Genomic DNA, 55565 nt, shown 5'->3' on the forward strand with positions numbered 1-55565 from the left:
GCTGGTACATGGACCACGCGGGCACGCCGGCCGACCTCCGCCGCCGCATCCTGACCGCGCGGGACGAGGCCGAGATCCGCGCGATGCTGCCCGACGCGCTGGAGCGCGCCCCGGAAAGGGCCGCCGCATGACCAAGGTCACCACCAGCCTCTGGGCCTCGCTGCCCATCCCGGCGATGATCTGCGACGCCGAGGACCGGATCCGCGACGTGAACCCGGCGGGCGAGCTGTTCCTGAACGCCTCGAAAAAGGCGCTCGACGGCCACCCGGTCTGGGACAAGATCTTCGTCGACGCGCCGCTGGAGGAGGCCTTCGCCCGCGTCCGCGACGGGGCCGCGCCGCTCTTCGTCAACGCTGTCGACGTCGGCACCGGCAGCCGCAAGCCGGTGTCCTGCGACGTGCAGATCGCGCCCTTGGCCGACAAGCCCGACCATGTGCTGGTGCTCTTGGAAAGCCGGGAACTTGCCGGCCGGATGGACCGGGCGATGTCGTCCAAATCCGCGGCGAAATCCGCCATCGGCATGGCCGAGATGCTGGCCCACGAGATCAAGAACCCGCTGGCCGGCATCACCGGGGCGGCGCAGCTGATCTCGATGAACGCGAGCGGCGAGGACCGGGAGCTGACCGACCTGATCGTGGAGGAGACCCGCCGCATCCTCAAGCTCCTGTCCCAGGTCGAGGAATTCGGCAACGTCCGCCCGCCCGACCGGCGCGCGGTCAACATCCACGACATCCTCGACCGGGCGCGCAAGTCGGCCGCGGTGGGCTTTGCCGCCCACATGACCATCGAGGACGATTACGACCCCTCGCTGCCCTCCACCTGGGCCGACCCCGACCAGCTGCAGCAGGTGTTCCTGAACCTGCTCAAGAACGCCGCCGAGGCGGGGCGCCAGGGCGGCACGATCCGGCTGCGCACCTTCTACGAACTCAGCCTCAAGGTCCGCCGCAAGGACGGGTCGGGCGGCGCCGTGCCGCTGCAGGTCGAGGTCATCGACGACGGCCCGGGCATCCCGCCCGACATTGCGCAGGACCTGTTCGAGCCCTTCGTCTCGGGCCGCGAGAACGGCACCGGCCTCGGGCTCGCGCTGGTGAGCAAGATCATCTCGGACCACGACGGCTGGATCGCCGTGGATTCCGTGCCCGGACGCACCGTGTTCCGCGTGTCCCTGCCCGTCGCCCCCAAGGGTGCGGAATGACCAGGATCCTTCACCCGAGGGGGCGCATGACCCGACGACCGCGCCCTGACCGAAATCGCGCCGCAAGACGCCCAGACCCCCGGAGCTGACTGACCCATGGACGGCACCGTTCTCGTCGCCGACGACGACCGCACCATCCGCACCGTTCTGACCCAGGCGCTGACCCGCGCGGGGTGCAAGGTGCACGCCACCTCCAGCCTGATGACGCTGATGCGCTGGGTCGAGGAGGGCAAGGGCGACCTCGTGATCTCGGACGTGATCATGCCCGACGGCAACGGGCTCGAGACCCTGCCGCAGATCACGGAAAAGCGGCCCGGCCTGCCGGTGATCATCATCTCGGCGCAGAACACCATCATGACCGCGATCCAGGCGACCGAGAAGGACGCCTACGACTACCTGCCCAAGCCCTTCGACCTGCCCGACCTGATGAAGCGCGCCGCCCGCGCGCTGGACCTGAAGCGCCGCGCCAAGCCGGCCAAGCCCGCCGCCAGCGCCGCCGCCCCCGCCGCTCTGCCGTCCGCGCAGGAGGACCTGCCGCTGGTCGGCCGCACCGCGGCGATGCAGGCGCTCTACCGCCTCGTCGCCCGCGTGATGAACACCGACCTGCCCGTGCTCATCACCGGCGAGAGCGGCACCGGCAAGTCGCTGATCGCGCGTGCGATCCATGATTTCTCGGACCGCCGCACACTGCCCTTCGTGGTGGCCTCGGCGGGCGATCTGGAGGGGGTCGACGGCCCGTCGGCCATCGTGTCGCGCGCCCGCGGCGGGTCGATCCTGTTCGACGAGGTCGGCGACCTGTCCGAAGAGGCGCAGGCCAAGATCGTGCGGATGCTCGACGCCTTCGGGGATTCGGCGCCGCGGGTCATGGCGACCAGCCAGAAGGACCTGATGGAAAAGATGGAATCGGGCCGCTTCCGGCAGGACCTGTTCTATCGCCTCGGCGGCGTGACCCTGACCGTGCCATCCTTGCGCGAACGGGTCGACGACATCCCGCTGCTGGCCGCCCATTTCCTGGCACGGGTGGAACGCGACGGCATCGCGCTCCGCCGTTTCGCGCCCGAGGCGATGGACCTGATCCGCGCCTATTCCTGGCCCGGCAACGTGCGCCAGCTGGAGAACACCATCAAGCGGCTGACCGTCACCAGCCAGTCCGAGGAGATCACCAAGGCCGAGGTCGAGGCCGTGCTGGGCAACCAGCCCGCGATCGAGCCGCTGATGGGCGTGGGCGAGGGCGACAAGCTGTCGGCCTCCGTCGCCAAGCACCTGCGCCGCTACTTCGACCTGCACGGGGGCGTGTTGCCGCCTGCGGGGCTCTACAACCGGATCCTGCGCGAGGTGGAGACGCCGTTGATCGAGATCGCGTTGGAGGCGACCGGCGGCAACCAGGCAAAATGTGCCGACCTGCTGGGCATCAACCGCAATACCTTGCGCAAGAAGATCACCGATCTCGATATCCGCGTGACTCGCCGTCGCAAGTTGATGTAAAACCGCAACAGTCGCGTGGCCGTTGGGCGACAGGCCCGAAAGAGCCGTGCCACCGTTGGGGGAGCAGCCCGTGGACGATCCCGCGGACAGGAGCGCCGCCGGCCCGCTGGATCGGGTCTGGCGGTTCAAGGACGACCCGAGCGTGCGCAGTGTCGCGACGCTGGGCCTCGTGCTTCTGGGGCCGGTGCTGGCGCTTCTGACCTTCCTCGTGCTCGGGCCGCTGTCGGACCTGGCCGATGCGCCGGGGCTGCGCCTCGTGATCCTGGCCGACATGGTCTACATCCTCGTCGTCGCGGCGCTTGTGCTGCGCGAGGTGGCGCGCATCGTGGCGTCGCGGCGGGCGCGCTCGGCGGGCTCGCGGCTGCATCTGCGGCTGACCGGCGTGTTCACCATCGTGGCGCTGGTGCCGACCATCCTGGTCGCGGTCTTCGCCACCATCACGGTGAACATGGGCCTCGAAGGCTGGTTCTCGGACCGGGTGTCGTCCGCGCTCGGCAACTCGGTGGACGCCGCCGTCGCCTACAGCCAGGAACACAGCGACGACTTGACGACCGACACCCGGGCGCTGGCCAATTTCCTGAACCTCAACCGCCGCGCCACGGTGCTGTTGTCCGACGGCGACCTGCGGCAGCTGCTCAGCCAGGGCCAGAGCCGGATCCAGCGCGGGCTGGAGGAGGCCTTCGTCATCGACGGCGGCGGCGAGATCCGGGCGCGGGGCGAATCGAGCTACCTGTTCGACTACGAGCGCCCCTCGGCCCCCGACCTCGCCGCGGCGCGCGACGGCGAGCTGGTGCTGATCGAGGACCGCGCCCAGAACGAGTTCCGCGCGCTGGTGCGGCTCGACGCCTTTCCCGACCGCTACCTCTACGTCAGCCGCGAGGTCGACGGCGACATCCTCGCGCTGCTCGACGAGACGCAGCAGACGGTGCAGCTCTACCGCCAGCTCGAATCCGACCGCGGCCGGGTGCTGTTCGAATTCGGGCTGCTCTACCTCGGCTTTGCCATCATCATGGTGCTGGCCGCGATCTGGCTGGGCCTGTGGTTCGCCGAGCGCCTGTCGCGGCCCGTGGGCCAGCTGGCCGGCGCGGCCCAGCGGGTGGGCACCGGCGACCTGGAGGTGCGGGTCGCCGAGGAGGGCGGCGACGACGAGATCGCCATGCTGGGCCGGCTGTTCAACCAGATGACCCGGCAGCTCAAGGGCCAGCGCGACGCGCTGATCGAACAGAACGAGGCGACCGAGGCGCGGCGGCGGCTGTTCGACAGCGTGCTGTCCTCGGTGACGGCGGGGGTGATCGGCCTGAACGAGGCGGGCCGCGTCGATTTCATGAACCGCTCGGCGCTGCGCCTGCTGCAGCTGGTCGAGCAGCGCGACAGCGGCCTCAGCCTGTCGGCCGCGGTGCCCGAGTTCGCGGCCCTGTTCGAGCGGCTGCAGAAATCCACCGCCGAGGCCGTGCAGGAGGAGATCAAGCTGACCCGCTCGGGCAAGCAGGAAAGCCTGCTGGTGCGCATGGCGACGCGGCGCAACGCCGACGGGCGGCTGGAGGGTTACGTGGTCGCCTTCGACGACGTGACCCAGCTGGTCAGCGCGCAGCGGATGGCGGCCTGGGGCGACGTGGCCCGCCGCATCGCGCATGAGATCAAGAACCCGCTGACCCCGATCCAGCTGTCGGCCGAGCGGATCAAGCGCCGCTTTTCCAAGGAGTTGCCGGACGACGACAAGGCAAAGCTCGAGGAGATGACCGAGATCATCGTGCGCCAGACCAACGACCTGCGCCGGATCGTCGACGAGTTCTCCAAGTTCGCCCGGATGCCCGAGCCCGAGACCCGCGTCGAGGACCTGGCGCAGCTGTTCCGCGAGGCGATCACGCTGCAGCGGGCGGGCCAGCCCGGCGTGCGCTTTGCCTTCGACATCCCCGAGACGCCGGTCAAGGCCGAGCTGGACGCGACCATGATCGGGCAGGCCTTCACGAACCTGTTGAAGAACGGCGGGGAAGCCATTGAAACCCTGCAGGAAAAGGGCGCACCAGTTGGCCATGTCCCGCAGCTGCGCGGGGCGCTTCAGGTGACCGACGGCATGGCGGTCGTCACCATCGCCGACAACGGCATCGGCCTGCCCGCGGACCGGGCCAAGCTGTTCGAGCCCTACGTCACCACGCGGGAAAAGGGCACCGGCCTCGGCCTGCCCATCGTCAAGAAGATCATTGAGGAACACGGCGGGACGCTGGAGCTCGTCGATGCGGAGCCCTTCGAGGAGGGCGCGCATCGCGGGGCCATGGCGCGCATAACCCTGCCGATCTTGTCAAACGGGGAACGAGCATGACCGACATTCTGGTCGTCGACGACGAGCGCGATATCCGCGAGCTGATCTGCGACATCCTGCAGGACGAGGGCTACGTCACGCGGATGGCCGGCAACTCCGACGAGTGCATGGCCGAGCTGAACCGCGCCGCGCCCGGGCTGATGATCCTCGACATCTGGCTGAAGGACTCGAACATGGACGGGATCGACATCCTGTCCCACGTCAAGCGCGACAACCCCGAGGTGCCGGTGGTCATCATCTCGGGCCACGGCAACATCGAGATCGCGGTCGCCGCGATCAAGCAGGGCGCCTACGACTTCATCGAGAAGCCGTTCAACATCGACCAGCTGCTGGTCGTCATCCGGCGCGCAATGGAGGCGTCGCGGCTCCGGCGCGAGAACGCGGCGCTGCGCCGGCAGGACGTGCGCGAGGCGCGGATGATCGGCACGGGCGTCGCCTTCCGCGCGATGAAGGCGCAGCTCGACAAGGTGACGAAGTCGAACGGGCGGGTGATGCTGACCGGCGGGCCGGGGTCCGGCAAGGAGGTGGCGGCGCGCTACATCCACGGCCAGTCGAACCGCGCCGACGCGCCCTTCGTCGTGGTGTCCTCGGCCTCGATCCAGCCCGAGGAGATGGAGGTGAAGCTGTTCGGCCGCGAAAGCCCCGAGCGCGGGGTGGAACAGGGCCTGCTGGAACAGGCGCACGGCGGCGTGGTCTATTTCGACGAGGTGGCCGACATGCCGCTCGGCACCCAGTCCAAGATCCTGCGGGTGCTGGTCGACCAGAGCTTCAGCCGCGTCGGCGGCACCGCCAAGGTGCGGGTCGACCTGCGGGTCATTTCCTCGACCTCCCGCGACTTGTCCGTGGAGATCGCGGGCGGGCGGTTCCGCGAGGAGCTGTATCACCGTCTGAACGTGGTGCCGATCGAGGTGCCGAGCCTCGAGGACCGGCGCGACGACATCCCCGAGCTGGCCCGCCACTTCATCGCCGAGTTCAACCGCGAGCAGGGGCTGCCGCTGCGCGCGCTCGGCGAGGACGCGGTGGCGATGCTGCAGACGATGCGCTGGCCGGGCAACGTGCGCCAGCTGCGCAACGTGATCGAGCGGGTGCTGATCCTGGGCGAGGGCACGGGGCCGATCGAGGCCGCGGACCTGCCCGGGGCCGCCGAGCCCGGCGCCGGCGACGAGGACGGCGCGCCGCTGTCGGCGCGGCTGACCACGCTGCCGCTGCGCGAGGCGCGCGAGCTGTTCGAGCGGCAGTACCTGATGGCGCAGATCAACCGTTTCGGCGGCAACATCAGCCGCACGGCCAGCTTCGTGGGCATGGAGCGCTCGGCGCTGCACCGCAAGCTCAAGTCGCTGGGCGTGGTCACCACCAGCAAGTCCGGCGCGCGGGTGGCGCAGATCGACGAGGACGACGACGAGGGGGTCTGAGGCGCGGCGGCGGCTCAGACCGGGTTGACCACCAGCGCCGGGCCGCGGCCGTCCGGGCGGTAGAGGCAGGTGCCGTCGGCGAGCGGCGGCATCACCACCGAGGGGCGGATCGCGGTCTCGGCCGCGCAGTAGGGCAGGCCGACGCGGGCGTAGCCGCGCTCGCCCATGCAGCCGCGGGTCGCCGTCGCCCGGATGCCGGCGTTGCCGTCGACGGTGTAGGGCTCGCCGCCCTCGAAATAGCCCGGGATGGTGGTGCAGGCGCCGGCGGCCGTGCAGCTGGTCCGCGACGGCACGTAGATGCGGGGGGTGAAGCGGATCTCGTCGCGCACCGGGTGGTCCCTGAGCGCCTGCGCCGCGCACTGGGCGTAATCGGCGTCGCGGGTCGCGAGGTCGACGCCTTCGGCGTAGTAGGTGGTGGGCGCGACGGGGTCGCAGGCGGCGAGTGCCAGCACGGCGGCCAGGGCGGCAAGGGTCGGACGCATCACGGGCGTGGTCTTTCGGTCAGGCGGTCCCCGGGGGCACGCTAGCGGGGCGGCCTGCGGCTGTCCAGCGTCATCGCGTGACCATCAGGCGCTCAAGCCCATGGAAATGATAGATATTCGCGTAGGCGGGCCGGGCGGCGAGGCGCAGGTCGGGGCAGGTCTCGAACAGGATCGGCAGCGCGATCTGCAGCTCGAGTCGCGCGAGCGGCGCGCCGACGCAGAAATGCAGGCCCGCGCCGAAGGACAGGTTGGTGGGCCCGTCGGCGCGGGCGGGGTCGAAGCGCTCGGGGTCGGCCCAGGCGGTGGCGTCGCGGTTGGCGGAGGCGAGCAGCAGGCCGACCTGGTCGCCGCGGCGGAAGCTGTGGCCGAAGACCTCGGCGTCCTCTTAGGCGTGGCGGGTGAAGAGGTGCAGCGGCGGGTCGTGGCGGAGGATTTCCTCGACCAGCGGCGCGGGGTCGGGGCCAGGGCGGGCGCCGGTGTCGAGGCAGCGCGCCACGCCGTTGCCGAGGGTGTGGACGGTGGCCTCGTGGCCAGCGTTGAGGAGCAGGATGCAGGTGGTGATCAGCTCGTCGGCGGTGAGGCGGTTGCCGTCCTGCTCGGCGGCGATGAGGGCGGTGATGAGGTCGTCGCGCGGGTCGCTGCGGCGGCGGGCGACGTAGTCCGTCAGGAAGGCTACGAACTCCTCGGTCGCGGCCACGGCCGCGACCTCGTCGTCGCGGCTGCGGCGGGCCTGGTACATCTGGACCATGGCGTTGGACCAGCGCAGGAGGTCGGGGGCCATCGTCTCGGGCACGCCGAGGAGGCGGGCGATCACGATGACGGGGATCGGGCGGCAGAAGGCGTCGAGCAGGTCGAAGGGCGCCCCGTCGGGGAAGCGGCCGACGAGGTCGCGGGCGAGCGCAGCGATTTCCGGGGCGAGGGCCTGGATGCGGCGGCTGGTGAAGGCGCGGAGCACGAGGGAGCGCAGCCGCGTGTGGCGGGGCGGCTCCAGCTCCAGCATCGAGTGGGCCTCGACCGCGTAGAAGGGTTTCAGGTGCTCGGGGACGGGCGGCGGATCGACCGGCTCGCGGCCGAAGCGGCGGTCGCGCAGGAGCGCGTTGACCGCGGCGTGGGTGGTCGCCATCGGCAGGCCGTAGTCCTCCCACCAGACCAGCGGCCCGGCGGCGCGGGCGCGGGCGTAGAACGGGTAGGGGTCCTGCACGAACCCGGGGTCGGTGGGCGATTGGCGGAGCGTCTGCATCGGGGCGAGACATGCCATGGCGCCGCGCCCGGGGCCAGCGTCGGCGTGTGCGTATTTGGGGAAAGATGAAGGGGGGCGGGTGTGCGGCCCGCCCCCCGTCTGGTCGTGTCAGTCGGCGCCGCGCACCGGGATGGTGGCGTCGGGGCGGGGGTGGAACAGCTTCTGGACGAAGTAGATCGCCACCGCGAGGCCGAGGCCGACGAGGTCGGTCATCAGCCCGCCCTCGATCATGAACAGCGCCGCGGCGATGAGGGCCACCCGCAGGAACCACGCGACGCGCGCCCCCATGAACCAGCCCTGCACGCCCGAGGACAGCAGGAACACCCCGAAGGCCGCCGTCACGCCGGCCCGCAGCACCTCGACCCAGCTGCCGTCCATCAGGAGCGCGCCGTTGTAGAAGAACATGAAGGGCACGATGAAGGCGGCCAGCCCGAACTTGAACGAGGTGACCGAGGTTTCCATCGCGTTCGCCCCCGAGATGCCGGCGGCCGCGTAGCTCGCCAGCGCCACGGGGGGCGTGATGGCCGAGAGGACGGCGAAGTAGAACACGAAGAAATGCGCGGTGAGCGTCGGGATGCCGAGCTGCACGAGGCCCGGCGCGACGACCGAGGCCGCCACCGCGTAGGCGGCCGTGGTGGGCATGCCCATGCCGAGCAGGATCGCGATGCACATGGCGAAGAAGAGCGCGAGCAGCTGCGAGGTGTCGGCGATGTCGAGCAGCAGCGAGGAGAAGCGCGCGCCGACCCCGGTCAGCGAGATGACCCCCACGATGATGCCCGCGCAGGCGCAGACCGCGATGATCTGGATCGACATGACGCCCGCGATCTCGAAGGCGCGGACCAGCGCCCGGAGGCCCATGCGGTGCGGGGTCAGCCAGCTGACCACTGCGGCGGCGGCGGTGGCGAGCGTGCCCGCGCGGATCACAGAGTAGCCCATGAACAGCGCCGCGATCAGGATCACGATCGGCAGGAACAGGAACACGCGGCGCACCATGTCGCGGAACTTGGGCAGCTCGTCCTCGCGCATCCCGCGCATCCCGAGCTTGGCCGCCTCGAGGTCGACCATGAAGTAGACCGACACGAAGTAGAGCACCGCGGGGATGATCGCGGCGATGGCGATCTCGGTGTAGGGGATGCCGGTGATCTCGGCCATGATGAAGGCCCCGGCGCCCATGATCGGCGGCATGATCTGGCCGCCCGTCGAGGCCGCGGCCTCGACCGCGCCCGAGGTGCGCTTGGAGTAGCCGACCTTCTTCATCAGCGGGATGGTGAGCGAGCCAGTGGCCACCACGTTGCCGGCGGAGGTGCCGTTGATCATGCCCATGAGGCCCGAGGCGAAGATCGCCACCTTGGCCGGGCCGCCGCGGGCGCGGCCGGCGGCGGCGAAGGCAAAGTTGACGAAGTAGTCGCCCACCTTGGAGGCCTGCAGGAAGGCCGCGAAGATGATGAACAGGATGATGTAGGTCGAGCTGACCGCGGTGGTGGCGCCGAGGATGCCGGCATCGGTGTAGAGGAAGCCGAAGAAGCGCTGCCAGGTGTAGGGGGTCTGCACGGCGAGGATGCCGGGCAGCAGGTGCGCGGTGAAGGTGTAGGCGAGGAAGACGCCGGTGATGATGACGAGCGCCATGCCGGCGACGCGGCGGGTGAGTTCCAGGATCAGGGCCGAGCCCGCGGTGGCGGCGAAGGCCACGCCGACCGGCACGAAGGGCGTGCCAACCGAGTTGCGGGCGGCGGTGCCGTAGATCGGGATCAGGTAGGCCGCGACGACCACGGCGCAGAAGGCCAGCACCATGTCCGAGATCGGGAAGCGGTCGCGCGGGCGGTCCTCGATCCAGCCCAGCACGATGGCGCCGAAGGTGGCGATCAGGAGCGGCACGCCGTACCACCAGACCTCGGTTGTATAGAGCTCGGTGCCCGGGAAGGCGGCCCAGGTCGTGAGCCCGCCCATCTGCGGCAGGGTGCCCGAGTTGATGTCGGCCATGAAGCCGAGCGCGGTGGCCAGCGCCAGCGCGGCGGGGATCAGCAGGGCCAGCGCGGCGTAGCCCACGAGTTTCGTGTCGCGGGCGGGCCTGTCGTCGCTGAAGAAGCGGGAGGAAAACAGCAGGAACCCGAGCGCCAGCGCGCCCGCGATGTGGACGATGCGGAAGGCCCAGGTTTCCATCGGCATCTCGGGCAGCAGCGGCAGCTCGATCCCGGTCGTGCGCGAGATCGACAGGCCGTTCAGGGCCGCGAGGTGGAAGAAGGCGTAGACCGCCGCAAAGGCGGCGATGGCCGTGGCGCGCCAGCCGACCGGCAGGCGGCGGTTCTTCTCGATCGGGTCCTCGTCGACGCCCTCGGCGAGGACGGGGCCCTCGGGCAGGACGTCCTCGGGCTCGTCCTCGGGGCGGCGTCCGGTGCTGGTCTGGTCGGTCATGGTGCTGTCCCTCTCGGCCGCGCGCGGGCGGGGTGTCGCGCCGCGGGCCTGTGCCCCGGTCTGGTGGCCCGGCGCACGGGGCCGGGCGCGGGGCTTTTGTCTTGTCTGTGGGGGTGCCCGCGCCGGCCGGGGCCGGCGCGGGCGACCCGCGCGTCAGGCGCGGATCAGTTGCCGTAGATGGTGGCGGGGTCGATGGTCGCGCCGGCGTTCTCGATGAACCAGCGGGCCGCACCGGGGTGCCACATCAGCGAGGTGTTCTTGTCCCAGTTCTCGGGCAGGGTCTCGCGGGCCGAGGAGTGGATGCCGACCATGCGCTCGTTGTCCGACATCACCACGTCGGTGACGGCGTAGACGAAGCTCTCGGGCAGGTCGCAGTTGGCGATGGCGAAGTTCCACATCGCCACCGAACGCGCCGGCGCCTCGAGGGTGGTGTAGGTCGAGGGCGCGATCTCGAAGGCCGAGACCGGGAACGCCTCGAGGATGGCGGCCTGCTCTTCCTCGGTGAACTCGATGATGTTGATGTCGGTCTGCACCTCGAGCTGCGACACCGCCGGGATCGGCACGCCGGCCGCGAAGGCGATCACGTCCAGCAGGCCGTCCTGAAGCTGGCCGCCGAGGTCGTCCCAGCCGCCGTTGCGGCGGTCGTACTCGATGCCGAGCGCGGTGAGCATGGCCGGGAAGTAGGTGTCCGAGGTCGAGCCCGCCGGGCCGAAGCCGATGCGCGCGCCGGCCGGGATGTCGGAGATCGAGGTGATGCCCGAGGAGGCCAGCGTCGTGATCGAGAACGGCGTCTGGTACATCGGGAACATCGCGCAGGCGCCGGTCATCTGCAGGCCGGGGGCGATCGGGTTGGTGCCGGCATAGGATTCGGCCGCCGGACCCATGGTGGTCAGGCCGAACTGGGCCTCGCCGGTGTGCACCAGCGCCATGTTCTGCATCGGGCCGCCGGTGACTTCGGCGCCGCCCGAGATGCCGAGCTCGTCGGCGACGAGGTTCGCCCAGCCCGAGCCGTAGACGAAGAAGGTGCCGCCCTGCGACGCGGTGCCGACGGTGAAGCTCTCGGGCCAGCCGGTGCGGTCGACGTGGGCGTCGGCGAAGGCGGCGGTGGCGGTCAGCGCCGTGGTGGCCGCAAGCGCGGCGATGCGGGTGAAGGTCATGTCAGTCTCCCTTGTGGACATGAGAAGCGCCCGGCTCCCCCCGGGCCGCTTGGTCGCGCTGTCTGGGGCGCGCCACGACGTCATGCAAGCCCTGCATGGCCGGATTGCGCAAGAGGAAACGCGTTTCGCCGGGCAATGGGTCGATGCCTGCCCAAAGCGGGCCGGGGCATGTCCCGATTCCGACACATCGCGCGGGCGGTGCTCAGTCCTCGCGGAAGCTGTCGCGGCTGAGCCCGTGCTTCTGCATCTTCTCGTAGAGCGCCTTGCGGCTGAGCCCCAGCGCCTCGTAGGTCGCCTTGAGGCTGCCCCCGTTGGCCGCCAGCGCCGCGGCGATCAGGGCCTTCTCGTGGGCGGCCATCTGCGCGGCCAGCGCGCCGTCCGGGCCTGCCGCCGGCGCGGCGAGCCCGGTCTCCAGCCCCAGCGCCATGCGCTCGGCGGCGTTGCGCAGCTCGCGCACGTTGCCGGGCCAGTCCCGCGCGGTCAGGGCCGACAGCACCGCGCCGGGCACCGGCGGCACCGGGCGGCCCGCGCGGGCAGCGGCGGCATCGAGCAGCGACAGGAACAGCGCCGGAATGTCCTCGCGCCGGGCCGACAGGGGCGGCAGGCGCAGGGTGACGACGTTGAGCCGGTAGAGGAGGTCGGGGCGGAACGCGCCGTCGCGGGCGGCGGCGGCGAGGTCGCGCTTGGAGGCGGCGACGATGCGCAGGTCGAGCGCCACGGGGTCGTTGGACCCCAGCCGCGTGACCGCGCGGTCCTCGATCACGCGCAGCAGCTTGCCCTGCAGGGCCATCGGCAGGCTGTCGATCTCGTCGAGGAACAGAGTGCCGCCGCGGGCGTGCTCGAACTTGCCGTAGCGGGCGCGGGTGGCGCCGGGAAAGGCGCCGGCCTCGTGGCCGAACAGCTCGCTCTCGATCAGCTCGGCGGGCAGCGCGGCGCAGTTCACCGCGATGAAGGGCCGCTCGCCCCGGGCCGAGGCGGCGTGGAGCGCGCGGGCCGCGACCTCCTTGCCGGTGCCGGTCTCGCCCTCGATCAGCACGTCGGCCTCGGTGCCGGCCACGGCGCGCAGCTCGGCCCGGACCCGCGTCATCGCCTCGGACGCGCCCAGCAGGCGGGCCGCGATCGGGTCGCCGCCGCCGTCGGCCCGGGCGCGCAGGCGGCGGTTCTCCAGCGTCAGGCGGCGCTTGTCCTGCGCGCGGCGGACCGCCTCGACCAGCCGGGCGGGGGCGTAGGGTTTCTCGAGGAAATCATAGGCCCCGTCGCGCATCGACTGCACCGCAAGCTCGACGTCGCCATGGCCGGTGATCAGGATCACCGGCAGCTCGGGGTCCAGCGTCAGCGCCTCGGCCATCAGCATCAGCCCGTCCATGCCGGGCATGCGGATGTCGGTGACGAGGATGCCGGGAAAGTCGCGGTCGAGCCGGGCCAGCGCCTCGGCGGCGGTGGCGCAGGGGATCGCGTCGAGGTCGGCCAGCATCAGCGCCTGCGTCGCGGCGTGGCGCAGGGGGGCCTCGTCGTCGACGAAGAGCACGGGGCAGGGGGCGGCGTCGGTCATTCGGCGGCCATCTCGGCGGGCGGGTCGGCGAGGTCAAGCTCCACCGTGAACACCGCGCCGCCCTCGGGCCGGTTCGCGGCGGTCAGGCGGCCGTTGAAATCGCGCACGATGTTGTAGGAGATCGACAGCCCCAGCCCCAGCCCCTGCCCGGGCGCCTTGGTGGTGAAGAACGGGTCGAAGGCCTGCGCCAGCGCGTCCTCGCTCAGCCCCGGGCCGCGGTCGCGCACCTCGAGGAGGCAGCGGCGGCCCTCGACGGCCAGCGCCAGCGCGATCTCGGGCGGCTCGCGCCCCTCCATCGCGTCGAGCGCGTTGCCGATCAGGTTGACGATCACCTGCTGCAGCCGCACGCGGCCCCCCGTCACCCAGACCTCGGCCGCGGGCGCGGCGTAGTCAAGCCGGGCGCCCGCCTTGTCCAGCCGCGGGCGCATCAGCTCCAGCGCGTCCTCGATCACGGCGCGCATCGGCACCGGGCCGGTCTTGTCCTGCGGCCGGCGGGCGAAGTTGCGCAGGTGCTTGGAGATCGAGGCCATGCGGTCGGCCATGGTCGAGATCAGGCGGATGTTCTCGCGCGCCTCGCCCTCGCGGCCGCGGTCGAGGAAGGTGGCGGCGTTCTCGGCATAGGCCTTCACGGCGGCCAGCGGCTGGTTGAACTCGTGGCTCAGCGCCGCCGACATCTGCCCCAGCGCGGCCAGCTTGCCGGCCTGCACCAGCTCGGCCTGGGTCTTGCGCAGCTGCGCCTCGGCGCGGGCGCGCACCTCGACCTCCTGCCGCAGCTGCGCGTTGGCGGCGTCGAGGTCGCGGGTGCGTTCGCGCACGCGGGCCTCGAGCCGGGCCTGCTCGCCCGCCTGTGCCGCCAGCCGCTCCTCCAGCCGGATCCGGCGCTGCCAGATCACCGCGGCGATGAGCAGCACGAACAGCGCCGCCAGCCCCGCGACGGCCATCACGGTCAGCGCCTGCACCGTGGCCGGCGCGGTGGGCGACAGGATCGACACCCGCCAGCCCGCGGCGGCGACGAGGCCGGTCTGCATCAGGTAGCTTTCGCGCCCCGCCGCCCCGTCGATGGTGACGATCTCGTAGCCCGACGACCCCAGCGCCGCGCGCCGGGCGGGCAGGGGGGTGAGCCGGCCGATCGGGTATTGCCGGGTGGCGGCGATGGTTTCGAGCCCGGCCTCGGGCACCGGGCCGAGGGTGCGGAAATGCCAGTCGGCGCGGTCGGACAGGAAGATCACGTTCGACATGTCCTGCACGATGATGGTCGAGCCGCTGTCGGCCCAGGTCGCCTCGAAGGCGTCCAGCGTGATCTTGACCGCGACCACGCCGGTGATCTCGGTGCCGTCGATGACGGGGGCGGCGAAGAAATAGCCGCGCTCGCCCGAGGTGGTGCCGAGCGCGTGGAACCGCCCCAGCCCGCCCGCCAGCGCCTCGGTGAAATAGGGCCGGTACGCGAAACGCTGCCCGACGAAGCTGCGGTCGGTGCGGTAGGACGAGGCGGCGATGGTCAGCCCCTCGGCATCCATCAGGTAGACGTCCGACAGGTCGAGCGACAGGGCGGTCTGGCGCAGCTGCTCGTTCACGAAGGGCAGGAGGCCCGAGTTGCCGGGCTCGCGCAGGAGCCGCGCGAGGATCGGCCGTTCGGCCAGCAGCACGGGCAGCGCCTCGGTCCGGCTCAGCGCGCCGCGCATGACCTGCGTGGCCAGCTCCAGCGTCGCCCGGTCGCGGTCGCCCATGGCGATCAGGAAGGCGCGCTCGACCCGCGGAAAGGCGAGCGCCATCACAAGCGCCAACCCCGCCAGCGCCACCGCCAGCGCAGGCAGGGGCCGCCGCCGGCGCGGTCGGGCGCGGGGCGGGGCGGGCGGTCGGGCGGTGGCGGTCGCGGCGTCGGCCATGCGGGGCCGAGTATGCGCGGGCCGCGCGGCCCTGACCAGAGGCCGGATGGCGCCCCCCGCCCGCGCCCCGGGCCCGCCATTTCGCTGGCCAGCCGCCCCGCGCTGCGGCTAGTCTCGGGCGCGAGACGGGGCCGGTCCGCGGCCCCCGCCCGAGACCTGGAGGATTCCCATGGCCGCCCACCGCCGCACCCTTCCCGCCGCGCTCGTCGCGCTTGCCGCCCTCGCCGGCCCCGCCGCAGCGCAGGGCGTGTCCTGCGGGGGCGTGGGCGACGGCGCGCCCTGGCTGGGTGGGGCCCGCGAGGGCTCGGACCTGGCCACGGTCGCGGCGCCGCTGGGGCTGTCGAACCTGGCGGTGGCGCCCGGCACGCGGGCCGCGGCGGTCTTTACCCTCGGCCGGCCGATGGCCGTGCGGTTGGAGGCGGCGCCGGTCGATGCCTTCGGCGACACCATCGTCGAGCTGTTCGACGGCAACGGCCGCCTCGTGGTGCTGGATGACGATTCGGGCGGCGGGCTCGCCAGCCGCGCCGAGGTGGAGCTGCCCGCGGGCGACTACTGCGTCGCGGTGACGGGCTATGCCGGCCTCGGCGTGACCGCGAACCTGCAGGTCAGCCGCCTCGAGATGGCGGCCCTGACCCCGGGCCTTGCCGGCGGGTTCTCGGGCACCGAGGGGATGCCGCTGTTCGTGGGCGTGCAGCCCTGCCTGCCCGGCACCCCCGCGACCCCGCTGGGGCAGGGCCCCGTCGACGCGCAGCTGATGCAGGGCCTGCGCGCCACCAACACCATCCTCGGCGCGCCCTACTACCGCTTCACGCTGGCCAGCCCGCAGGCGCTGACGATCCGCGCCGACAACCCCGCGGCCGACCCCTACATCTACCTGTTCGACGGGCAGGGCGTGCTGCTGGCCGAGAACGACGACTACGAGAGCCTGAACAGCCGCATCGACATGACTCGGCCGCTGCCGGCGGGCGACTACTGCATCGCCATGCGGTCGCTGTCGGACCCGAACCTGCCGGTGACGGTGACGGTCACGGGCTTCGACGCGCGGGCCGCCGCGGCCGAGCAGTACGCGTCGGGCGAGGCCGCGCCGCCGCTCGACGGGTCCTGGCCGGTGACCGACCTTGGGCGCCTGCCGCCGATGCTCAGCCGCGACTGGCGGGTGCCGGGCGGGCAGGCGCAGTGGTTCGTGATGGAGGTGCCGACGCCGGGCCTGCTGCTGGTCACCGCCGACGAGATCAACGACAGCGACCCGGTCGTCACCTTCTTCGACGCCGCGGGGCGGATGCTGGGGATGAACGACGATTCGAACGGCACGCTGAACTCGCAGCTGGCCGTGCCGGTGCGGCCCGGGCGCTACCTGCTGGCGGTGCGGCAGTACGCGCCGTCCTACCAGGGCATGATCCGCATCGGGGTGACGCGCTACGTGCCCGCCACCCAGTAGCCGGCCTCAGGCCGCCTCGAGCGCGGCGATGATCGCCGAGAAATCGGCCGCCTTGAGCGAGGCGCCGCCCACCAGCGCCCCGTCGACATTGGGCACGGCGAAGATCTCGGCGGCGTTGCCCGGCTTGACCGACCCGCCGTAGAGGATCGCCATGTCGGCGCCCGCCAGGCCGAAGCGATCGGCCAGGTGGGCGCGGATCGCGGTGTGCACCTCGGCGATCTGGGCGGGCGTGGGCACGCGGCCGGTGCCGATGGCCCAGACGGGTTCGTAGGCGATGGTCACGGTCGCGCCGCGGGCGTCGTCGGGCACCGAGCCCGCCAGCTGGCCGCCCACCACCTCCAGCGTGACGTCGGCGTCGCGCTCGGCCTCGGTCTCGCCGACGCAGACGATCACCGACAGGCCCGCCGCCAGCGCCGCCTCGGCCTGGGCGCGGACCTGCGCGTCGGTCTCGCCGTGGTCGGCGCGGCGCTCGGAATGGCCGACGATGACGTGGCTGGCGCCCGCCTCGGCCAGCATCGCGGCCGAGATGTCGCCGGTGTGCGCGCCCTGCGCGGCGGGGTGGCAGGTCTGGCCGCCCACGGCGATCGGGCCGCCGCCGATCCGGGTCGCCATGCGGTGGATCAGCGTGGCGGGCGGGCAGACCAGGATGCCGACGCCCGGCGAGGGGTGCGCCGCCATGAGCGCGTCGATCTCGGCCAGCGCGGCGCCATCGCCGTGCATCTTCCAGTTTCCGGCGGCAAGCTTGCGGGGCATCGGCGGGCTCCTCGATGGGTCAGGGTCGGGGGCGAAGGTGGGCCGGGCGGCGGGCGGAGGTCAAGGGCGGGGCGCCTGTGCGCCGACGCACGCTGCGGGCAGGCCGCGCCGGCCCCGTGCGGCGCCCGTCACAGATGCGCCAGCGCCCGCCGCGCCCAGTCGCAGGCGAGGTCGGGGTCGTCGAGCGCGGCGTCGGGCAGGGTCCAGTAACCCATGCGCGTGGGCGCCGCCCGGCCCTTGTGCCGGTAGGACCACTGGGTGCAGCCCGCGGCCGCCATCTCGGCGGCAAAGTCGCCCTCGGCCTTCAGGAACAGGCCGCCGTCGGCCATCATGATCGCGAAGATCTGGCCCTGGTGGTAGAGGCACAGGCCCCCCATCATCCGGCGCGTGGTGATCGGCCCGAGCCCCGCGAACAGGTCGCGGGCGGTCTCGACGGCCTCGGTGGAAACGCTCACCGCCCCGAGGCGGCGCGGGTCGCTTCCAGCTCCTCGACATCCTTGAACTTGATCGACTCGCCGCAGCCGCAGGCATCCGCCACGTTGGGGTTGCGGAACTTGAAGCCCGATTCCAGCAGGCTGGTCTCGTAGTCGATCACGGTGCCGAACAGGAACATCTGCGCCATCGGGGCGATCATCACGCGGGCGCCGTCCTGTTCCACGATCTCGTCGTGGGGGTCGATGTCGGCCACGTAGTCCATGGTGTATTCCATGCCCGCGCAGCCGCCCTTCTTGACGCCGATGCGCAGGCCCTGGCTGCCGTCCCGCGCCATCAGGCGCGCGATCTGCGCCGCCGCGGCGGGGGTGATGGAAACGGCCTGCTTGCCGGGAATGCCGAACATCGGGGATGCGTCCTTCGGGCTGTGCTCCTGAGTGCCAATGTAGGCCCGTCCGGCCTCCGGCTCAAGGCAAGAGCGGCAGGATCGCCCACAGGCCCGCGGCGCAGGCCAGACCCCAGCCCAGCGACAGGCCCGCGCCCTCGACGAGACGCCGCCGGCCGGCCACGTCTCGGTCGGCCCAGCGCAGCGCGACCTGCGCGGCCTTGGCCAGCGCCACGCCCAGCGCCAGCACCGGCAGGCCCAGCGCCACCACCCCCACCATGGTCGCCCGCTCGGCCCAGCCCATCCGCACGCCGCGCGCCCCGGTCGCGGGGTCGTCGGGCAGCCGCGCGGCGACCGCGTACTGCCCGCCGCGCGCGGCGAACAGCACAGCGGCCGCGATCAGGATCGCCGCGGGCGCCCATGGCAGGGCGGCCAGCGGGCTGTCGGCCCAGAGGCCCGGGGCCAGCGCCGCCACCAGCACGATCGAGGCCAGGTGCAGGAGCTGGTCGAGGACGTAGGACGCAAGCCCCGGCCGCATCACGAAGGTCTTGAGCAGGTCGATCGCCAGGTGCAGCCCGGCCAGCACGAGGAACCACGGCGACAGGGTCAGCAGCACCAGCGGCATCGCCGCCAGCACGGTGCCGATGTGCAGGCCAAGGGCCGCGGCGCGGCGCTTGTTCGCCACCATCCAGCCGGTCTGCAGCAGGTAGTCGGCCAGCACATGCGCCAGAAACAGCGCGGCGAATGTCGATGCTGCCATGGTTCCCGTCATCCCCGGCGCCGGTTCGGTCCGCCGGGTCTCAACCCCGTCCTTGCGGGGATCATGTCAGGGGTCCGGCCCCGTGCCAAGGGGCCGCTGGGCCTACATGAAGCCCAGTTCCAGCCGCGCTTCGTCGGACATCATGTCCATGCCCCAGGGCGGGTCCCAGGTGATGTCGACGTCGACGTGCTTGACGCCCTCGAGCGGCTCGACCGCGTCGGCGACCCAGCCGGGCATCTCGCCCGCGACGGGGCAGCCGGGGGCGGTCAGGGTCATGGTGATCTTCACCGCGTTCTCGGGGTCGATGTCGATGGTGTAGACCAGCCCGAGGTCGAAGATGTTCACCGGGATTTCCGGGTCGTAGACGGTGCGGCAGGCCTCGACCACGCTCTCGTAGAGCGGGTGGTCGGTGCTCGACGGCTTGATGAGGGGCGTTCCCTCCAGCTGGGGCTGCGGCTCGGACATCGGTGGGCTTTCGTCGCTATTCCTGAGCGAAGATATAAGGAAAGCGCGGGGCGGGGTAAAGGGCGGGTCAGCCCGGGGCCCCGCGACCCGCGACCGCGTCCAGCGCGTGGCGGAGCTGCGCCGGGTCGGGAAGGGCCAGCCGGGCGTCGAGCGCGTCATGGGTCGCGCGCCAGGCGGGCAGGGCGGCCTTGAGCGCCGCGCGGCCCGTGTCGGTCAGCGTCAGGCGGCGGGACCGGCGGTCGTCCCTGTCCGGGGCCGCCACCACCAGCCCCCGCCGCTGCAGCGGCTTCAGCGCGGCGGTCAGCGTCGTCCGGTCCATGCCGAGCAGCGGCGCGAGGTCCGCGATCCGGGGTGCCTCGGGCCGGTTCAGCGCCATCAGCAGAGAGAACTGCCCGTTGGTCAGCCCCGCGGGCCGGAGCGCCGCGTCGAACAGGCGCGCCAGCTCCCGCGCCGCGCGCTGCGTGTGCAGGCACAGGCAGCGGTCGCGCACTTCCAGCGTCGTCGACAGGGGCAAGTCCGGGTCCAGCATCGGAAAAATGTTGATATCAACATAACGGGCTGTCAAGCTGCCGTCACCGAATCCGCAGTGGGGGTGTCGCGAATGTCTTATGTGCAGGGATTCCTTTTGGCCGTGCGCGCCGACCAGCGCGAGACCTACCGCCGCCACGCCGCGGCCGCCTGGCCGGTGTTCCAGCGCCTCGGCTGCCTGTCCGCCGAGGAAAACTGGGGCGTCGACGTGCAGCCGGGCGAGGTCACGTCCTTTCCCCAGGCGGTGAAGCTGGAGGAGGGCGAGGTGGTGGTGTTCTCGTGGATGGTCTGGCCCGACCGCGCCACCTGTGATGCGGCCTGGGCGCGGATGATGTCCGAGCCCGAGCTGATGGAGGGCATGGGCGAGATGCCCTTCGACGGCCGGCGCATGATGTGGGGCGGGTTCGAGCCGCTGTTCTCGGCCGGCGCCTGAGCCTCAGGCCGCCGCCGCGCGGCGCTTGCGCACCGGGGCGGGGCGGACGCGGCGCTCGATCGCCTCGTAGAGCAGCGCGGGGATGTTCTTGCCCGTGGCCTGCTCGATCCCTTCCAGCCCGGGCGAGGAATTGACCTCCAGCACCTTGGGCCCGTCATGGCCGCGCAGCATGTCGACGCCGGCAAAGCCGAGGCCGAAGACGCGGGCGGCGCGCACCGCCGTCTCGCGTTCCTCGCGGGTGATGCGCACCGGCTGCGCGCGCCCGCCCCGGTGCAGGTTCGACCGGAACTCGCCGCCGCGCGCGGTGCGCTTCATCGCGGCCACCACGCGGCCGTCGACGACGAGGCAGCGGATGTCCTCGCCCGCGGCCTCGGCGACGAAGCTCTGCACGAGGAAATTCGCCCGCAGGCCGCGGAAGGCGTCGATCACCGACTGCGCGGCGGTGCGGGTCTCGGCCAGCACCACGCCCTTGCCTTGCGTCGATTCCAGCAGCTTGATCACCACCGGCCCCTCGCCGACCAGCGCGATCAGGTTGTCGGTGTCCTTGGGGCTGGCGGCAAAGGCGGTCTGCGGCATCCCGATGCGGGCCGCGGCCAGCATCTGGTGGGCGTGCAGCTTGTCGCGGCTGGCGGTGATGCCGGCGGCGCCGTTCACGCAATGGGTGCCCAACGTCTCGAACTGGCGCAGCACGGCGGCGCCGTAAGCGGTGATCGACGCGCCGATGCGCGGGATCACCGCGTCGTAGCGCGGCAGGCGCTGGCCGTCGCAATGCACCTCGGGCGCCAGCGCGTTCAGCGCCATGTAGCAGCGGGTGGTGTCGATCACCTCGACCGTGTGGCCGCGTTCCTCGCCCTCGGTGACGAGGCGGCGGGTGGAATAGTTGTCCTCGCGGCTGAGGACCGCGATGCGGAGCGCGCGCTGCGGCGCGGCCAGCTTGACCTCGGCGGTGTGGTAGACGTCGTAGCCCAGCCGCGGCTGGCAGAAGCTGTCGGCGGGGCTGATGCGCCAGCCGGGCTGGATCGCCTGCCGCCCGATCAGCATGCGGTAGGCCATGTTCGTCCGGTCGGTCAGCGTGACCTCGACGGGCACTTCGGTGTCGCCCATGCGCAGCGTGGTCTCGATCACGTAGCGCAGCTCCGACTCGCCGTTCGACGAGGTCACCTCGCGCCGGTCGCGGATCGGGGCCGAGCAGGCGATGGTCAGGTCGGTCCGCCCCGGCACCGGGTGCACGGCAAAGCGCAGCTTGGGCCGCGAGACGGGGCCGAAGGGTTCGATGTCGAAGGCATGGAGCGCCGAGGTGCGGGCGCCGGTGTCCACCTTGGCCTTGAGCGCCGGCAGCCCCAGCGCCGGCAGCGCCACCCATTCCTCCCAGCCGAGGATCAGCCCGTCGGTCATCTGCCTGTCTCTCCCTGTCCCCGGATTCGCGCGGTGGCGGCCGCTCTAGCCCGCCGGGGCGGGGGAGGAACAGGCCCCCCGCGCGCGGGTGGCGCGACGTCGCCCTGATCGCACCGCTCTGCGACGGGCGCATGTCATGCTAGGCTTGGCCCGGACGATACAGGAGAGCCCCATGCCGGACGACGACGCACCGCACCCGCTGATCGGCACATGGCGGATGGAGGCCTGGACCGGCGTCTTCCCCGACACGGGCGAAGGCTTCGACGCGCTGGGGCCCGCGCCGCTCGGCTACATCGCCTACCACGCGGACGGGCGGATGATGGCCACCGTCTTCGCCCGCGACCGGCTGGCCGCCCGCCCCGGCGGCTGGACCGACGCCGAGAAGGTGGCGCTGTTCGACACCATGCTCGCCTATGTCGCCCGCTGGCGGATCGAGGGCGACCGGGTGATCCACAGCGTCGAGGGGGCGTGGAACCCCAGCTGGCAGGTGGACCTGACCCGGCCCTTCACCCTGTCGGGCGACCGGCTGGAGATCGCGGGGGCGCCCTCGACCGATCCCGCGACCGGGCGCGACGTGGTCTACCGGATGGTGTTCCGCAAGGTCGTGGGCTGACCGCGCGGGCTTTGCTTTGCCGCCGTTCCGCACTATCGGGGGCGGCATGAGCGACCGTTTCTCCTTCCGCCTCTCCGCCACCTCGGGAAAGGCCCGCACCGGCGTGATCTCGACCCCGCGCGGGCAGATCCGCACGCCCGCCTTCATGCCCGTGGGCACCGCGGCGACCGTCAAGGCGATGCTGCCCGACAGCGTGGCGGCGACGGGCGCCGACATCCTCTTGGGCAACACCTATCACCTGATGCTGCGGCCGACCGCCGAGCGCATCGCGCGGCTGGGCGGGCTGCACCGGTTCATGAACTGGGACAAGCCGATCCTGACCGACTCGGGCGGGTTCCAGGTGATGAGCCTCGCGGAGCTGCGCAAGCTGACCGAGGAGGGCGTGACCTTCCGCAGCCATGTGGACGGGTCGAAGCACATGCTGTCGCCGGAACGGTCCATGGAGATCCAGAAGCTCCTCGGCTCCGACATCGTGATGTGCTTCGACGAATGCCCCGCGCTGCCCGCCGACCGCGACCGCATCGCGGAATCGATGCGCCTGTCGATGCGCTGGGCCGAGCGGTCCAAGGCGGCCTTCGGCGACCGGCCGGGCCATGCGCTGTTCGGTATCCAGCAGGGCGGGCTGGAGCGGGATTTCCGGGAGGAGAGCGCCGAGGCGCTCAAGGCGATCGGCTTCGACGGCTACGCGGTCGGCGGCCTTGCGGTGGGCGAGGGGCAGGAGGCGATGTTCGGCTGCCTCGACTTCGCGCCCGACATGCTGCCCGTGGACAAGCCCCGCTACCTGATGGGCGTGGGCAAGCCGGACGACATCGTGGGCGCGGTCGCCCGCGGGATCGACATGATGGACTGCGTGCTGCCGTCGCGCTCGGGGCGCACCGGGCAGGCCTTCACCCGGCGGGGCGTCGTGAACATCAAGAACGCCCGCCACGCCGACGACCCCCGGCCGCTCGACGCGGATTGCACCTGCCCCGCCTGCCGGGGCTACAGCCGCGCCTACCTGCACCACGTGTTCCGGGCGGGCGAGATCATTTCGTCCATGCTGCTGACCTGGCACAACCTGCACTACTACCAGGAGCTGATGGCGGGGATGCGCGCGGCCATCGCCGAGGACCGCTTCGCCGGCTTCGAGGCCGCGTTCCACGCCCAACGCGCCGAGGGTGATATCGAGCCCCTTTGACCGCGACCGGGCCCCGCGATGGGGGCCCGGCCCGTTGCCATCCGGCTGCGTCAGCGGCTGGCCGACCAGCCGTACTCGTAGCCGCCGCCGCTCTGGTTGAACTGGCCGCTGATCTGGCTGCCCGACACCGTCCCGACATAGTGCTGGTCCACGCCCGGGTTCGGGCGCAGGAATTCCACCCGGCCGCTGGCGGGGTCGAACAGGACGTTCAGGAGCGTCTCCTGCCGGCTGCCGAGGTTCATGATCCCGGTCCAGCCGCCGCCCGCCTGCTGGAAGCTGAGCGTGCCCGGGAAGCCGTTGGCGTTCACGTTCCACGTGCCGGCCAGCCCCGCGCCCTGCGGCGGCACGGGCGGCTGCGGTTGCGGCCCGCTCGGGATCGCGCGGACGCTGAGCGTGCCCATGCAGGCCTCCTGCCCGTAGCGGCCGACCCACACGTTGACCGTGCCGTTGGCCGACCGGCCCTCGATCTGCAGGCGGGGGTTCCAGTTGCCCGCGCTGTCGTCGTCGAAGCGCCACTGCTGGTCCGCCGTCCGCACCAGCATCGTGCCGTCGCAGCTGCCGTTGTAGGACAGCTCCAGCAGATAGCCGTCCATCTGCGACAGCTGCAGGGTGATCGCCGGGTTGGGGTCGACATAGCCCGTGCCGGTGATGGAACAGGACCAGAGCTCCGTCCGGCCCTGCGCGGGCACGCCGCCCAGCTGCTGCGGCGTGGTCAGCTGCGGGCCCGAGAAGTAGTGCACCTGCCCGACGCCGGCGGGGTTCGGGCAGCCGCCCTGCGGCACGGTGTTGCCCACGGCGCGCACGGTCAGGTTGGCCGGGCAGACGTCGTTGGCGTGGTAGGTGCCGAGCCAGAGATCGACCCGCCCCTCGACCGCGCCGAGGGTCAGCTGCGGCATCAGCCCCGTGCCGCCATCGTCGTTGAAGTGCCAGGCCCCGTCGGGGGTGTGGGCGATCAGGGTCGAGTCGCAGTCGGACTGCACGTCGAAGATCACGCCTGTGCCGCCCATCTGGTTGAAATAGAAGGTATAGTCGGGCGCCGCCTCGGCATAGCCGACGCCGCCGTAGATCTGCGGGCAGCCCGACAGGGGCACGAAGCCCTGCGCCGTCGCCGACAGCACCTGCGGCGTTTGCAGCTGGGCGGCGGAATACTGGATCGTGGCGCCGGTCATGCCGGTGCTGGGGCAGGCCTGGGCCAGCACCGCGGCCGCCAGCCAGAGCGCGGCGCCGGCGGCGAGGGTGGTAAGGGTGCGGTGCATGTGAGGGGTCCTCCTCTTGCGGACATGGGGGGGTGCGGGCTTCGGGGGCGCCGCCCCGGGTCGGCCGGGGCGGGCAGGGGGTGCGCCTCAGCGTTCCAGCACGAAACCGCGCAGGGGCACGTAGGGGTCGGCGTCGTTCAGGAGCGGCGCGGGGCTGGTGCCCCGGACCCACATGTTCAGGTGCGTCTCGCGGCCCTGGTGGTTGTCGGGCTGGCCCGGCGCCCAGGCGGTGAAGCCCCAGGGCTCGCCGGTGACCCACATCCACTGGCTGCCCTGCCGGTAGCCGCCGAGCCATGGCCCGACGAGGTAGCGGCCCTGTTCCAGCGACCAGGCGGCGGGGTTGTTGGCCACGGCAAAGACGGCCTGCAGCTCCTCGGGGCTGGTGACGGTGGCGAGGTGCCCGCCCATCTGCTGCGCGCGCAGCTGCGCCTGGTCGAAGGTGATCCCCTCGGGCACCACCACCAGCTCGAACCGGCCGCCGGTCGGGGGCTGGGGCGGCTGCGGCGCCATCGCGCCGCCCGACACGCGGGTGCCGTTCCAGGTGCCGCTGCCGCTGCCCGAGGTGCGGGTGTAGCTGCCGGTGAAGCTGCGCCCGTCGGGCGACAGCTCGAAGCGGATGGTGCCGTAGTCGGTGCCGTTGTCCTCGATGTAGGTGCCGGTCAGGACCGAGCCCGACACGGTGCCGGCGATCTGCCCGCCCGAGCAGCAGGTGTAGCTGCCCGTCACGCTGGCGCCGGTCTGGTGGATCGTCAGGGTGCCGGCCGCGTCGGTGTTCCAGACCCCGCCGAAGCCCGCGCCCGCCACCGGCGGCTGCGGCTGCGGCGGCGGCGCGGCGCCCCCGATCGCCGCGGCCTGCAGGTTCAGCGTGGCGGGGCAGGGCGTGGGCCCGTAGGTGCCGACCCACACGTCGACCCGCCCCTCCAGCGCCGTCGGCGGCACCAGCGAGATCGCGGGGTCGAGGTTGCCGTGCCCGTCGTCGTTGAAGTGCCACAGCCCGTCGGGGGTGCGCACCAGCATGGTCGAGTCGCACTGCGCGTCCACGGTCAGGTCCAGCCGCTGCCCCTGCATCCCCGACAGGTAGAAGCTGTAGGCGGGTGCCGGGTTGGCGTAGCCGGTCGTGCCGACGATGCCGCAGTCCGCCAGCCGGGTGCTGCCCGAGGCCTGCACCGGCAGGCTCTGCCGGGTCCAGAGCTGCTGGGCGGAAAAGGCGATGGTCTGGCCGGACAGGGACGGGTTCGGGCAGCCCGCCGCGGCGCCGCCCTGCGGCACGTCGCCCGCCTCGTCCGCCACGCCGGGGCCGCGGGCGGTCCGGAAGGTGATCGTTGCGGGGCAGCTGCCGCCGCCATAGGTGCCGATCCAGACATCCACCCGCCCGTTCAGGCGGCCCGGCCCGGTGATCGTCAGCTCCGGCATCAGGCTGCCGCCCGAATCGTCGTCGAAGACCCAGCCGCCGTCCGGCGTGTGCAGGAGCAGCGTCGAATCGCAGTCCGACTGCACCCCCACCGTCAGGGCGTAGCCGTCCATCATCGACAGGTGCAGCGACATCGTGGCTGCGTCGGCCGCGTAGCCGCGCGCGCCGGGGATGCCGCAGGCCGACAGGTCGCTGCCCCCCGTGGCCGCGGCCGAGAACGCCTGCCCGGCATAGAGATCGGCGCCGGCGTAGCTGAAGGCCGGCCCCGGGTAGAGCGACGAGGGGCAGGCCTCGGCGGCGGCGGCCGTGACCAACAGGCCGGCCGCGACGGCGAGGGCGGTCCAGGGGCGGGACGGGAGACTCATGATCATCACCTCTGACAAGTGTTGCACATGAAACTCTCCGGTCCGCGGCGGGCCCCGGCATTGACCCAGGTCAATCGCGCCCGGCGAAACCGGCGCGGCGTCCCGTCCTGGCCCGTCCGGGGCCGAGGGGGGCGTCGGTCCACAGCATTTTGTGGGGCGGGGCAGGGCGCACCGCTATCCCTCCCTTGCACGCCGGCCGCGGGGGGCGCATGGTAATGCCGAACGGGTGAGGCCGCCGGCAGTTGAAACCCCCCGCCGCGCGCCCCAAGTTAAGGCATCCTTACCCGGAGGGGGCCACGGCGGCTGCGCAGCCAGGGCCCGGCCCCCTTGCCAAGACCAAGGAAGGCGAACGCCAAGTGACCCAAGACACCTTTCCCGTCCTGCCGCTCCGCGACATCGTGGTCTTTCCCCACATGATCGTGCCGCTGTTCGTGGGCCGCGAGAAATCCGTCCGCGCCCTCGAGGAGGTGATGCAGGACGACAAGCAGATCCTGCTCTCGAGCCAGATCGACCCGTCCGTCGACGAACCCACCGCCGAGGGCATCTACCGCACCGGCGTGCTGGCCAACGTGCTGCAGCTCCTGAAGCTGCCCGACGGCACCGTGAAGGTGCTGGTCGAGGGCCGGCGCCGCGTGAAGATCGAGGCCTTCACCGCGACCGAGCCCTTCTTCGAGGCCCGCGTCGCGCCCCTGTCCGAGCGCCCCGGCGACGAGGCCGCGACCCGCGCGATGATCGGCGCGGTGGCCGAGGAGTTCGAGAAATACGCCAAGGTCAAGAAGAACATCCCCGAGGACGCCCTGACCACGGTCAGCGAGGCGACCGATCCGGCCAAGCTGGCCGACCTCGTGTCGGGGCACCTGGGCATCCAGGTGGGCCAGAAGCAGGAGCTTCTGGAAACCCTCGACGTGGCCGAGCGGCTCGAGAAGGTCTACGGCCTGATGCAGGGCGAGATGTCGGTCCTGCAGGTCGAGAAGAAGATCAAGTCCCGCGTCAAGTCGCAGATGGAGCGGACCCAGCGCGAGTACTACCTGAACGAGCAGATGAAGGCGATCCAGCGCGAGCTGGGTGACGGCGACGAGGGCGGCGAGGTGGCCGAACTCGAGGACCGCATCAACGCCACCCGTCTCTCCAAGGAAGCGCGCGAGAAGGCCGAGGCGGAGCTGAAGAAGCTCAAGAACATGTCGCCCATGTCGGCCGAGGCCACCGTGGTGCGCAACTACCTCGACTGGATGCTGTCGATCCCGTGGGGCGTGAAATCGCGCGTCAAGAAGGACCTCGGCCGCGCCGAGGCGATCCTCGACGCCGACCACTACGGGCTGGAGAAGGTCAAGGAGCGCATCGTCGAATACCTCGCCGTGCAGCAGCGCTCGGCCAAGCTGAAGGGGCCGATCCTGTGCCTCGTCGGCCCGCCCGGCGTGGGCAAGACCAGCCTGGGTAAATCGGTCGCCAAGGCCACGGGGCGCGAGTTCATCCGCATCTCGCTCGGCGGCGTGCGCGATGAATCCGAGATCCGCGGCCACCGCCGGACCTACATCGGCTCCATGCCCGGCAAGATCATCCAGGCGCTCAAGAAGGCCAAGACGACGAACCCCCTCATCCTGCTCGACGAGATCGACAAGATGGGCCAGGACTTCCGCGGCGACCCGGCCTCGGCGATGCTCGAGGTGCTGGACCCCGAACAGAACTCGACCTTCATGGACCATTATCTGGAGGTCGAATACGACCTCTCGAACGTGATGTTCCTGACCACGGCGAACTCCTACAACATGCCGGGGCCGCTGCTGGACCGGATGGAGATCATCCCGCTGGCGGGCTACACCGAGGACGAGAAGCGCGAGATCGCGAAACAGCACCTCGTGGCCAAGCAGATGAAGAACCACGGCCTGCGGTCGAAGGAATTCGAGCTGACCGAGCCGGCCGTGACCGACATCATCCGCTACTACACCCGCGAGGCGGGCGTGCGGAACCTCGAGCGCGAGATCGCCAAGCTCTGCCGCAAGGCGGTGACGACCATCGTCAAGAAGGAGGCGACGCGCGTCGTGGTGACGCCCGACAGCCTCGAGGACATGCTGGGCGTCAAGCGCTTCAAGTTCGGTCTGGCCGAGCGTGAGGACCAGATCGGCGTCGTCACCGGGCTCGCCTGGACCAGCGTGGGCGGCGACCTGTTGTCGATCGAGGCGTTGCGCCTGCCGGGCAAGGGCCGGATGAAGACCACCGGCAAGCTCGGCGAGGTGATGAAGGAATCGATCGACGCGGCGGCCAGCTACGTCCGGTCCATCGCGCCGAAGATCGGGGTCAAGCCGCCGCGGCTCGACCGCTGGGACATCCACGTCCACGTCCCCGAGGGCGCCACGCCCAAGGACGGGCCGAGCGCCGGCATCGCGATGGTGACCTCCATCGTGTCCGTGCTGACGCAGATCCCGGTGCGCAAGGACATCGCCATGACCGGCGAGGTCACGCTGCGGGGCAATGTGCTGCCCATCGGCGGGCTGAAGGAGAAGCTGCTGGCGGCGCTGCGCGGCGGCATCACCACGGTGCTGATCCCCGAGGAGAACGCCAAGGACCTGCCCGAGATCCCGGACAACGTGAAGGAGGGGATGACGATCATTCCCGTCAGCCACGTCTCCGAGGTTCTGGCCCGCGCGCTGGTGCGCCAGCCCGAGCCGATCGACTGGGACGAGGCCGCCGAGGAGGCCGCGGCGGCGGCACGGGCGGCCGAGACCGGGGGCGAGGGCGCGACCGCGCACTGATCCCGCCCGGCCCGGCAAGGGCCACGGACAAAAGAAGAGGGGCGCGCCGACCGGATCGGCGCGCCCCTTTCCTGTCGTCAGGCGGGATACATGGATCCCCGCGTCAGGCGGGATACATGAACATGTCCGAGCCGCGGTTGATCGTCAGGATCAGGAAGATCATGAACAGGATCGGCACCAGCAGGTGCCCCTGGTCCTCTTCCATCCCGCTGCGGATGGTCTCGACCGACATTTGCGGCTGCAGGCTTTGCGCCTGAACCGAGGCCGCGGTCAGCGACAGGCCGACGAACGCGGCGATTACCGTCTTTTTCATTCCGTGATGTCCCCAAGGTAGTCGTAGCAGATCGGGCCAGTCTTGCCCTGTCCGTTCCTGCGTCAAGGAATTTCTCGCCCGTGACGGCCTTTGCCGTCGTCCGGTGATGCGCCCCAGTGACAGCGCCGCGCCGCCCCCTGCGCGGCCGGTCGTGCCTGCGCCCGCAGGACGGCACGCCCGTTTTTCACGGCCCTCACCGGCCCATGCCACAGCTCGTGCTGCCGTGGCTCAGGGGCGCGCGGCAGGGGTGCGGACAGCACGACGTTCCGCCCCGCACGCGCGGGACGAACGCGGCTCAAGGCGCGCGCCGAGCGGGTCGGCGCGCCCCCGGTCCCTTTGTCAGAAGGGGCCCTGGAAGTAATCGGAACCGCGGTTGATCGTCAGGATCAGGAAGATCATGAACAGGATCGGCACCAGCAGGTGCCCCTGGTCTTCCTCCATCCCGCTGCGGATGGTCTCGACCGACATTTGCGGCTGCAGGCTTTGCGCCTGAACCGAGGCCGCGGTCAGCGACAGGCCGACGAACGCGGCGATTACCGTCTTTTTCATTCCGTGATGTCCCCAAGGTAGTCGAAGCAGATTGGTGCAGTCTTGGCCTACCCGTTGCGGCGTCAAGGTTTTTTTGCCCCGGGGGGCCGGGCGCGACCGACTGCCGACCGGGCCGGGGTGCGCCGCGCGCCGTCGATGGTGATCCCGGCGCGAAGCAGGGTGCCCGAACATCTTGGTGAGCAGGCGGTCGCATCCACAACATCTTGTAGGGCGTTGTTGGCGGATCCGGCGGGTCGCGGCTTCGGCGCTCCGGCGGGCGGCCCTGCGCCGGTGATCCCGGCGGCCCCCGCGCGCGCCGCCCGCGACCGCCGCACCCACTGCGCAGGGCAGGGCCGCCCCCGGGCGACCGCCGCCCGCCATGCCGCCGCACGGGTGATTCTCGCGGCGCGGCCCGGCCTGTGGCCCCTGTGCCGCTCCGGGCGGCAATATGCCCGGATCGGGGCCGAATCCCCTTGGTCTCTGCCGGGTCCGCGGGCAACCTGCGGAAAACACAGGCTGAAAGCCGAGGCATGTTCGGGCCGTTCCGCATAGACCGCCGCAGCCTCCTCCTTGGGGGGAGCGCGATGCTCGCCGCCCCGGCGCTGGCCCGGCCGGCGCAGGCCCAGCAGGCGCGCGCGGCGGCCGGACCTCTGGCGGCGCCCACCCCGATCACCGTCACCCGTGTCCGCACCGCCCGGCCGGTGCTGGCCCTGACCTTCGACGACGGCCCGCACCCGACGCTGACGCCCGAGCTGCTGGACATGCTCGCCGCGCGCGACATCCGGGCGACCTTCTTCGTCATCGGCAACCGCGTCGCGCGCCAGCCCGAGCTGACGCGCCGCATCGCCGACGAGGGGCACGAGATCGGCAACCACACCTGGTCGCACCCCAGCCTGTTCGGCCTGTCCGACGCCGCGCTGCTGAGCCAGCTCGACCGCACCTCGGTGGCGATCGACGACGCGGTCGGCCGGCCGCCCGTCACCATGCGCCCGCCCTACGGCAACCTCTACCCGCGCCAGCGCGCCCTGATCCACGCCGAGCGCAACCTGCCCACGGTGCTGTGGTCGGTCGACCCCGAGGACTGGCGCCGCCCCGGCTCGGCGGCGGTGGCCAGCCGCATCCTCGGGGCCAGCCACCCCGGCGCGCTGATCCTGGCCCATGACATCATCGCCGCCACCGTGCGCGCCATGCCCGCCACGCTGGACGGGCTGATCGCGCGGGGCTACCAGTTCGTGACCGTGTCCGAGCTGATCGGCTGGCCGCGATGGGACAGCCGCAACCTGCGCCTCGCCGCGCGCAGCTGAACCGCGGCGGCCTCTGGCGTTTTTCCCAGAATGCCCTAGCCTTGGCCGCGACCCCGGCGATCCGCGCCGCGGCACGGATTCGGAGAGGGACAGGACCATGGCGACACGCAAGGGCCCGGGCAAGGAGACTGTCGAGGGCGGGGTCGGCAAGGCCACCCCGGCGGGGCGGACGCGGCGGGTGCCGCGGGCCAAGGTGCCCGCGCCCAAGCCCGACCCCGCCCCCGAGACCGCCGCCGCGCGCCGGGCGCACCTGCGCGCCGTCGAGACGGCCGAGGCCGCCGACCCCGAGACCGCCGCGCCCGCGGCGCCCGATGACGGCACCGTCCGCCGCTCGGACCTGATCGAGGCGGTGGCGGCGCGGACCGCGCTCAAGCGCTCGGACGCCAAGGTGGTGATCGACCTGGTGCTGGACGAGATCGGCCGCGCGCTCGACCGCAGCGACGAGCTGGCGCTGACGCCCCTCGGCAAGCTGTCGGTGAAGAAGCGCAAGCCCGACGCCAGCGGCCCCGACATCCTGACCGTGCGGGTCCGCCGGCCGCGGGACGCGGGCGCCGAGGCGGGTGCCGATGGGGGCGAAACCCCCCTTGCGGACCCCGGCGAGGATGGCTAAAGACCACCGCACCCGGCGGGTGATTAGCTCAGTGGTAGAGCGCTTCGTTCACATCGAAGATGTCGGGAGTTCGAATCTCTCATCACCCACCACCTCCCCCTGTTCCGCCCGTCGTCAGAGCCGCATCAGGTAGCTCTGCTCGCCGTCGCAGACGAGCACGCCGTCCTGGTTGTGGATCGTCACCGCCACCGTCAGCACGCCGGTTGTGCGCTGCGGCTCCAGCCGGGTGATCTCGAAGGCGGGGTAGAGCGTGTCGCCGCAATGGACCGGCGCCAGGAAGCGCGAGGATTGCGCGACGAACCCGATCAGCGCCTCGCCCATCTGGTGGGCCAGCGGGCTCGCCCCGATCGCGGCCTGGATCAGCGTCTGGTAGCCATGCGCCAGCAGGTCGCGGTGCCCGGCGCGGGCGCAGTAGGCGCGGTCGTAGTGGATCGGGTGGTTGTCGCCCGAGGCGGCCTGGAAGGCGGCAAAGACGCCCTCGGTCATGGTGCGCGACGGCGCGCGGAACACCTCGCCCAGGCGGAAGTCGGCGAAGGGGCGTGGTGCGTGGGTGCGGTGCAGGGCAGGGTCGAAGGACATCGGCGGGGCGCTCCGGGCACCGGCCCCGGGCTTGCGCGGCGCGACGCCAGCGGCTAAGCCCGCGCCCGGCGGGTGGTTAGCTCAGTTGGTAGAGCGCTTCGTTTACACCGAAGATGTCGGGGGTTCGAGTCCCTCACCACCCACCAGCTCCCGCCCGCTGTCGCAGCCGTGATCCCGCGCCGCCGCCCGCCGCATTGCGGCGCGCCCCGCGGCGCGCTAGCTCCTCGCCCATGTCGCCGCTTCCCGCCCCCGTCATCGGCCCGATCCTGATCCTCGACGACGTGGCCGGGGGCCGGATGCGCCTGTCCGCGCTGGTCCTGTCCGAGGGCGCCGCGCCGCCCCCGCCGGTGGAGCTGGAGACGGGCGCCGTGGCCCTGCAGGCGCTGGCCGCCTGGGACGGGGTCACGGTCTGGCGCGCGCGCTTCGACCGGCCCGCCGACCGGCCCTCAAGCTACCGCTGGAACGGCACCGACCACGCGCTGCAGGGCGACCTGACCGGCGACCTGCGGCTGGCCTACGTGTCGTGCAACGGCGAGGAGGTGGGCGACCTCGACCGCGAAGGCTCCGAGCGCAACGCGATGTGGGCGCGGCTGTGCGAGGCGCACCGCCGGCGGCCGCTGTCGCTGCTGCTGCATGGCGGCGACCAGGTCTATGCCGACGAGGCGACCGAGGGGCACGAGCTCAGCCATGACTGGCCCGCGCGGCTGCCGGCCGACCCCTCGGCGGCGGCGCTGGCCGGCCTGCGCCGGCACCTGCGCGCGCGGTTCCTCGCCCGCTATGCCGCCCTCTATGCCGCGCCCGAGTTCGCCTGGCTGGCCGCCCGCGTGCCCTCGCTGATGCAGTGGGACGACCACGACATCTGCGACGGCTGGGGGTCGCTCCGGCGGTCGCGGACCTATTCGCCGGTGGGCCAGACCCTGTTCGCGGTCGCGCGGGAAAGTTTCCTCCTGTTCCAGCAGGCGGCAGTCGACGGCGACCTGCCGGCGCGCTTCGCCGATCCCGCCGGCCTGCACCTGGGCTGGGCCGTGCACGCGCCGGGTCTGCGCCTGCTGGCGCCCGATCTGCGGTCGGAACGGACGCGGCGGCAGATCCTCGGCCCGGGCGGCTGGGCGATGATGGAGGCCGAGGCCGCGCGCCCCGCCGAGGGCCACAGCTTCCTGATGTCGAGCGTGCCGCTGCTGGGGCCGCGCCTGTCGCTGCTCGAGGCGCTGATGGTCGCCATCCCGCGGATGCAGCGCTACGAGGACGACCTGCGCGACCAGTGGCAGAGCCGCGCCCACCGCGACGAATGGCGGCGGATGCTGCGCCTCGTGCGCGACCTCGCCCGGACCGACGGGCACGACATCACCGCCGTCTCGGGCGAGATCCACCTGGCCACGCGGGCGGTGATGGACCTGGGGCAGGGGCTGGTGCTGAACCAGCTGGTTGCCTCGGGCATCTCGCACCGCGCCCCGCCGAGGGCCTGGGCGCGGGTGCTCGGGGCGCTCGCCGCGCTTGGGGAAGACCCGTTGCCGGAAAACCCGATCCGGGTGGCGCGGCTGCCGGGCCAGCGGTCGCGCTACATCGCCGAGCGGAACTACCTGCTCCTGGAGCGGGAGGGCGACGCCTGGCAGGCGCGGTGGGAGCTGGAGGCCAGCGGGCTGACGCCGCCGCTGGCGCTGTGATCCCATTCGTGCGCGGGCGCACTTTTGCGGGCACGGCAGTGTGAACCGTGACACAGCGCACAGAAGCTGTGGAATATTCGGCCTCCGCAGACGGGCAGACCTCGCCTAGCTTGGGTGTATCCCGATCCAGGAGGCCGCCATGAGCTGGAACCCCGCCCTCGACCCCGACTGCCCGACCGGCGACGCCGTCGACGCCATCGAGACCCTGATCGTGCCGCGCGCCCGCGACCTCGGCGATTTCGAGGTGCGCCGCGCGCTGCCCGCGCCGAAGCGGCAGATGGTCGGCCCTTTCATCTTCTTCGACCAGATGGGCCCGGCCGAGTTCCTGACGGGGCAGGGGATCGACGTCCGCCCGCACCCGCACATCGGGCTGGCGACCGTGACCTACCTGTACCAGGGCCGGTTCCACCACCGCGACAGCCTCGGCACCGACCAGTGGATCGACCCCGGCGCGGTCAACCTGATGACGGCGGGCCACGGCATCACCCATTCCGAGCGGGTCGATGGCGACATGCTGAAGGCGCCCTATTCCATGTTCGGAATCCAGACCTGGATGGCCCTGCCGAAGGACGCCGAGGACAGCGCACCCGCCTTCGTCCACGCCGGCCGCGACGCGTTGCCGATTCTGGAGGGCGAGGGCAAGCGGCTGCGGCTGATCCTCGGCACGGCCTACGGCGAGCGCGCGCCGGTGCCGGTGGCCTCCGAGACCTTCTATATCGACGCGGTGCTTGAGCCCGGCGCGCGGTTGCCGATGCCCGACGACCACGAGGACCGGGGCGCCTATGTCGTGCAGGGCTCCGTCGAGATCGCGGGCGACAGCTACACGCCCGGGCAGATGATGGTGTTCCGCCCCGGCGACCGGGTGTCGCTCACCGCGGGGCCCGGGGGCGCGCGGCTGATGCTGCTGGGTGGCGCCACGCTGGAGGGGCCGCGGTTCATCTGGTGGAACTTCGTCGCCTCCTCGAAGGAGCGGATCGAGGCCGCCAAGGAAGCCTGGCGCGCGGGCGACTGGGAACATGGCCGGTTCCAGCTGCCGCCGACCGACCGCGACGAGTTCATCCCGCTGCCCGAGCGCTGACGGCGAACCGGCCTGCGACCCCGCCCCCCGGCATCGGCGATGCGCCGGAGGCTACGGCCCTGCGCGGGAGTTGCCCGAGGGCGATACGCAGAGCACCCGCCACCGGCCGAGCGTGACCCCGCCACGCCCCAAGACGGGGTGCGGGCCGCGCGCCCATCGGCAGCGCCGTGAACCGGCGGCGCACGGGGCGCAGGGTTGCCCCGCGCGCGGGCCCTTGCGGCGGCGACGGGCGCGGCGCAGGGTGCGCCCATGCGCCCCCCGCCATGCCCCGTCCGTCCTGCCGCGCGCCTGCCGTCCGATCCGGGGGCCGGGCGATGAGCGACCGGAGCCGGGCGATCCTGTTCGTCCTTGTCGCCGTGCTCTGCGGCTCGGTGAACGACATGGGCATCAAGATGCTGTCGGGCGACTACCCGCTGCACCAGACGGTGTTCTTCCGGTCCTCGGTCGCGCTGGCCGTCAGCCTCCTGTTCCTGTTCCGCGAGGGCGGATGGGTCCTGCTCAGGACCGACCGGCCGGGGCTGCACGCGCTGCGCGCCGGGCTGGTGATGGTGTCGAACCTGACCTTCTTCGCCGGCCTCGCGGTGATGCCCCTGGCCGCGGCCACCGCGCTGTTCTTCGTGGCGCCGCTGTTCATCACGCTCCTGGCCATCCCGATGCTGGGCGAGCCCGTGGGCCGGCACCGGATGGCGGCGGTGGTGGTGGGTCTGGCGGGGGTGGGGGTGATGATGGCCCCCGGCGTCGACTGGGGCGGGATCGGGCGGGCGAGCCTCATGCTGCCGCTGGCGGCGGCGGCCTGCTACAGCTGGATGCAGGTGCTGACGCGCAAGCTCGGCGCGCGCTCGGCCGCCTCGGCGATGGCGGTCTACATCCAGGCCTGCTTCCTGCTGGTCTCGGTGCTGTTCTTCGCCGTGGCCGGCGACGGGCGCTTTGCCGAGGGGGCGACGCACCCCTCGGTGGTGTTCCTGCTGCGCGCCTGGGTCTGGCCGGCGGTGGGCGACCTGTGGGTGTTCGGCCTGATCGGGGTGATGTCGGCGATGATAGGCTATTGCATGAGCATGGCCTACAAGCTCGGCACCGCCTCGGTCGTGGCCTCCTACGAATACGCCGCCCTGCCCATGGCGATCCTCTGGGGGTGGCTGGTGTTCGGCGAGGTGCCGCGCACGGCGGTCTGGATCGGGATCGCGTTGATCGCGGGGGCGGGGCTCTATGTCTTCGCGCGGGAACGGGCGCTCGACCGGGCGCTGGCCTCGGCGCGGCCGATCCGGCGGGGTTGAGGAAAAACCGCCCGCGGGGCGGATGGGCGCTTGACGGGGCGGGCCGGGGGCAATAGACGACCGCCCACGCGGTTGTAGCTCAGTTGGTTAGAGTACCGGCCTGTCACGCCGGGGGTCGCGGGTTCGAGCCCCGTCAACCGCGCCATTTTCTCCTTCTTGCGCTACCGCCCTTCGGGCTGCTTGAGCGCGGGTTTCCTCCCCCCCCCTTCGGTCGTGCTGCCTGGCGGGGGCCGGGCGCGGGCGTTTTCCTCGAGGAAAACGCACGGGAAACCTCGAGGTTTCCCGCACGGAAAACTCCAGTTTTCCGCCACGCGAACCTGCAGGTTCGCGCAGCCGCCGGGCCGGGCGCACCACCATGGAAGGCCCCGACCCGCGACCCTCGCCCGCCGCAACCGGCGATGCGAAAACCGGCCCGGGTGCCATTGACGCCGCCGCGGGGATTGCGTAAACGCACCCTCACGCGCGGTTGTAGCTCAGTCGGTTAGAGTACCGGCCTGTCACGCCGGGGGTCGCGGGTTCGAGCCCCGTCAACCGCGCCACTTCTCCCTTCTTCCTCTACCACCCCTCGGGCGGCGTCAGCGCGGGGACCTTGCGGCACCTCCCTGTCGCCCGCCGTCCGTTGGACGCCCCGCACCGCCGCGCTAGGCTCCTGCCCATGCGCGCGCTCCTCCTCGCCCTGTTCCTCGCCGCGCCGGCCCGGGCCGAGCCCGTGGTGCTGGACCCCGCTACCGTGCTGGCACTGGCCGCCGAGCCCTGGCGCGACCGGGCGTCGTTCCGCGACGGGCTCGAGGCGGCGCTTGGCCCCCTCACCGTCGAGATGCCGCGCCTGCCCGACGGCGCCCGCGACGTCGATCCCTTTCTCTGGTCGCTGACGGGCCGGTTCGGCGCGCCGCTGCCGGGCAGCCGCGTCGCCGGCGGCATCTTCGCCTGCTCGCGCTACGGCGTCGCCACCCGCGACACGCTGGCCGCCACCGCGCTGACCGACCCCGCCGCCTTCCTGCTGTTCGGTGCGACCCAGCCCGCCCATGACGACGCCACGGCCTGGCCCGAGGCGGGCGTCGCGCGGCTGGCCTGCATGATCACCTGGGACGACACGCGCCGGGTCGCCATCATCCCCGAGGTCGCGGCGCGGGCGGCGGTGGCGGCGCGGTTTGCCACCGTCACCCGCAGCGGCGACGCCGAGCTTTACGGGCCGGGCTGGCGGGACTACCCGCCGCAGTTCGGGGCCGACGGCTACCGGATCGAGGGGCGGGACGGCGCGGCCGACAGCGTGCTGGTGCTTGACCGCGCGACGATCGAGCTCCGCGTCAGCCACCAGGTGATCCGCTTCCGCGCCTTCCTGCTGAACGGCGGCGTGTGACGCGCCCTCAGCGCCCCTTCCAGATCCAGCCGCCGCCGAAGACGCGGCTGCCGTCGGGGCCGTAGAACACGCAGGCCTGGCCGGGGCTGACGCCTTCCTCGGCGGTCAGCAGCTCGACCTCGGCCTCGGTCTCCGAGACCGGCCGCACCACCGCCGGCCGCGGCGGGCGGGTGGAGCGGATCTTGACCTCGATGTCCCAGCTGTCGCGCGAGGTGAAGGGCGCGTCGCCCAGCCAGTTGATCTCGCGCACCGGCACCGTCCGGGTCGAGAGCGCATCCTTGGGGCCGACGACCACGCGGCGGGCGTCGGGGTCGAGCTTCACCACGTAGAGCGGGTCGGCCAGCCCGCCGATCCCCAGGCCCCGGCGCTGGCCGATGGTGTAATGGATCACGCCCCGGTGTTCCCCAAGGACGCGGCCTTCCATGTCCACGATCTCGCCCGGCTCGGCCGCGCCCGGGCGCAGCTTCTCGATCACGGCGGCATAGTCGCCATTCGGCACGAAGCAGATGTCCTGGCTGTCGGGCTTGTCGGCCACGGGCAGCCCGTATTTCGCCGCAAGCTCCCGGGTTTCGGCCTTGGAGGCCAGGTGCCCGAGCGGAAAGCGCAGGTAGTCGAGCTGTTCCGCCGTGGTCGAGAACAGGAAATACGACTGGTCGCGGCCCGCATCGGCCGCGCAGTGCAGCTCCGCGCCCGCGGCACCCATCTTGCGCTGGATGTAGTGGCCCGTCGCCATGCAGTCGGCGTCGAGGTCGCGGGCGGTCTCCAGCAGGTCCTTGAACTTCACGCGCTCGTTGCAGCGGATGCAGGGCACCGGCGTCGCGCCCGCAAGGTAGCTGTCGGCGAACTCGTCGATGACGGCTTCGCGGAAGGTGTTCTCGTAATCCAGCACGTAATGCGGAAAGCCCATGGCCTCGGCCACCCGGCGGGCGTCGTGGATGTCGCGCCCGGCGCAGCAGGCGCCCTTCTTGGCCAGCGCCGCGCCGTGGTCGTAAAGCTGCAGCGTGACGCCGACGACGTCGTAGCCCTCCTCGGCCAGCATCGCCGCCACCACCGACGAATCGACGCCGCCCGACATGGCCACGACCACCCGGGTTTCCGAGGGCGGCTTGGGAAAGCCGAGCGAATTCAGCGTGTCGGGCCGGTCGAGCGCCATGGCCATGTCCTTGCAGGGGGCAGGAAAGACGGGGGTTTCCGGCGCAATATAGGAAAAACGCGCCTATCCACAACCGCCGCGGTTACCGCAAATTAAGCGAGGCAGGGCACCTGTGGTCGGACCAGACCGATCAGAGGAGACCGCTGAGGCCATGTATATCCGACGGATCCCGGGCCCCCCCTCAGTCACCCTGCCCGACGGGCGCAGCATGACCCGGGCCGACCTGCCGCCGCCCGGCACCTGCCGCTGGGTCGCCAGCCGCAAGGCCGCCGTGGTGCGGGCGGTCGAGGCGGGGCTGATCACCGCCGAAGAGGCCGTCGCCACCTGGGGCCTGTCGGACGAGGAACTGGCCGCCTGGCGCGAGGCGGTGGCCCAGCACGGGGTCGCGGCGCTGCGGGCGACCGCGCTGCAACGCTACCGGGCGTGACGGGCGCCATGGGGTTGAACCTGTCCGAAAGGGTAACTTGAAATTAACCATTGTGGCCGAATCTGGGCGGGCCATAGCGAGATTCGGAGATTTCAGATGCGTGTTCTGCTTGTCGAAGACGACCCCACGACGTCCCGCAGCATCGAGATGATGCTCAGACACGCGAACCTGAACGTCTACTCCACCGACCTCGGGGAGGAGGGGATCGACCTCGCCAAGCTCTACGACTACGACATCATCCTGCTCGACCTGAACCTGCCCGACATCCACGGCCACGACGTGCTGCGCCAGCTGCGCACGGCCCGGGTGAACACGCCGATCCTGATCCTGTCGGGCCTCGACGACCCCGAGACCAAGCTCAAGGGCTTCGGCTTCGGCGCCGACGACTACCTGACCAAGCCCTTCCACCGCGAGGAGCTGGTGGCGCGCATCCACGCCATCATCCGCCGCTCCAAGGGCCACGCCCAGTCGGTGATCCGCACCGGGCGCATCTCGGTCAACCTCGACGCCAAGACGGTCGACGTGGACGGGGTGACGGTCCACCTGACCGGCAAGGAATACCAGATGCTGGAGCTTCTCAGTCTGCGCAAGGGCACGACGCTGACAAAGGAAATGTTCCTCAACCACCTCTACGGCGGCATGGACGAGCCCGAGCTCAAGATCATCGACGTCTTCATCTGCAAGCTGCGCAAGAAGCTGTCGGTCGCCACCGGCGGCGACAACTACATCGAGACGGTCTGGGGCCGCGGCTACGTGCTGCGCGACCCGATGCCGGGGCAGGCGGCGATCGGCTATGCCGTGAACGGCTGAGCCGCGGCGCGCGCGGGCCGCGCGGCCGGGCTGGAAATTGCGCCCCGAGCCTCCTAAACCCAACGGGACGGGACCGGGCAGGGGGACAGGCACCATGGCGGAGGAGACCGAGCGCGCCGAGGCCGCCGTGGCGGCGCTCTCCGAGGCCGAGGCGGCGGCCCGGCTGGCCGAGCTCACCCGCCGGCTCGATGCCGCCAACCGCGCCTATTACCAGGACGACGCGCCTGATCTCTCCGACGCCGACTACGACGCGCTGAAGCGCGAGGCCGCCGCCATCGAGGCCCGCTTCCCCCATCTGGCGCACCCCGACAGCCCGACCGCCCAGGTCGGTGCCGCCCCCGCCGAGGGCTTCGGCAAGGTCACCCATGCCGAGCGGATGCTGTCGCTCGCCAACGCCTTCGACGCCGCCGACGTGGCCGATTTCGTCGCCGGCATCCGCCGCTACCTGAACCTGCCCGACGCGGCCCCGCTGGCCTTCACCGCCGAGCCCAAGATCGACGGCCTGTCGCTGTCGCTGCGCTACGAGGACGGGCGGCTGGTCAGCGCCGCCACCCGCGGCGACGGGGTGACGGGCGAGAACGTCACCGCCAACGCCCTGACGATCAAGGACATTCCCGCACGGCTGGAGGGCGCCCCCGCGGTTCTGGAGGTGCGCGGCGAGGTCTACATGCGCCACGCCGACTTCGCCGCGCTGAACGCGCAGCAGGCCGCGGCGGGCGACAAGACCTTCGCCAACCCGCGCAACGCGGCGGCGGGCTCGCTGCGCCAGCTCGACCCCGCGGTCACGCGCGCCCGCCCGCTCAGCTTCTTCGCCTATTCCTGGGGCGAGCTGTCCGCGCCGCTCGGCCGCAGCCAGGCCGAGGCCGTGGCGCGGCTTGCCGCGCTGGGCTTCCCGACCAACCCGCTGACGCGCCGCTGCGACAGCCTCGACGAGATGCTCGCGCATTACGCGGGCATCGAGGAGAGGCGCGCGACCCTCGGCTACGACATCGACGGCGTCGTCTACAAGGTCGACGACCTCGCGCTCCAGGCCCGCCTCGGCCTGCGCTCCACCACCCCCCGCTGGGCCATCGCGCACAAGTTCCCCGCCGAGCTCGCCTGGACCCGGCTCGAGGCGATCGACATCCAGGTCGGCCGCACCGGGGCGCTGAGCCCCGTCGCCCGCCTGACCCCCGTCACCGTCGGCGGCGTCGTCGTCTCCAACGCCACGCTCCACAACGAGGACTACATCGCCGGCCGCGACTCCCGCGGCCAGCCGATCCGGGGCGGCCGCGACATCCGCGTCGGCGACTGGGTGCAGGTCTACCGCGCCGGCGACGTGATCCCCAAGATCGCCGATGTCGACCTGTCGCGTCGGCCCGAGGGCGCCGCGCCCTTCGTCTTTCCCGTGACCTGCCCCGAATGCGGCTCGGACGCCGTGCGCGAGGAGGGCGACGCCGTGCGCCGCTGCACCGGCGGCCTGATCTGCCCCGCGCAGGCCGTTGAAAAGTTGAAGCATTTCGTCTCGCGCCAGGCCTTCGACATCGAGGGGCTGGGGTCGAAACAGGTCGAGGCCTTCTACGCCGACGGCTGGATCAGGGAACCCGCGGATATCTTTGACCTGGAACGGAATTACGGCACCGGGCTGCGCCAGCTGAAGAACCGCGAGGGCTGGGGCGAGAAATCCGCCCGCAACCTCTTCGACGCCATCGCCGAGCGCCGCCGCATCGGGCTCGGCCGGCTGATCTTCGCGCTCGGCATCCGCCACGTGGGCGAGGTCGCCGCGGCCGATCTCGCGCGGCATTTCGGCAGCTGGGCGGCCTTCATCGACACCGTCGACCGCGCCGCGCAGGAGCCCGCCGCCGCCGCCCCCGACGTGAGGGCGCGCAAGCCGCACTTGGCCGACAGCCCGGCCTGGTCCGAGATCACCGGCATCGACGGCATCGGCGAGGCGGTGGCCGTCGCGCTGACCACGACGCTGACGCAAGACGCCGAGCGCGCCTCGGTCGACCGGCTGGTGGCCCAGTTGCAGGTCGAGGCGCCGCCGGCCCGCGCGACGGCGGGCAGCCCGGTGGCCGGAAAGACCGTGGTCTTCACCGGCACGCTGGAAAAGATGACCCGCGCCGAGGCCAAGGCGCGGGCCGAGGCGCTGGGGGCCAAGGTGGCGGGCAGCGTGTCGGCCAAGACCGACCTGCTGGTCGCGGGGCCGGGCGCGGGGTCGAAGGCCAAGAAGGCGGCGGAGCTCGGGATCGAGACGATCGACGAGGACGGCTGGCTCGCCCTGATCGGCGATGGCTGAGGCGGGCCCGCAGACGGGGCGGCCGGACTACCTCTGGCCGCTCTTCGCCGGGCTCGAGGCGCTGGACGGGGTCGGGCCCAAGACCGCGAGGCATTACAAGGGCCTGGGCGTCGAGACGCCGAAGGACCTGGTGCTGACGCTGCCTGTGGGCGGCACCGACCGCAGCCGCCGCGCCTCGATCCGCGAGGTTGCGCTGCCGGGGATGGCGACGGTCGAGGTGACGGTGGGCCGCCACCGCCCGCCGACGGGCCGCGGCCGGCCCTACCGGATCGAGGTGGAGGACGCGCAGACCAGTTTCCAGCTCGTCTTCTTCCACGCCAAGGGCGATTACCTGTCGCGCATCCTGCCCACGGGCAGCCGCCGGGTGGTGTCGGGCAAGGTCGAGCTGTTCGACGGCATCGCGCAGATGCCGCACCCCGACCACATCCTGACGCCGGAGGAGGCGGGCGAGATCCCCGCCTTCGAACCGGTCTACCCGCTGTCGGCCGGCCTGACCCAGAAGGGGGTGCGCCGCGCGGTCCTGTCGGCGCTGGAGCGGGTGCCACACCTGGGCGAATGGATCGACCTGCCGCTGATGGACCAGAAGGGCTGGCCCGCCTGGCGTGCCGCGGTCGAGGCGGTACACGCGCCCGCCGGCCCCGCTGACCTCGCGCGCGGGGCACCGGCGCGCGAGCGGCTGGCCTTCGACGAGCTCTTCGCGCACCAGCTGACGCTGGCGCTGGCGCGCGCCTCGGCCCGGCGCGGCAAGGGGCGGGAGACGCGGGGCGACGGGCGGTTGCGGCAGCGCGTCCTCGACAGCCTGCCCTACCGCCCGACCGGCGCGCAGGCCCGAGCGGTGGCCGAGATCGCCGCGGACATGGCGGCGCCGACGCGGATGAACCGGCTCCTGCAGGGGGACGTGGGCGCGGGCAAGACGCTGGTCGCGCTCCTCGCGCTGCTCGTCGCGGTCGAGGCGGGCGGGCAGGGCGTGATGATGGCGCCGACCACGATCCTCGCCGGGCAGCACTACGCGAACCTGAAGCCGCTGGCCGAGGCGGCGGGCGTGGTGATCGAGATGCTGTCGGGCCAGGACAAGGGGGCGGAGCGCAAGGCCAAGCTCGCGGCGCTGAAGCGCGGCGACATCCACATCCTCGTCGGCACCCACGCGGTCTTTGTCGAGGACGTGGACTTCGCCGACCTGCGGCTGGCCATCGTGGACGAGCAGCACCGCTTCGGCGTGCGCCAGCGCATCGCACTGGGGGCCAAGGGGCAGGGGGCTGACGTGCTGGTGATGACCGCGACGCCGATCCCGCGCACCCTGAGCCTCGCCACCTACGGCGACATGGACGTGAGCGTGCTGGACGAGAAGCCGCCGGGCCGCACGCCGGTGCAGACGGCGCTGGTGTCCGCGGGGCGGATGGACGAGGTGGTGGATCACCTGCGCAAGGCCGTGGCCGAGGGGCGGCAGGCCTACTGGGTCTGCCCGCTGGTGGAGGAGAGCGAGAGCTTCGACGCGACGGCGGCCGAGGAGCGGTTCCGCCTGCTGCGCGCGGCGCTGGGCGAGGGGGTGGTGGGGCTGGTGCACGGGCAGCTGCCGCCCGAGGCCAAGACCGCCGCGATGGAGGCCTTCGCCCGCGGCGACACGCGGGTTCTGGTGGCCACCACCGTGATCGAGGTGGGCGTGGACGTGCCCAACGCCTCGATCATGGTGATCGAGCAGGCCGAGATCTTCGGCCTGGCGCAGCTGCACCAGCTGCGCGGGCGGGTCGGGCGCGGGGCGGCGGCCTCCACCTGCCTGCTGATGTACCGCCCGCCGCTGGGCGAGACGGCGCGGCGGCGGCTCATGGTGTTGCGCGACACCGAGGACGGGTTCCGCATCGCCGAGGAGGATCTGGCGATCCGCGGCGCCGGCGACCTGATCGGCACCGCGCAGTCGGGCCTGCCGCGGTTCCGCATCGCGGATCTCGAGGCGCAGACCGGGCTGATGGCGCTGGCGCAGTCGGCGGCGCGCACGCTCCTGACCCGGGACCCCACGCTGATGAGCCCGCAGGGGCAATCGGCGCGCGTGCTGCTGTGGCTGCTGGAACAGGACAAGGCGATACGGCTGATTTCGGCGGGATGACCCCTTTCGTTCGCAGATGTTCTCAAAAAGTTCTGGACAGATTGCCCGAAACATGAGAACAAAGCGTTAACACCGACGCAAGGGAGAGCCCGCCATGACCCGCATCGCCGATATCCTGACCCGCAGCCGTGACACGATCCTGGCCGACGCGGCGGGTGTCGTGGCGATCGCGGCCTTCACCTACGGGATGCTCTACCTGCCCGGCCTGATCTGACCCCTTTCTGCCTGCGGTCCGGCAGGGCCAGGGCGTGGTTTCTGTCCCCAACAGCCACGCCCCCGTTCTGTCCCGCCCGGTTTGCCTCCCGGGCCGGCCCTGCCGACGGACACGCTGACTGCCGCCGCCCTCCCCCCGGAGGTGCGGCGGTTTTTTTTCCTGGAACGACCGGGATCAGGCGCAGGCGGCGCGCTCGGCCTCCTGCATCGCCTCGGCGGTGGCCTCGAGGGCCAGCAGGATCGAGGCGTGGCGGTTGCGGTAGTCGCGGGCGGGCTCCAGCACCTCGAAGCCGTGGAAGGGGGCGCCGGGGGGCGGCGCGCCGTCCTTGAGCATGGCGCGGAGCTGGTCGCGGGCGGCCTCGATCTCGGCCCGCGTCCGGCCGATGATGTCGGCCCCCATCAGCGCCGCCGAGGCCTGCCCGAGCGCGCAGGCCTTCACGTCCTGGGCGAAGCGGGCGATGCGGCCGTCCTCCATGTCGAGGTCGACGGTCACCGTCGAGCCGCAGAGCGGCGCACGCTTGCGGATGCTCGCCTGCGGCGCCTCGAGCCGGCCGCGGTGCGGGATGTCCGCCGCGAGCGCGAGGATGCGCTGGGAGTAGAGCTTGATCAGGTCGCTGTCGCCGGACATCGCGTTTGCCTCTGGTTCCGTGCCCCTATAGGTAGCGGCCACGCCCGGTTTTGCAAAGAGGCCGCCATGCCCGGTTTCGACCCCGCCACGCTCCGCTACGACGCCAACGGCCTGATCCCCTGCATCGCGCAGGAGGCGGCGACGGGCGAGGTGCTGATGCTGGCCTGGATGAATGCGGATGCCGTGGCCCGCACGCTGGAGACGGGCCGCGTGACCTACTGGTCGCGGTCGCGCGCGGCCTTCTGGGTCAAGGGCGAGAGCTCGGGGCATGTGCAGGAGCTGGTCGAGCTCCGGCTCGACTGCGACCGCGATTGCCTGCTGGCGCTGGTGCGCCAGACCGGGCCGGCCTGCCACACCAACCGGCGGGTGTGTTTCTACACCGCGGTGCGGGACGGGCAGGAAGTCGAACTGATGTCGCCCGAGTGACCGGCCGGTCGCCGGCGTATTTTCGGAAAGATGAAGCCCGTCAGAGGCCGACCATGCGGCGGATGTCCTGCGGCGTGGCCCCTTCGGCGCGGTAGAGGCGGATGGCGCGCGCGTCGTCGCGCTTGGCCAGCCGTTTGCCGTGGTCGTCGCGGATCAGCCGGTGGTGGTGGTAGGTGGGCAGGGGGTGGCCGAGGAGGGAGGCGAGGACCGCCTGCAGCTGCGCGGCCTCGAACAGGTCCTCGCCGCGGATGACATGGGTGATGGCCTGCGCCGCGTCGTCGACCACGACCGACAGGTGGTAGGAGGCGCCCATGGCGGGGCGGGCGAGCACCGCGTCGCCGATGCCGTGTATCAGGTGATCGCGGGTGAGCGGGATGGCGCCGGCATGGGCGGGGCCGGTTTCGGTGAGGGTCGGCAGGTCTGCAAGCGTGTCGAGCGCGCGGGCCATGTCGAGGCGGATGGCGTCGCCCGGGCCGGCCTCGGCCATCGGGCGGCCGCGGCAGGTGCCGGGGTAGACGATGCCGTCGGGGCCGTGGGTCGCGCCCTCCTGCGGGGCGCTGGCGGCCTCGCGGATGTCGCGGCGGGAGCAGCGGCAGGGGTAGGTCAGGCCCATGGCGGAGAGGCGGTCGAGGGCGGCGCGGTAGGCGGGCAGGTGGTCGGACTGGCGGCGGGGGGCCGCGTCCCAGCTCAGGCCGAGCCAGGCGATATCCTCGAGGATCAGCGCCTCCCACTCGGGCCGCGCGCGGGTCTGGTCGATGTCGTCGATGCGGAGCAGGAAGGCGCCGCCGGCGGCGCGGGCCATGTCATGGGCGAGGATGGCGGAATAGGCATGGCCGAGATGCAGCGGACCCGTGGGGGACGGTGCGAACCGGGTGCGAAACGTCATGTCAGGCAAGAGGTTGCGGGGCGATCTTCACGCATCGCGCGAAGATCACGCCGCATCGGCGCGCTGCGGGGCCAGCCAGGCGGTCCAGGCGGCCTTGGCGCGGTCGGTGTAGGCCTTGTAGCGGTCGACGCGGCCCCGGCGGCCGGCGCGGAAACCTTCGACCGGGGGGAACAGGCCGAAGTTCACGTTCATCGGCTGGAAGGTCTTGGCCTCGGCGCCGCCGGTGATGTGGTGGACGAGCGCGCCCATCGCGGTCTCCTGCGGCACCGGCGGCAGGGAATGGCCCAGCACCTCGGCGGCGGCCAGCCGGCCGGCGAGCAGGCCCATGGCGGCGGATTCGACGTAGCCCTCGACCCCGGTGATCTGGCCGGCGAAGCGGATATGGGGCTTGGACCGCAGCCGCATCTGGCCGTCCAGCAGCGTGGGCGAGTTGATGAAGGTGTTGCGGTGGATGCCGCCCAGCCGCGCGAAGCTGGCGTCCTGCAACCCCGGAATCATCTTGAAAACAGCGGTTTGCGCGCCGTACTTCATCTTGGTCTGGAAGCCCACGATGTTGTAGAGCGTGCCGAGCGCGTTGTCGCGGCGGAGCTGGACGACGGCCCAGGGCTTGACGGTGGGGTTGTGCGGGTTGGTCAGGCCCACGGGCTTCATCGGCCCGTGGCGCAGCGTCTCGCGGCCGCGTTCGGCCATCACCTCGATCGGCAGGCAGCCGTCGAAATACTGCGCGGTCTCGCCCTCGTGGAACTCGGCCTTGTCGGCGGCGATGAGCGCGTCGATGAAGGTCTCGTACTCGTCGCGGGTCATCGGGCAGTTGATGTAGGCGCGCTGTTCCTCAAGCGTCTCGCCCTTGTCGTAGCGCGACTGTTCCCAGGCCACCGACATGTCGATGCTTTCGGCATAGACGATGGGGGCGATGGCGTCGAAGAAGGCCAGCGCGTCCTGCCCGGTCTCGGCGGCGATGGCCTGCGCGAGCGCGCCCGAGGTGAGGGGGCCGGTGGCGATGATGGCGGGGCCGGTGTCGGGCAGGCCGGTGATCTCGCCGGCGCGGATCTCGATGTTGGGGTGGGCGCGGAGCCGCGCGGTCACGGACTCGGCGAAGGGGTCGCGGTCGACGGCCAGCGCGCCGCCCGCGGGCAGGCGGTGGGCGTCGGCCATCGCCATGATCAACGATCCCGCCGCGCGCATTTCCCAGTGCAGGAGGCCCACGGCGTTCTGCTCGTCGTCGTCGGAGCGGAAGGAGTTGGAGCACACCATCTCGGCCAGGTGGCCGGTGCGGTGGGCGAAGGTGCCGACGGCGGGGCGCATCTCGTGCAGGACGACGCGGGCGCCGGCCTCGGCCGCCTGCCACGCCGCCTCGGAGCCGGCCATGCCGCCGCCGATGATCTGGATCACGCGGTCTGTCATGGCCCCGCAATAGCGGAAACGCGCCCCGCACCTCAAGGGCGGAACGCGTTTCTCTCGATCACCCTGGAGAGGGTGGCGGCTGCCGTCACGCCGGGGTTCCGGCGTCGTCGGCGAACAGGTTGTCGACCTCGTCGAGCGGGTCGATCACGGGCACCACGGCCGACGCGCCGTGGCGGCGCCGGCGGAGGGCGAAGATCGTGGCTTCCTCGCTCATGCGGCGCACGGGCTGGGCCTGGGCCTGCAGCGCGGCGAGGCCGACGGCGGGCATGGGGCGCAGCGGGCGGCGGGCCAGCGTGCCGATGGAAAAGCCGGGGATGCGCCGGGGCGCGACGTGGCGCTGGAGGCGGCGGCGCGGCTCGGCCCGCCCGGCGCGGTCGCTTGCGGGATAGGTCAGCAGGAGCGCGGCGATCAGGGCGAGGTCGCGCCAGAAGGCGCCAAGCTCGTCGCCGACGCCCAGCGACAGCATCGCCAGATAGCTGGCGTAGAAGGTCATCAGCGCCATCATCAGCGCGGCCAGCCGCACCGCGGTGCCCGCCATGATCAGGAAGGCGAGGATGAAGACGATGCCGGTGGCCAGCGCGCTGTCGAAGGGGGCGGGCAGGACCGGCGTGAACAGGAGCCCCAGGTCGGTGCCCGGGATCAGCTGCAGGGCGACGGCTAGGAAGTAGGACGCGATGAGAAGGCGCAGGATGGCCTGCGCCGCCGCGTTGACGCCGGTCGGTTGCGTGATGCCCTGTGCCATGCGGACGCCTCCTTGCCTGCGTTGCCCGGCGGCCCCGGCCCCGATGTCGGGGCCCCGGGGGGGATGCCGGCCTGAGGTCAGACTGCCGCCCATTTGCGGCCCGATTCCGGCAATTCCGGACAGGTTTCGGGGCGCCGTCGGGCGAAGGCGTGGCAATCGTGGCGGGATCGGGACAGGCGGGGGCCGCGTCAGCCCTCCGCCGCCTCGTCCTCGGCCTGGTCGGCGATCCAGGCGACCGACACCACCTCTTCGCCGGCGGCGGCGTTCAGCACCCGCACGCCCCCCGCCGAGCGCGAGCGGAACGAGATGCCGTCGACCGGCACCCGGATCGACTGGCCGGTGGAGGTGGCGAGCATCACCTGGTCGTCGAGATCGACCGGGAAGGCCGCGACCAGCGCGCCGCCGCGCATCGCCTTGTCCATCGCCATGACGCCCTGGCCGCCGCGGCCGCGCACCGGGTAGTCGTGCGAGGACGACAGCTTGCCCGACCCGCCGGCGGTGATGGTCAGGATCAGGTCCTCGGCGGCCGACATCTCGGCGTAGCGGTCGGGGGACAGCTGCCCCTCGGCGACCTGCACCTCGTCCTCGTCGGCCTCGATCTCCTCGTCCGGGGCGCCGGCCATCAGGCGGCGCTGCTTGAGGTAGGCGGCGCGTTCCTCGGGCGTGGCCTCGAAATGGCGGATCACGGCCATCGACACCACGCGGTCGCCGTCGGCCAGGCGGATGCCCCGCACGCCGGTCGAATCGCGGCCCTTGAACACGCGCACATCGGTGGTGGGGAAGCGGATCGCGCGGCCGGCCGCGGTGACCAGCATCACGTCGTCGGCCTCGGAGCAGATGCGGGCGTTGACCAGGCTGACCGAGCCGTCCTCGGGCAGGCGCATGGCGATCTTGCCGTTGCGCATGACGTTGGTGAAATCGGACAGCGCGTTGCGGCGCACCTCGCCCTCGGAGGTGGCAAAGACGATCTGCAGCTCGTCCCAGTGATCCTCGTCGCGGTCCACGGGCATGACGGCGGCGATGCCGGTGCCGGTCTCGATCGGCAGGATGTTGACCAGCGCCTTGCCACGGCTGGCGCGGCTGCCCTGCGGCAGGCGCCAGGTCTTGAGCTTGTAGACCATGCCGTCGGTGGTGAAGAACAGGAGCGGCGTGTGGGTGTTCGCCACGAAGAGCGAGGTCACCACGTCGTCTTCCTTCAGCGCGCCGCCCGACAGGCCCTTGCCGCCGCGCTTCTGGGCGCGGAACTCGCCGAGCGGCGTGCGCTTGATGTAGCCGCCCTGGGTGATGGTGACGACCATGTCCTCGCGCTCGATGAGGTCCTCGTCCTCCATGTCGCCGGACCAGTCGGTGATCTCGGTGCGGCGGGGGACGGCGAATTTCTCGCGCACCTCGGCCAGTTCGGCCGAGATGATCGACAGGATGCGCTCGCGGCTCCCGAGGATGGCGAGGTAGTCCTTGATCTTGGTGGCGAGGTCTTCCAGCTCGTCGGTGACCTCCTTCACGCCCAGCTGCGTCAGGCGCTGGAGGCGCAAATCGAGGATGGCGCGGGCCTGGGTTTCCGACAGGTTGTAGGTGCCGTCCTCGTTCGCGGTGTGCGTCGGGTCGTCGATCAGCTTGATGAAGGGCAGGATTTCCGCGGCGGGCCAGCGGCGCGTCATCAGCTTTTCGCGGGCTTCCGCCGCGTCGGCCGAGGCGCGGATGGTACGCACCACCTCGTCGACGTTCGACACGGCCACGGCGAGGCCGCAAAGGACGTGCGCCCGGTCGCGCGCCTTGCGCAGCTCGAACGCGGTGCGGCGGGCAACCACCTCCTCGCGGAAGTCGAGGAAGGCGGTGAGGAAGCCGCGCAGCGTCAGCTGCTCGGGCCGGCCGCCGTTCAAGGCCAGCATGTTGCAGCCGAAGGAGGTCTGCATCTGGGTGAAGCGGAACAGCTGGTTCAGCACCACCTCGGGCGTGGCGTCGCGCTTCAGCTCGATCACCACGCGCACGCCGATGCGGTCACTTTCGTCCGCGACGCCCGAAATGCCCTCGAGCTTCTTCTCGCGCACCAGGTCCGCGATGCGCTCGATCATGGACGCCTTGTTCACCTGGTAGGGGATCTCGTCGACCACGATGGCGAAGCGGTCCTTGCGGATCTCCTCGACGTGGGTCTTGGCGCGGATGATGACCGACCCGCGCCCCTCCAGATACGCCTTGCGCGCGCCGGAGCGGCCGAGGATCAGGCCGCCGGTCGGGAAATCGGGCGCGGGGATGTATTCGATCAGCTGTTCCGAGCTGAGGTCGGGGTTGGCGATCAGGGCCTGGCAGGCGTCGATCACCTCGCCCAGGTTGTGGGGCGGGATGTTGGTCGCCATGCCCACCGCGATGCCGCCCGCGCCGTTGACCAGCATGTTCGGGAAGCGCGCGGGCAGGACGGTCGGTTCCTGCTGCTTGCCGTCGTAGTTGTCCTGGAAATCGACGGTGTCCTTGTCGATGTCGGCCAGGATGTAGGCGGCCGGCGGGGCCATGCGGACCTCGGTGTAGCGCATGGCCGCGGGGTTGTCGCCGTCCATGGAGCCGAAGTTGCCCTGGCCGTCCAGCAGGGGCAGCGACATGGAGAAGGGCTGCGCCATGCGGACCAGCGCGTCGTAGATCGCGCTGTCGCCGTGGGGGTGGTACTGGCCCATCACGTCGCCCACGGGGCGGGCGGACTTGCGGTAGGGCTTGTCGTGGGTGTTGTTGGTCTCGTGCATCGCGAAGAGGATGCGCCGGTGCACCGGCTTCAGCCCGTCGCGCAGGTCGGGGATGGCGCGGGAGATGATCACCGACATGGCGTAGTCGATGAAGGAGGTCTTCATCTCGGCCGCGATGTCGATGGACGGGCCGGCATGGGGCATCCGCGCGGGGCCCATATCTTCTTCGTTTTCAGGGGTTTCCGGGGTGTCGCTCACTGGGGCCGCCTGTCTCGCGCGTTGCGTCTATATCTTGTTGCGGCGCAGTATAGGCCCGCCGGATATGGGGTGCAATGCCAAGGGGCGCCGGTCCTTGGCAGCCACCCGAAACGACTGCCAACAAATTGTTTTCATTGATTTTTAATTGCGGCGTGGCAGGCTGGATCCGTGGAGGAGGCAACACCAGAGGTGCCCCATGGCAAGGACCGAGACCGAGCTGATGCTCAAGGGCTACGGGCTGACCACCGCCGAGATGGTCTACCGCATGCCCGATTACCGCAACGTGCTGAACACCTTCGTCTGGCAGGACTACGACCTCGCGCCGGATTACCCGCGGCTGTTCGGCTTCATCGAGTACTGGCAGAAGGCCATCGAGGGGCCGCTGCATTCGGTGCGCTTCGTGCACCGCAAGCTGATCGCGCCGGGCGAATGGCGCAACGTGACGGGGGAATTCACGCTGCACTGACCGGGCGGCCGGGCGCGCGCGCGCGCTGCAGCATCCCGTAGAGGTCGCGCGGATCGTCGGGGTCGGCCAGCAGGTCGAGCCGGTCGTAAAGCCCGGTCTCCTGCAGCTTGGCGCGGATGTAGCGCAGCGCCGCGAAATCCTCGACGGCGAAGCCCACGCTGTCGAAGAGCGTCACCGCGGCCGCGTCGCGCCGGCCGGGGGCCGCGCCGGTGATGACCTGCCACAGCTCGATCACCGGGTGGTCGGCGGGCAGCTGCTGGATCTCGCCCTCGACGCGGGTCTGGGGCGGGTATTCCACGAAGATGTCCGACCGCAGCAGGATGTCGCGGTGCAGTTCGGTCTTGCCGGGGCAGTCACCGCCGATGGCGTTCAGGTGCACGCCCGCGCCGACCATGTTGTCGGTCAGGATCGTGGCGGCCTGCTTGTCGGCGGTGCAGGTGGTGATGATCTGCGCGCCCTCGACCGCGGCCTCGGCGCTGGCGCAGGGGACGAGGGTCAGGCCCGAGCCCGCGAGGTTGCGCATCGCCTTGTCGGTCGCGGCGCGGTCGATGTCCCACAGCCGCACCGTGTCGATGCCGCAGACCGCGCGGAAGGCGAGGCACTGGAATTCGGCCTGCGCGCCGTTGCCGATCATCGCCATGACGCGCGCGCCCTGCGGCGCCAGGTGCCGGGCGGCCATGGCGGAGGTCGCGGCGGTGCGCAGCGCCGTCAGCATCGTCATTTCCGACAGGAGCATCGGGTAGCCGGTGTCGACGTCGGCAAGCAGCCCGAAGGCGGTGACGGTCTGCAACCCCTCGCGCGTGTTCTTGGGGTGGCCGTTCACGTATTTGAACGCGTAGTGGATGCCGTCCGAGGTCGGCATCAGCTCGATCACCCCGTCGGGCGAATGGGCGGCGACGCGGGGCGTCTTGTCGAAGGCGGGCCAGCGGCGGAACTCGGCCTCGATGGCGTCGGTCAGCTCGACCAGCATGGTCTCGAGGCCGACCGCATGGATCAGCTCCATCATCGTGGCGACCGAGACGAAGGGCACATAGGCGCGGTCGGAGGGGGCGGGGAGGGTCATGGCGGGCTCCGTCAGGCGGCGAAACTGCGGGTGGGGCGGTCGAACACGGTGCGGCCGAGAAGCGAGGCCGTCAGGTCGACCATCAGCGAGGCGGTGCGCCCGCGCTCGTCGAGGAAGGGGTTCAGCTCCACGAGGTCGAGCGAGGTGACGAGGCCCGAATCGTGCAGCATCTCCATCACCAGGTGCGCCTCGCGGAAGGTCGCGCCGCCGGGGACGGTGGTGCCGACGGCGGGCGCGATGGCGGGGTCGAGGAAATCGACGTCGAGCGACACGTGCAGCAGGCCGTTCGCCGCCGCGACGCGGGCGAGGAAGGCGCGCAGCGGCACCGCGATGCCGGTCTCGTCGATGGCGCGCATGTCCTGCGCGTCGAAGGGCGCGGCGGCCAGCGCCCGGCGCTCGGCCGGATCGACCGACCGCAGGCCGAGGTAGCAGACATGGGCCTCGGGGATGGGCGCGGGCAGGGGCGGGAAGGCGTCGAAGCCGGGCCGCCCGGTCAGGTAGGCGACGGGCGTGCCGTGCAGGTGGCCCGAGGCGGTGGTCTCGGGCGTGTGCATGTCGGCGTGGGCGTCGAGCCACAGGACGAACTGCGGCCGGCCGAGCGCCGCGGCATGGGCCGCGACGCCCGAGACGGTGCCGAGCGACAGGGCGTGGTCGCCGCCGAGAAAGATCGGAAAGCCCTGGGCGATGGCGTCGCGCGCCGCCGCGGACAGCGCCTCGGTCCAGGCGACGGTCTCGGGCAGGGCGTGGACGACCGGGTTGCCGCAGGTCGCGGGGCGCAGCGGCGCAGGCGCCACGTCGCCAAGGTCGCGCACCGGGCGGCCGAGGCTTTCCAGCGCCGCGGCGATCCCCGCGACGCGATAGGCGGCGGGGCCCATCAGGCAGCCGCGGGTGCGCTTGCCGCTGTCCACGGGGGCGCCGAGAAGGAGGCAGGGCTGGGGCATGGCGGGTCTTTCCTCTGCGCGTGTGCCGCGAGTGATGCCCGCCGATCCGGGTTGACGGGAAGGCCCCAGAGTGATCGAAATGCGCGAGGAATGATCGAAACGGCGGGCAAGGCTGCGCAGGATGGACGAAACCGACCAGAAGCTGCTGGCGGCGCTGAAGCGCGACGGGCGCGCGCCCCTGTCGGACCTCGCGGCGCTCCTCGGGCTGTCGCGGGCGACGGTGCGGGCGCGGCTCGAGAAACTTCAGGCGGCCGGCGTGATCCGGGGCTTCACGGTGGAAACCGCGCAGGACGTGGCCGAGGCGCCGGTGCGGGGCCTGATGATGCTGTCGATCTCGGGGCCGGGGGCGGAGCGGGTGATGCTGCGCCTGACCGGCCACCCGGCGGTGCGGCAGGTGCATTCCACCAACGGCAAGTGGGACCTGATCGTGGAACTGGGCACCGCCACGCTGGAGGATCTCGACCGGGTGCTGTTCGAGATCCGGCGCCTCGACGGGGTGGAGACCTCGGAGACGAGCCTGCTCCTGAACACCCGCAAGGGCGCGCCGCGGCGTTAGGCGGTGCGCGACCGCGCGGCGGCGACCCAGATGCCGGCCAGCACCAGGCAGACGATCCCGTTCCACGACGCCATCGACAGGCCCAGCATCGACCAGGCCACCTCGGTGCAGAGCACGATCTCGGCGCCCTGCGTGGGGTCGAGCAGCGCGCTGACGTCCATCGACCCGATGTCCTCGCCGCCGCCGGTGCAGGTGAGGTTCAGCGTCCACCATGCGCGCTCGACCCCCGTGTGCAGGAGCGCGATGCCGGCATTCACCACCATCGACAGCGCCCCCGCCCAGGCCACCAGCGCGTGCGGCACCGCCGCGCCCAGCGCGCCCAGCGCGATGGCGGCCGCGTGCGGCCAGCGCTGCCACAGGCACATGGCGCAGGGCGCGAGCCCGCCGATGTACTGGAACCCGAAGGCCCCCAGCAGCATCGCCAGCGACCCCAGCCCCGCCAGTGCGATCAGATGCTTGCGTTCCATATGTTCCTCACAGTCCAATCCACGCCCGGAGCAGGCTGACCAAGGTGGCGCCCGCGAGCAGC

At 71.7% G+C, this 55565-nt stretch carries 50 protein-coding genes, 4 tRNA genes and 1 pseudogene (2 of these 55 cut by a window edge); 27 read left to right on the plus strand and 28 right to left on the minus strand.

Annotated features, from left to right (window positions below; translation table 11 throughout):
* The 5 genes from dusB to ntrX all read left to right on the plus strand — a co-directional run.
* Positions 1-131, plus strand: the end of a protein-coding gene (dusB, locus tag HCU73_RS17730) for a tRNA dihydrouridine synthase DusB (RefSeq protein ID WP_420853593.1). 856 nt of this gene lie to the left of the window's left edge; the window shows 131 of its 987 coding nt (coding positions 857-987); its start codon lies off the left edge, out of view; the stop codon is at positions 129-131.
* Positions 128-1195: a two-component system sensor histidine kinase NtrB gene (locus HCU73_RS17735; protein ID WP_168624824.1), complete on the plus strand. Its 1068-nt coding sequence runs from the start codon at positions 128-130 to the stop codon at positions 1193-1195. Before dusB ends, HCU73_RS17735 begins: the two co-directional genes overlap by 4 nt.
* 96 nt (positions 1196-1291) lie before the next feature.
* Positions 1292-2680, plus strand: a complete 1389-nt coding sequence (locus HCU73_RS17740; RefSeq protein ID WP_168624825.1) for a response regulator — start codon at positions 1292-1294, stop codon at positions 2678-2680.
* Between the two features lie 70 nt (positions 2681-2750).
* Complete coding sequence (locus HCU73_RS17745) at positions 2751-5000, plus strand: sensor histidine kinase NtrY-like (protein ID WP_420853594.1); 2250 nt, start codon at positions 2751-2753, stop codon at positions 4998-5000.
* Positions 4997-6412, plus strand: a complete 1416-nt coding sequence (gene ntrX, locus HCU73_RS17750) for a nitrogen assimilation response regulator NtrX (protein WP_168624826.1) — start codon at positions 4997-4999, stop codon at positions 6410-6412. Before HCU73_RS17745 ends, ntrX begins: the two co-directional genes overlap by 4 nt.
* A gap of 14 nt (positions 6413-6426) precedes the next feature.
* Here ntrX and HCU73_RS17755 read toward each other — a convergent pair whose 3' ends face one another.
* From HCU73_RS17755 to HCU73_RS17780, 6 genes and pseudogenes are all read right to left on the minus strand, one after another.
* Positions 6427-6897 carry a hypothetical protein gene (locus HCU73_RS17755; protein ID WP_210730697.1) on the minus strand — a complete coding sequence of 157 codons (471 nt, stop codon included), beginning with the start codon at positions 6895-6897 and terminating at the stop codon, positions 6427-6429.
* A 67-nt stretch (positions 6898-6964) separates the two neighbouring features.
* Positions 6965-8134 (minus strand): annotated as a pseudogene (locus HCU73_RS17760) (cytochrome P450).
* Between the two features lie 108 nt (positions 8135-8242).
* Positions 8243-10546, minus strand: a complete 2304-nt coding sequence (locus HCU73_RS17765; protein WP_168624828.1) for a TRAP transporter permease — start codon at positions 10544-10546, stop codon at positions 8243-8245.
* Positions 10547-10710: 164 nt separating this feature from the next.
* Entirely contained in the window at positions 10711-11703 is a 993-nt protein-coding gene (locus HCU73_RS17770; protein ID WP_168624829.1) for a TAXI family TRAP transporter solute-binding subunit, read from the minus strand.
* Positions 11704-11905: 202 nt separating this feature from the next.
* Positions 11906-13255, minus strand: coding sequence for a sigma-54-dependent transcriptional regulator (locus HCU73_RS17775; RefSeq protein ID WP_168624830.1), 1350 nt, complete (start codon positions 13253-13255; stop codon positions 11906-11908).
* On the minus strand, positions 13252-15141 hold the full coding sequence (locus tag HCU73_RS17780) for an ATP-binding protein (RefSeq protein ID WP_168624831.1): 1890 nt from the start codon (positions 15139-15141) through the stop codon (positions 13252-13254). The genes HCU73_RS17775 and HCU73_RS17780 overlap by 4 nt, the downstream gene beginning before the upstream one ends.
* Positions 15142-15310: 169 nt before the next feature.
* Between HCU73_RS17780 and HCU73_RS17785 the strand changes: the two genes are divergently transcribed.
* Positions 15311-16579 (plus strand): DVUA0089 family protein, encoded by a 1269-nt coding sequence (locus HCU73_RS17785; protein WP_168624832.1) that lies wholly within the window; start codon positions 15311-15313, stop codon positions 16577-16579.
* Between the two features lie 6 nt (positions 16580-16585).
* Here HCU73_RS17785 and tpiA read toward each other — a convergent pair whose 3' ends face one another.
* The 6 genes from tpiA to HCU73_RS17815 form a co-directional block, all read right to left on the minus strand.
* Positions 16586-17332, minus strand: coding sequence for a triose-phosphate isomerase (gene tpiA, locus HCU73_RS17790; RefSeq protein ID WP_168624833.1), 747 nt, complete (start codon positions 17330-17332; stop codon positions 16586-16588).
* Between the two features lie 128 nt (positions 17333-17460).
* Positions 17461-17787 (minus strand): TfoX/Sxy family protein, encoded by a 327-nt coding sequence (locus HCU73_RS17795; RefSeq protein ID WP_168624834.1) that lies wholly within the window; start codon positions 17785-17787, stop codon positions 17461-17463.
* The gene (locus HCU73_RS17800) at positions 17784-18170 is read right to left on the minus strand and encodes a HesB/IscA family protein (RefSeq protein ID WP_168624835.1); all 387 of its coding nucleotides are present in this window, start codon (positions 18168-18170) and stop codon (positions 17784-17786) included. The genes HCU73_RS17795 and HCU73_RS17800 overlap by 4 nt, the downstream gene beginning before the upstream one ends.
* 61 nt (positions 18171-18231) lie before the next feature.
* Positions 18232-18909, minus strand: coding sequence for a DUF3307 domain-containing protein (locus tag HCU73_RS17805; RefSeq protein WP_168624836.1), 678 nt, complete (start codon positions 18907-18909; stop codon positions 18232-18234).
* 102 nt (positions 18910-19011) lie between these two features.
* On the minus strand, positions 19012-19374 hold the full coding sequence (locus tag HCU73_RS17810; RefSeq protein WP_168624837.1) for an SUF system Fe-S cluster assembly protein: 363 nt from the start codon (positions 19372-19374) through the stop codon (positions 19012-19014).
* A gap of 67 nt (positions 19375-19441) precedes the next feature.
* Complete coding sequence (locus HCU73_RS17815; RefSeq protein WP_168624838.1) at positions 19442-19903, minus strand: MarR family winged helix-turn-helix transcriptional regulator; 462 nt, start codon at positions 19901-19903, stop codon at positions 19442-19444.
* 72 nt (positions 19904-19975) lie between these two features.
* On the opposite strand from HCU73_RS17815, the gene HCU73_RS17820 reads away from it, so the two are divergent.
* Positions 19976-20335 carry a DUF1428 domain-containing protein gene (locus HCU73_RS17820; protein WP_168624839.1) on the plus strand — a complete coding sequence of 120 codons (360 nt, stop codon included), beginning with the start codon at positions 19976-19978 and terminating at the stop codon, positions 20333-20335.
* Between the two features lie 3 nt (positions 20336-20338).
* On the opposite strand, the gene rimK is transcribed toward HCU73_RS17820, so the two are convergent.
* Positions 20339-21730, minus strand: a complete 1392-nt coding sequence (gene rimK / locus HCU73_RS17825) for a 30S ribosomal protein S6--L-glutamate ligase (protein ID WP_168624840.1) — start codon at positions 21728-21730, stop codon at positions 20339-20341.
* Positions 21731-21902: 172 nt separating this feature from the next.
* On the opposite strand from rimK, the gene HCU73_RS17830 reads away from it, so the two are divergent.
* Positions 21903-22343: a lipocalin-like domain-containing protein gene (locus tag HCU73_RS17830; protein ID WP_168624841.1), complete on the plus strand. Its 441-nt coding sequence runs from the start codon at positions 21903-21905 to the stop codon at positions 22341-22343.
* Positions 22344-22389: 46 nt separating this feature from the next.
* Positions 22390-23520: a tRNA guanosine(34) transglycosylase Tgt gene (tgt, locus tag HCU73_RS17835; RefSeq protein WP_168624842.1), complete on the plus strand. Its 1131-nt coding sequence runs from the start codon at positions 22390-22392 to the stop codon at positions 23518-23520.
* Positions 23521-23570: 50 nt separating this feature from the next.
* On the opposite strand, the gene HCU73_RS17840 is transcribed toward tgt, so the two are convergent.
* Entirely contained in the window at positions 23571-24776 is a 1206-nt protein-coding gene (locus HCU73_RS17840) for a hypothetical protein (RefSeq protein ID WP_168624843.1), read from the minus strand.
* An 87-nt stretch (positions 24777-24863) separates the two neighbouring features.
* A complete protein-coding gene (locus tag HCU73_RS17845) occupies positions 24864-26552 on the minus strand; it encodes a C-type lectin-like domain-containing protein (RefSeq protein WP_210730698.1) in 1689 nt (562 codons plus the stop codon).
* A gap of 413 nt (positions 26553-26965) precedes the next feature.
* On the opposite strand from HCU73_RS17845, the gene lon reads away from it, so the two are divergent.
* The gene (gene lon, locus HCU73_RS17850; protein ID WP_239025630.1) at positions 26966-29302 is read left to right on the plus strand and encodes an endopeptidase La; all 2337 of its coding nucleotides are present in this window, start codon (positions 26966-26968) and stop codon (positions 29300-29302) included.
* Positions 29303-29405: 103 nt separating this feature from the next.
* Here the strand turns inward: lon and HCU73_RS17855 are convergent, their stop codons facing one another.
* Positions 29406-29615, minus strand: a complete 210-nt coding sequence (locus HCU73_RS17855; protein WP_168624846.1) for a hypothetical protein — start codon at positions 29613-29615, stop codon at positions 29406-29408.
* Positions 29616-29954: 339 nt separating this feature from the next.
* The gene (locus tag HCU73_RS17860) at positions 29955-30164 is read right to left on the minus strand and encodes a hypothetical protein (RefSeq protein ID WP_168624847.1); all 210 of its coding nucleotides are present in this window, start codon (positions 30162-30164) and stop codon (positions 29955-29957) included.
* A gap of 563 nt (positions 30165-30727) precedes the next feature.
* Here HCU73_RS17860 and HCU73_RS17865 point away from each other — a divergent pair.
* From HCU73_RS17865 to HCU73_RS17875, 3 genes are all read left to right on the plus strand, one after another.
* Positions 30728-31447 (plus strand): polysaccharide deacetylase family protein, encoded by a 720-nt coding sequence (locus tag HCU73_RS17865; protein ID WP_168624848.1) that lies wholly within the window; start codon positions 30728-30730, stop codon positions 31445-31447.
* 97 nt (positions 31448-31544) lie between these two features.
* The gene (locus HCU73_RS17870; protein ID WP_168624849.1) at positions 31545-32057 is read left to right on the plus strand and encodes an HU family DNA-binding protein; all 513 of its coding nucleotides are present in this window, start codon (positions 31545-31547) and stop codon (positions 32055-32057) included.
* 17 nt (positions 32058-32074) lie between these two features.
* A tRNA-Val gene (locus HCU73_RS17875) sits at positions 32075-32149 on the plus strand.
* Between the two features lie 22 nt (positions 32150-32171).
* Here the strand turns inward: HCU73_RS17875 and HCU73_RS17880 are convergent.
* Positions 32172-32636 carry a MaoC family dehydratase gene (locus HCU73_RS17880; RefSeq protein ID WP_168624850.1) on the minus strand — a complete coding sequence of 155 codons (465 nt, stop codon included), beginning with the start codon at positions 32634-32636 and terminating at the stop codon, positions 32172-32174.
* A gap of 70 nt (positions 32637-32706) precedes the next feature.
* Here HCU73_RS17880 and HCU73_RS17885 point away from each other — a divergent pair.
* The 7 genes from HCU73_RS17885 to HCU73_RS17915 all read left to right on the plus strand — a co-directional run bounded on the left by HCU73_RS17885 (position 32707) and on the right by HCU73_RS17915 (position 38012).
* A tRNA-Val gene (locus tag HCU73_RS17885) sits at positions 32707-32782 on the plus strand.
* Positions 32783-32866: 84 nt separating this feature from the next.
* On the plus strand, positions 32867-34300 hold the full coding sequence (locus HCU73_RS17890; RefSeq protein WP_168624851.1) for an alkaline phosphatase D family protein: 1434 nt from the start codon (positions 32867-32869) through the stop codon (positions 34298-34300).
* 139 nt (positions 34301-34439) lie between these two features.
* Complete coding sequence (locus HCU73_RS17895; protein ID WP_168624852.1) at positions 34440-35378, plus strand: pirin family protein; 939 nt, start codon at positions 34440-34442, stop codon at positions 35376-35378.
* 314 nt (positions 35379-35692) lie between these two features.
* Positions 35693-36652, plus strand: a complete 960-nt coding sequence (locus tag HCU73_RS17900) for a DMT family transporter (protein ID WP_168624853.1) — start codon at positions 35693-35695, stop codon at positions 36650-36652.
* A 68-nt stretch (positions 36653-36720) separates the two neighbouring features.
* Positions 36721-36797: transfer RNA gene (locus HCU73_RS17905), tRNA-Asp, on the plus strand.
* A 317-nt stretch (positions 36798-37114) separates the two neighbouring features.
* Positions 37115-37191: transfer RNA gene (locus HCU73_RS17910), tRNA-Asp, on the plus strand.
* A 116-nt stretch (positions 37192-37307) separates the two neighbouring features.
* On the plus strand, positions 37308-38012 hold the full coding sequence (locus HCU73_RS17915) for a hypothetical protein (protein ID WP_168624854.1): 705 nt from the start codon (positions 37308-37310) through the stop codon (positions 38010-38012).
* 7 nt (positions 38013-38019) lie between these two features.
* Here HCU73_RS17915 and mnmA read toward each other — a convergent pair whose 3' ends face one another.
* Positions 38020-39165: a tRNA 2-thiouridine(34) synthase MnmA gene (mnmA, locus tag HCU73_RS17920; protein ID WP_168624855.1), complete on the minus strand. Its 1146-nt coding sequence runs from the start codon at positions 39163-39165 to the stop codon at positions 38020-38022.
* Between the two features lie 151 nt (positions 39166-39316).
* Between mnmA and sciP the strand changes: the two genes are divergently transcribed.
* The 4 genes from sciP to recG all read left to right on the plus strand — a co-directional run bounded on the left by sciP (position 39317) and on the right by recG (position 44781).
* Positions 39317-39592 carry a CtrA inhibitor SciP gene (sciP, locus tag HCU73_RS17925; protein ID WP_168624856.1) on the plus strand — a complete coding sequence of 92 codons (276 nt, stop codon included), beginning with the start codon at positions 39317-39319 and terminating at the stop codon, positions 39590-39592.
* Positions 39593-39688: 96 nt separating this feature from the next.
* Positions 39689-40402, plus strand: coding sequence for a response regulator transcription factor CtrA (gene ctrA / locus HCU73_RS17930; protein ID WP_168624857.1), 714 nt, complete (start codon positions 39689-39691; stop codon positions 40400-40402).
* A 94-nt stretch (positions 40403-40496) separates the two neighbouring features.
* Positions 40497-42680, plus strand: a complete 2184-nt coding sequence (ligA, locus tag HCU73_RS17935) for an NAD-dependent DNA ligase LigA (protein WP_168624858.1) — start codon at positions 40497-40499, stop codon at positions 42678-42680.
* On the plus strand, positions 42673-44781 hold the full coding sequence (recG, locus tag HCU73_RS17940) for an ATP-dependent DNA helicase RecG (RefSeq protein WP_168624859.1): 2109 nt from the start codon (positions 42673-42675) through the stop codon (positions 44779-44781). Before ligA ends, recG begins: the two co-directional genes overlap by 8 nt.
* 388 nt (positions 44782-45169) lie before the next feature.
* Here recG and HCU73_RS17945 read toward each other — a convergent pair whose 3' ends face one another.
* The gene (locus HCU73_RS17945; protein ID WP_168624860.1) at positions 45170-45622 is read right to left on the minus strand and encodes an iron-sulfur cluster assembly scaffold protein; all 453 of its coding nucleotides are present in this window, start codon (positions 45620-45622) and stop codon (positions 45170-45172) included.
* Positions 45623-45688: 66 nt separating this feature from the next.
* Here HCU73_RS17945 and hisI point away from each other — a divergent pair, with 66 nt between their 5' ends.
* Entirely contained in the window at positions 45689-46048 is a 360-nt protein-coding gene (gene hisI / locus HCU73_RS17950; protein ID WP_168624861.1) for a phosphoribosyl-AMP cyclohydrolase, read from the plus strand.
* A gap of 40 nt (positions 46049-46088) precedes the next feature.
* Here the strand turns inward: hisI and gluQRS are convergent, their stop codons facing one another.
* The 4 genes from gluQRS to gyrA all read right to left on the minus strand — a co-directional run bounded on the left by gluQRS (position 46089) and on the right by gyrA (position 52010).
* Complete coding sequence (gluQRS, locus tag HCU73_RS17955; RefSeq protein ID WP_168624862.1) at positions 46089-46934, minus strand: tRNA glutamyl-Q(34) synthetase GluQRS; 846 nt, start codon at positions 46932-46934, stop codon at positions 46089-46091.
* A gap of 45 nt (positions 46935-46979) precedes the next feature.
* On the minus strand, positions 46980-48338 hold the full coding sequence (gene trmFO, locus HCU73_RS17960) for a methylenetetrahydrofolate--tRNA-(uracil(54)-C(5))-methyltransferase (FADH(2)-oxidizing) TrmFO (protein WP_168624863.1): 1359 nt from the start codon (positions 48336-48338) through the stop codon (positions 46980-46982).
* A gap of 85 nt (positions 48339-48423) precedes the next feature.
* Positions 48424-49080: a hypothetical protein gene (locus tag HCU73_RS17965; RefSeq protein ID WP_168624864.1), complete on the minus strand. Its 657-nt coding sequence runs from the start codon at positions 49078-49080 to the stop codon at positions 48424-48426.
* Positions 49081-49268: 188 nt separating this feature from the next.
* Entirely contained in the window at positions 49269-52010 is a 2742-nt protein-coding gene (gene gyrA, locus HCU73_RS17970; RefSeq protein ID WP_338052136.1) for a DNA gyrase subunit A, read from the minus strand.
* A gap of 196 nt (positions 52011-52206) precedes the next feature.
* Here gyrA and HCU73_RS17975 point away from each other — a divergent pair, with 196 nt between their 5' ends.
* A complete protein-coding gene (locus tag HCU73_RS17975; RefSeq protein WP_168624865.1) occupies positions 52207-52476 on the plus strand; it encodes an usg protein in 270 nt (89 codons plus the stop codon).
* Here HCU73_RS17975 and HCU73_RS17980 read toward each other — a convergent pair.
* Together HCU73_RS17980 and rocF are read right to left on the minus strand one after the other, a co-directional pair.
* A complete protein-coding gene (locus HCU73_RS17980; RefSeq protein WP_168624866.1) occupies positions 52463-53539 on the minus strand; it encodes an ornithine cyclodeaminase in 1077 nt (358 codons plus the stop codon). The two genes, HCU73_RS17975 and HCU73_RS17980, sit on opposite strands and share 14 nt — an antisense overlap.
* 11 nt (positions 53540-53550) lie before the next feature.
* On the minus strand, positions 53551-54480 hold the full coding sequence (gene rocF / locus HCU73_RS17985) for an arginase (protein WP_168624867.1): 930 nt from the start codon (positions 54478-54480) through the stop codon (positions 53551-53553).
* Between the two features lie 121 nt (positions 54481-54601).
* Here rocF and HCU73_RS17990 point away from each other — a divergent pair, with 121 nt between their 5' ends.
* Positions 54602-55036 carry an Lrp/AsnC family transcriptional regulator gene (locus HCU73_RS17990; protein WP_168624868.1) on the plus strand — a complete coding sequence of 145 codons (435 nt, stop codon included), beginning with the start codon at positions 54602-54604 and terminating at the stop codon, positions 55034-55036.
* Here the strand turns inward: HCU73_RS17990 and HCU73_RS17995 are convergent.
* Positions 55033-55503 (minus strand): disulfide bond formation protein B, encoded by a 471-nt coding sequence (locus HCU73_RS17995; protein WP_168624869.1) that lies wholly within the window; start codon positions 55501-55503, stop codon positions 55033-55035. The genes HCU73_RS17990 and HCU73_RS17995 overlap by 4 nt on opposite strands.
* A gap of 7 nt (positions 55504-55510) precedes the next feature.
* Positions 55511-55565, minus strand: partial view of an exopolysaccharide biosynthesis protein gene (locus tag HCU73_RS18000; protein WP_168624870.1) — the 3' portion only. It continues 560 nt past the right edge of the window; only the last 55 of its 615 coding nucleotides appear in the window; the start codon falls outside the window, past its right edge; its stop codon occupies positions 55511-55513.

Source organism: Roseicyclus persicicus (genome assembly GCF_012395815.1).
Classification (GTDB): Bacteria; Pseudomonadota; Alphaproteobacteria; order Rhodobacterales; family Rhodobacteraceae; genus Roseicyclus; species Roseicyclus persicicus.

Bases quoted from the DNA above. Each gene is read 5' to 3' on its own strand.
- HCU73_RS17735 (WP_168624824.1), top strand. From the start codon at position 128: ATGACCAAGGTCACCACCAGCCTCTGGGCCTCGCTGCCCATCCCGGCG.
- HCU73_RS17740 (WP_168624825.1), top strand. From the start codon at position 1,292: ATGGACGGCACCGTTCTCGTCGCCGACGACGACCGCACCATCCGCACC.
- ntrX (WP_168624826.1), top strand. From the start codon at position 4,997: ATGACCGACATTCTGGTCGTCGACGACGAGCGCGATATCCGCGAGCTG.
- HCU73_RS17765 (WP_168624828.1), bottom strand. From the start codon at position 10,546: ATGACCGACCAGACCAGCACCGGACGCCGCCCCGAGGACGAGCCCGAG.
- HCU73_RS17770 (WP_168624829.1), bottom strand. From the start codon at position 11,703: ATGACCTTCACCCGCATCGCCGCGCTTGCGGCCACCACGGCGCTGACC.
- HCU73_RS17775 (WP_168624830.1), bottom strand. From the start codon at position 13,255: ATGACCGACGCCGCCCCCTGCCCCGTGCTCTTCGTCGACGACGAGGCC.
- HCU73_RS17780 (WP_168624831.1), bottom strand. From the start codon at position 15,141: ATGGCCGACGCCGCGACCGCCACCGCCCGACCGCCCGCCCCGCCCCGC.
- HCU73_RS17785 (WP_168624832.1), top strand. From the start codon at position 15,311: ATGGCCGCCCACCGCCGCACCCTTCCCGCCGCGCTCGTCGCGCTTGCC.
- tpiA (WP_168624833.1), bottom strand. From the start codon at position 17,332: ATGCCCCGCAAGCTTGCCGCCGGAAACTGGAAGATGCACGGCGATGGC.
- HCU73_RS17800 (WP_168624835.1), bottom strand. From the start codon at position 18,170: ATGTTCGGCATTCCCGGCAAGCAGGCCGTTTCCATCACCCCCGCCGCG.
- HCU73_RS17805 (WP_168624836.1), bottom strand. From the start codon at position 18,909: ATGGCAGCATCGACATTCGCCGCGCTGTTTCTGGCGCATGTGCTGGCC.
- HCU73_RS17810 (WP_168624837.1), bottom strand. From the start codon at position 19,374: ATGTCCGAGCCGCAGCCCCAGCTGGAGGGAACGCCCCTCATCAAGCCG.
- HCU73_RS17815 (WP_168624838.1), bottom strand. From the start codon at position 19,903: ATGCTGGACCCGGACTTGCCCCTGTCGACGACGCTGGAAGTGCGCGAC.
- HCU73_RS17820 (WP_168624839.1), top strand. From the start codon at position 19,976: ATGTCTTATGTGCAGGGATTCCTTTTGGCCGTGCGCGCCGACCAGCGC.
- rimK (WP_168624840.1), bottom strand. From the start codon at position 21,730: ATGACCGACGGGCTGATCCTCGGCTGGGAGGAATGGGTGGCGCTGCCG.
- HCU73_RS17830 (WP_168624841.1), top strand. From the start codon at position 21,903: ATGCCGGACGACGACGCACCGCACCCGCTGATCGGCACATGGCGGATG.
- tgt (WP_168624842.1), top strand. From the start codon at position 22,390: ATGAGCGACCGTTTCTCCTTCCGCCTCTCCGCCACCTCGGGAAAGGCC.
- HCU73_RS17840 (WP_168624843.1), bottom strand. From the start codon at position 24,776: ATGCACCGCACCCTTACCACCCTCGCCGCCGGCGCCGCGCTCTGGCTG.
- HCU73_RS17845 (WP_210730698.1), bottom strand. From the start codon at position 26,552: ATGAGTCTCCCGTCCCGCCCCTGGACCGCCCTCGCCGTCGCGGCCGGC.
- lon (WP_239025630.1), top strand. From the start codon at position 26,966: ATGATCGTGCCGCTGTTCGTGGGCCGCGAGAAATCCGTCCGCGCCCTC.
- HCU73_RS17855 (WP_168624846.1), bottom strand. From the start codon at position 29,615: ATGAAAAAGACGGTAATCGCCGCGTTCGTCGGCCTGTCGCTGACCGCG.
- HCU73_RS17860 (WP_168624847.1), bottom strand. From the start codon at position 30,164: ATGAAAAAGACGGTAATCGCCGCGTTCGTCGGCCTGTCGCTGACCGCG.
- HCU73_RS17865 (WP_168624848.1), top strand. From the start codon at position 30,728: ATGCTCGCCGCCCCGGCGCTGGCCCGGCCGGCGCAGGCCCAGCAGGCG.
- HCU73_RS17870 (WP_168624849.1), top strand. From the start codon at position 31,545: ATGGCGACACGCAAGGGCCCGGGCAAGGAGACTGTCGAGGGCGGGGTC.
- HCU73_RS17880 (WP_168624850.1), bottom strand. From the start codon at position 32,636: ATGTCCTTCGACCCTGCCCTGCACCGCACCCACGCACCACGCCCCTTC.
- HCU73_RS17890 (WP_168624851.1), top strand. From the start codon at position 32,867: ATGTCGCCGCTTCCCGCCCCCGTCATCGGCCCGATCCTGATCCTCGAC.
- HCU73_RS17895 (WP_168624852.1), top strand. From the start codon at position 34,440: ATGAGCTGGAACCCCGCCCTCGACCCCGACTGCCCGACCGGCGACGCC.
- HCU73_RS17900 (WP_168624853.1), top strand. From the start codon at position 35,693: ATGAGCGACCGGAGCCGGGCGATCCTGTTCGTCCTTGTCGCCGTGCTC.
- HCU73_RS17915 (WP_168624854.1), top strand. From the start codon at position 37,308: ATGCGCGCGCTCCTCCTCGCCCTGTTCCTCGCCGCGCCGGCCCGGGCC.
- mnmA (WP_168624855.1), bottom strand. From the start codon at position 39,165: ATGGCGCTCGACCGGCCCGACACGCTGAATTCGCTCGGCTTTCCCAAG.
- sciP (WP_168624856.1), top strand. From the start codon at position 39,317: ATGTATATCCGACGGATCCCGGGCCCCCCCTCAGTCACCCTGCCCGAC.
- ctrA (WP_168624857.1), top strand. From the start codon at position 39,689: ATGCGTGTTCTGCTTGTCGAAGACGACCCCACGACGTCCCGCAGCATC.
- ligA (WP_168624858.1), top strand. From the start codon at position 40,497: ATGGCGGAGGAGACCGAGCGCGCCGAGGCCGCCGTGGCGGCGCTCTCC.
- recG (WP_168624859.1), top strand. From the start codon at position 42,673: ATGGCTGAGGCGGGCCCGCAGACGGGGCGGCCGGACTACCTCTGGCCG.
- HCU73_RS17945 (WP_168624860.1), bottom strand. From the start codon at position 45,622: ATGTCCGGCGACAGCGACCTGATCAAGCTCTACTCCCAGCGCATCCTC.
- hisI (WP_168624861.1), top strand. From the start codon at position 45,689: ATGCCCGGTTTCGACCCCGCCACGCTCCGCTACGACGCCAACGGCCTG.
- gluQRS (WP_168624862.1), bottom strand. From the start codon at position 46,934: ATGACGTTTCGCACCCGGTTCGCACCGTCCCCCACGGGTCCGCTGCAT.
- trmFO (WP_168624863.1), bottom strand. From the start codon at position 48,338: ATGACAGACCGCGTGATCCAGATCATCGGCGGCGGCATGGCCGGCTCC.
- HCU73_RS17965 (WP_168624864.1), bottom strand. From the start codon at position 49,080: ATGGCACAGGGCATCACGCAACCGACCGGCGTCAACGCGGCGGCGCAG.
- HCU73_RS17975 (WP_168624865.1), top strand. From the start codon at position 52,207: ATGGCAAGGACCGAGACCGAGCTGATGCTCAAGGGCTACGGGCTGACC.
- HCU73_RS17980 (WP_168624866.1), bottom strand. From the start codon at position 53,539: ATGACCCTCCCCGCCCCCTCCGACCGCGCCTATGTGCCCTTCGTCTCG.
- rocF (WP_168624867.1), bottom strand. From the start codon at position 54,480: ATGCCCCAGCCCTGCCTCCTTCTCGGCGCCCCCGTGGACAGCGGCAAG.
- HCU73_RS17990 (WP_168624868.1), top strand. From the start codon at position 54,602: ATGGACGAAACCGACCAGAAGCTGCTGGCGGCGCTGAAGCGCGACGGG.
- HCU73_RS17995 (WP_168624869.1), bottom strand. From the start codon at position 55,503: ATGGAACGCAAGCATCTGATCGCACTGGCGGGGCTGGGGTCGCTGGCG.